The organism is Variovorax boronicumulans (assembly GCF_030812215.1).
Taxonomy (GTDB): Bacteria; Pseudomonadota; Gammaproteobacteria; order Burkholderiales; family Burkholderiaceae_C; genus Variovorax; species Variovorax boronicumulans_C.
Map to the genome: position 1 here is coordinate 1 of NZ_JAUSSG010000016.1, position 57,525 is coordinate 57,525.

Consider the following 57,525-nt stretch of genomic DNA (forward strand, 5'->3'; position numbering starts at 1 on the left):
TGGAAGAGGCAGCTGTCCTGGCGATGGCGCAGGAAGGCGAGCCACGGCTCGATGACGAGCCGGTAGCGCGCCATGCCGCCGTTGCTCGAGACGCACTCGGCCTGGGTCACGTGGCCGTGGAAGGGGCGCAGGTCGGTGCGGCTCTGGGCGGTCTGCAGGTCCAGGCGCACGCCCTGGCCGATCAGGGTCTTGAGTTCGATGTGCGCGTCGTCGCTCAGCGCGGTGAGTTCGAAGCGGAAGCCGCCGTCATCCAGGGACTCCACGCCATCGAGATGTTCAGCAAGCAGCTTGTTCTCGCCCAAGGGCGTGTGCAGCACCAGCAGCCTGTCGCGCTGCGAAGTACCCGCACGCATCTGCGCGCCGAGTGAAGCCGAATTGAAGTTCGTCATGTCTCTGGTTCTCCCGTTGACCCGAACCGCCGCAGCGCCTAGGTGATCCTGTAGCGGAACTCGCCGCTCTTCGCGCAGCTCGCCTTGATCTTCGCGAGCGGCGTCTCGTCCGCCATGCGCGTGAGCACCGCTTCCGCGATCTCGGGCAGCAGCGTTCCGTTCAGGATGTGATCGACGTTGCGCGCGCCCGAATCCACTTCGGTGCAGCGCGCGAGCACGGCCTCCACCAGCGCGTCGTCCCACTCGAACACCGCCTTGTGGTTGGTCGCGATGCGGTCGCGGATGCGGCCCAGCTTGAGCGCGATGATCTGCTCGAGCACCGCATCGGTGATCGGATAGAACGGCGCCACCTTCATGCGGCCGAGAAAAGCCGGCTTGAAGGCCTTCATGAGCACGGGGCGCAGCGCCTCGGCCAGCGCGTCGGGCGCGGGGCGCTCGTCGTCGGCCTTGTTGAGGCACGCCTGCATGATCTGCGACGAACCGATGTTCGAGGTGAGGATGATCAGCGTGTTGCGAAAGTCGATCTCGCGGCCCTCGGCGTCGTCCATCATCCCTTTGTCGAACACCTGGAAGAACATCTCCAGCACGTCGGGGTGCGCCTTCTCGACTTCGTCGAGCAGCACCACGCTGTAGGGCTGGCGGCGCACGGCTTCGGTCAGCACGCCGCCTTCGCCGTAACCCACATAGCCTGGCGGCGAGCCCTTCAGGCCCGAGACGCTGTGCGCCTCCTGGTACTCGCTCATGTTGATGGTGATGAGCTTCTTCTCGCCGCCGTAGAGGATGTCGGCCAGCGCGAGCGCGGTCTCGGTCTTGCCCACGCCCGAAGGGCCGACGAACATGAACACGCCGCGGGGCTTGTTGGGGTCTTCCAGTCGCGCGCTCGCGGTGCGCACGCGCTGGGCGACGGCGGCGAGTGCGTGATCCTGTCCGATCACGCGTTCGGCCAGCAGCGTGTCGAGGGCGCGCACGGTCTTGATCTCGTCCTTGACCATGCGGCCGAGCGGCACGCCGGTCCAGGCCGAAACGATCTCGGCGACGACATGGCCGTCGACCTGCAGCGGCACCATCGGCGTGGTGCCTTGCAGCGCGCGCAGTTCGGCGAGCAGGGCATCGAGCTGATCGCGTTCGGGGTCGGCGGCGGCAACGGTTTTCTTGCGACCCGCGGCGCGGGCGGGCGTGGCCTTCTCCGCGACCACGGGCGCCTCTGCGGACTCGGCCTCTGCAGCCGACGTGTCGCGTTGCGCGCGCAGTGCGCGGATGCGTTCGACCAGCGCGTTCTCTTCGGCCAGGCGTTGCTGGCTCGCGGCCAGCTCGGCCTGCAGCGCGGCCTTCTGCTCGGCCAGTTCGGCCAGTCGCGCTTCATGGCGTCCGCCGGCCGCGGTGTCGCGCACCAGCGCGGCGCTCTCGGCCTCGATGCGTTCGAGGCCGCGATGGGCTTCCTCGATGAGTGCCGGCGTCGCGCTCTGGCCGAGCGCCACTTTCGCGCACGCGGTGTCGAGCACGCTCACCGCCTTGTCGGGCAGTTGGCGGCCGCTGATGTAGCGGTGCGACAGGCGCACGGCCTCAGTAATCGCTTCGTCGAGCACGCGGATGTTGAAGTGCTTCTCCATCAGCGGCACCATGCCGCGCAGCATGGCGGCGGCCAGCGTCTCGCTGGGCTCCTCGACCTTCACGACCTGGAAGCGCCGCGCGAGCGCCGCGTCCTTCTCGAAGTATTTCTTGTACTCGCCCCACGTGGTGGCGGCGATGGTGCGCAGCTCGCCGCGCGCGAGCGCGGGCTTGAGCAGGTTGGCCGCATCGCTCTGCCCGGCCTGGCCGCCCGCGCCGATCATGGTGTGGGCCTCGTCGATGAAGAGCACGATCGGATGCGGGCTCTTCTTCACTTCGGCGATCACGTTCTTCAGGCGGTTCTCGAACTCGCCCTTCACGCTCGCGCCGGCCTGCAGGAGGCCCATGTCGAGCGTGTGCAGCGCCACGGCGCGCAGCGACTCGGGCACGTCCTGCGCGGCGATGCGCAGCGCGAGCCCCTCGACCACCGCCGTCTTGCCCACGCCGGCCTCGCCGGTGAGGATGGGGTTGTTCTGGCGGCGGCGCATCAGGATGTCGATGACCTGGCGGATCTCCGTGTCGCGGCCGATCACCGGGTCGAGCGCGCCGTCTTTCGCGCGCTGCGTGAGGTTGGTGGTGAACTGGTCGAGGGCGGGCGTCTTGCCCGGCGTTGCGGGGGCCAGCGGGTCGGCCGCCGGTTGCGGCGCATCGCCTTCAGCAGCAGCACCCGATGCGCCGGCTTCGGCCGCTTCGCTCGAACCATCGGTGAGCTTGTCGAAATCGTGCTTCAGGTCTTCGAGGCGGATCTTCGCGAAGAGCGGCGAGCCGCGCTGCGCGAGCTGCGCGAGGTCCGGCTCGGTCAGGAGCGCGAGCAGCAGATGGCCCGAGCGGATCTGCGCCACATGCGCATCGAGCGAGGCCAGCAGCCACGCCTGCTGGAACAGCTGCTGCAGGTGCTGCGAGAACACGGGCGTGCGCGTATTGCCGTTCTTGAAGGTCTGGATCTCGCGCTCCAGGTCCGACTGGATCGCGGTGGCACTGATGCGGTTGGCGCGCAGCACGCGCGCGAGGTCGTTGTCGGTCTGCTCCAGCAGGGCCAGGAACAGGTGCTCCAGGTCCACTTCGTAGTGGCCGTTGGCCAGGCACAGGTTGGCCGCGCGCTGCGTGGCCATGCGTGCGCTGGCGTTGAGCTTGGTGATCAGTGTTTTCAGCGATGTGCTCATGAACGGTGGTTGTCTTCTGTCGGTCTCTTCGTTGAAAGGTCGCTGCTGCTACTGCAGGGGCTGGAGTTCGTATTGGGTGTCGCTGCGATCGCTCTCGGCTTCGCCGGTGGCGATGAAGCTGTCCCAGCCGAGATGGCTGCCGCCGCCATCGCTCAGTTGCACGGCGGCAACTTCCTCGCGCGCGAGGATCAGGCGCACCTCGTACTCGCAGGTCACGCCGGCGAGCAGTGCCAGCATTTTTTCGAGCGCCTTCGCATGCGCGCGGCCCGGAAAGAATTCGCGCAGCGCGCTGCGCTTGAGCGGACCGATCCACAGGCGGATGCGCAGGTCGCGCTGCCAGATGCGTTCGCCCGCCATCGCGTTCTGCCCGAGGCTCACATTGCCTTCGCCCAGGCGCGAGCGCTGCTGCACGGGCATGTCGTACCACTTGCCCAGGAACTGCTCGATGCGGATGTTGCTGCGGAAGTAGTCCGACAACACGCGCTGCAGGTAGGCGGCTGACATCGGCCGGTGGCGCACCGCGGCGGCATAGCCGGCCACGGTTTCGTCGAACACCGTGCCCGTGCCGTCGGTGAGCGGATCGCGCTGCGCCGTGTGCTCGAGCCCCGCCATCGACAGCAGCACCGGCAGGTAGGCGCGGCTGCGCTCGTGCTCGTAGTGCAGCGGCAGGCGGTACTTGCGCCAGGCCGCGTAGAAGAGCGCGGTGGCGCGGTTGGTGAACACGTCGAGGAACGCGCGCGCCGAGCTGTCGCGCAGATGCTGCTCGCGACGCATCAGCATCTCGGTGTAGACGATGGGCAAGGCGCCCGACACGCCGAGCATGCCGAAGGAGGCGGGCGTGAGCTCGATGCGGCCCAGGCCGTGACCGTCTTCGGCCTGCGCCGGCGGCTCGCACAGCTCGGCGCTCGACACCAACTGGCCCACCGCATCGCGCACCGCCAGCGCCTCGATCTCGCTGGGCGGGAAGGTGAGGCTCACCGAGCTGCGAAAGCGCAGCCAGCGCGGCACCATGCGCTCGCCGGGCACCAGGCGATGGTGCACGTCGCGCTCCTGCCGCTTGAGCAGCACGAGCTCGAGCAACCGCACCGCCTGGAAGAACTCGAAGCGGTACGGTTCGCGCAGCAGCCGGTCGGCTACAGCAGGATCGATTCGCCGCTGCGGGGTTTGCATCGCACCAGCTCCTCCTTGTCGCGCGCCGAAACGATCACCAGCTGGGTGAAGCTGTTCAGGTGCACATAGAGACCGAAGAAATGATCCATCACGCGCGCGAAGGCCTGCAGGCTGCTGCCGACGAAGCCGGCCTCGTCGACCGTGAGCTTGAGTTCGATGCCGCGCACGAAGGTGGCGAAGGGCTTGCCCGGCAGCCACTGCGTGGTGGCCTGCTGGTCGATGCCGGTGATGGCTTCGATCTGCCGTGCCGACACGGCCGAGCGGCCGAGGTCGTACAGGCGCAGCATCTCTTTGAGCGCCGGCAGTCCGCTGGTGGCCAGCGACAGGTGGTTGAGCGACAGGTGCGACACCAGCCGCCACTGCACACCCTTGCCGCGCGGCATGCGCAGCGTCTGCGTCGGCCGGCGCAGCATGCGGATCGAGCGCGCCACCGAGTTGCCCTCGATGAAGAGGTCGCCGCCCGGCAGGCCGAAAGCCAGCGAATGCGGCAGGTCGCGGTTGGTGCAGGTGAGGTCGATGCTCAGCGTTTCGGTTTGCGGCAGCGAGGGCTGGAAGTCGATGTCGACGATCGAGAGCTCGGTCTCGTAGCCCGGGCTGCGTTGCGCCACCAGCTCGTTGCGACGCGCGAACCAGTAGTGCTCGGCCTCCTTCGGATGCTCGCCGTGGTGCAGCGAGTAGAACGGCCGGAACTCGACGTAGGCATCGCCCTCGGCGGTCTGCTTCACGAGCTTGACCGAGTCGATGCTGTAGACCTCGAAGCCGAAGGCCCGGCGCGCATCGGCCACCACCGGGTACGCGGCCGCTGCGTGCGTGACGCGGATCGGATCGCTGCGCTGCTTGAAGAGGTTGATGACGGGCGTGCAGCCCAGGCGCAGGTTGCGGCTGGAAACGCCTTCGAGCAGCCGCGCCGTGGGCGAATCGGCACGCACGCCGGTCATCACCAGGTGCAGCGTGATCGAGCGGCACGAGCCGATGTGGCGCAGCGCGTTCGCCAGGTCGATGTCGACGAAGTTGAACTTCTCGGGGAATGCGAAGTACTCGCTCAGCAGGCGGTAGGCCGGGTGCGAGCGCGGCGGCAGCTCGATGAGCGCATCGGCCTCGTCGAAACCGACCGGGTGCAGCGCCTCGCCCTGCACCTGCGTCCATTTGCCGCTGCGCTCGGGCTCCACGAAGACGGCGGCCGTCTTCAGGAAGATGGCATCGGCCAGCGCGGTGGCGAGCGATGGCTCGGCATCGATGAAGGTGCGCAGGCGCGCCATGGTGAGCGCGAGCGTGCCGAGCGACTTCTGTTCACCCGTGGCTTCGAGCGTGATCGAGAGGCATCCCGTGGCGTTGCGCGGCAACGAGGCATGCGCGGGCGCATTGACCACCGAATGGAACACCACGTTGGACACCTGCACGGCTGCCAGCGTCACGTCGTAGACGCTGCGAAAGCGGCACGCACCGCCGCGCACCGGCTGCGAAGTGAGCTCGGTGCCGCGCGAAATGGTGACCGGCTTGCTCAGCTTTGCGAGCGCCGCGCCGCCGGCATCGAACTGCGCGATCGAGCAGGAAGGAAAGGGCCGCAGGTAGTGCGGGTACAGCACCTCGAGCAGCGCTTCGGTGAGCTCGGGGTAGTCGTCGTCCAGCTTCTTGCTGATGCGGGCGGTGAGCAGCGCGAACGACTGGATCATCCGCTCGACGTGCGGGTCCTCGCTGCTGTCGGCGGAGATGGCCAGGCGCGCCGCGATCTTTGGGTAGCCCTTGGCGAACTCCTGCGAGTAGCCGCGCAGAAAGGCGAGCTCTCGTTCGTAGAAGGGCAGCAACTCGTCCATGGTTTCCTAAGCGGCGGTGCGGCTCTTGCCGGTGCCGCGTGTGATCGAGTACTGCAGCGTGGTCGGCTGCAGCATCGCGTCGAAGTTCACCGGCTCGGCGAGCTCGGGCAGCACGAGCAGGGCGGTGATTCCGAAATAAAGCATGTTGGTACTGGTCTGGCCATCGACCTCGAGCGACACGGCAACGTCGCGCAGCCGCGACTCGTGGCGGGCGATGGCCTGCTCCAGCGAGCGGCAGATGAACGAGCGGTCGTAATGGCTCGCAAGGCTCAGGCCCGAGAAATCGCTCAGGCCGTAGGTCATGACGGAACGCCGGCACTCGGGAAACGACTCGAGCTTCGCGTCATTGAAGACCATGCGCGTATTGAGCAGGGATTCGAGATCGCGCGCGACCATGTTCTTGACCTCTTCGAGCGACAGGTGCCTGAGCACCGGCGATGCCGGCCCGCGCCAGTCGTCATCGAAGAGTTTGTCGAGCAAGCCCGGTTCGAATCCATTCATGGGTCTCTCGCCTCGTGCTTTGGATATCGGGCAAGGGCGCCGCGCATCGTGGGCGCGGCGCCAAAAAGAAACCGCGGCCTCGCGCCGCGGTCGACATTGCCCGAAGGGCGTCAGACCGAGTAGGTCTTGTCGTTCTTGGTGAGGCTCCAGGCGCCTTGCGAGTTGCCGCCCTGGTTGCCGCCGATCTTCTGCTGCGTGTACTTCCACTGCACGGCGGCGTACTTCAGCGAGAAGGTCTCGCTCGGCACGCTGGCCACGTCGGTACTCACGACCTTCGGGTTCACGCTGGCGATCAGCACGTACTTGAGCTTGATCTCCATGTACTGCACGCGCTTGCCTTCGCCGTCGGCGCGGTAGAACTGCACCGTCACCTCGTCGAAGGTGGTGCCGCCCGAAGCGTGCTGATACAGCAGCGGGCTCACCACGTCCATGTCCTTGGTGAAGATCATTTCGCCGTGCTCGCAACGCTCGGCGGTGTGGCCGCCGGCGGTCGATGCGGTGGCCGAACGCGGCTGCACGATGCTGTGCTGCCACGAGCTCACTTCGACCCAGTCCTTGTGGTCCTTGTCCTGCGACTCGCCGTTGATGGCAGGGCTGCCGAACTTGACGTAGATATCTTTCATGTTTCTTCCCCTTCTTGATTGATTGAATTGACAGTTAACGTGTTGATGCGCGGCCCCTCGGCCGCGCTTCCGATCCGCCTTCTTCTTACTTATTCACTGACTTCGGCAGATCGGCGACCAAGCGCAGTGAAATCGACAGCTCATCCAGTTGAAAGTGCGGGCGCAGGAAGGCGACCGCACGGTAGACACCAGGCCGGCCGGGCACTTCGCCCACCTGGATCGACGCTTCCCGCAGGGGGAATTGCGCCTTCTGTTCCTGCGTCGCGTTGTCGTCGAGCAGCACGTACTGCGCGATCCAGCGGTTGAGGAACTGTTCGACGTTGTGTGCCGAGGCAAAGCTGCCGATCTTGTCGCGCATCATGGCCTTGAGGTAGTGCGCGATACGGGACACGGAGAAGATGTACTGCAGCTGCGCCGAGAGCACCGCGTTGGCGTTGGCGCTGTCGGTGTTGTACTTCTTGGGCTTCTGCAGCGACTGCGCACCGAAGAAGGCCGCGTAGTCGGAGTTCTTGCAGTGCACGAGCGGAATGAAGCCCAGGTCGCTCAGCTCCTTCTCGCGCCGGTCGGTGATGGCGATCTCGGTCGGGCACTTGAGGGCGATCTCGCCTTCGTCGGTCTTGAAGGTGTGCGTGGGCAGGTCTTCGACCAGGCCGCCGCCTTCCACGCCGCGGATCGCGGCGCACCAGCCGAAGTCGTCGAAAGCAGCCGTCAGGCGCGTGGCGAACGCCCAGGCGGCGTTGCACCAGAGGTACTTGGAGTGGTCGGTGCCGTCGACGTCTTCCACGAAATTGAAGCTGTCGACCACCGTGCCTTCGCGCGGGTGGTAGGGCAGGCGGCCGAGGAAGCGGGGCAGCGTGAGGCCTACGTAGCGCGAGTCTTCCGAATCGCGGAACGACTTCCACTTGGCGTATTCGACGGTGTCGAAAACCTTGGCCATGTCGCGCGGCTTGCCCAGGTCGTCGAAGCTCTCCAGGCCCAGCAGCTCGGGCGACGCCGCGCCGATGAAGGGCGCGTGGGCGGCAGCGGCCACGTGCGCCATCTGGTCGAGGAAGTACATGTCTTCCGGCTGACGGGTGACGGCGAAGTCGCCGACCAGCGCACCGAAGGGCGCGCCGCCGAAGGTGCCGAATTCTTCTTCGTAGACCTTCTTGAACATCGCGCTCTGGTCGAACTCGACGGCGGCCTTGAAGTCGCGGATCAGGTCGCGCTTGGTGGCGTTGATGACCTTGATCTTGAGCATCGTGCCGGTGGGCGTTTCCTTCACGAGGTATTCGAGGCCGCGCCAGGTGCTCTCGAGCTTCTGGAACTCGGGCGCGTGCATCACGGCGCTGAGCTGCGCGGAAATGAGCGCGTCCAGGTCTGCCACGCGGGCGTCGATCATGGCCGAGACGTTGTCCGAGACGATCACCGAGCCTTCGAGCACCTGGCTGACCAGTTCGCCGATGAGGTCCTTGGCGCGGGTGTGCTCGGCGTCGGACTTGGCGACCTTGCTTTTCTCGACGATCTGGTCGAGCAGGTCGACCGAAGCCTCTGGCGAGGCGGCACCGCTCGATGCCGAAAGTGCTTGCGCAGTCATGTTCAGCTTCCGTCCTTCTTGCCGGCGTCCTGCCCCAGGCGCTGGAGTTGCTCGGTGTTGTTCAGCACGTCGGCCAGCAGGTCTTCGAGCTTGCTGTTGCCGGCCATCTTGTTGCGCAGGTCCGCCAGCTTGGTGCGCGCTTCGAGCAGGCGCTTGAGCGGCTCGATTTGGTCGACCACGGCCTCGGGCGAGAAGGCATCCATCGAATTGAAGGTGAGATCGACGCCGAAGGTGCCGCCGCGCTGGTCGAGCTTGTTCTCCACCTGGTAGGCCGCGCGCGGGGCCAGGCCCTTCATGACGTCGTCCAGGTTGTCGCGGTCGACATTGACGAACTTGCGGTCCTTCAGCTTGGGCTGCTCGACCTCGGACTGGCCTGCCAGGTCGGCGACCACGCCAACGACGAACGGCAATTCCTTTTTCTCGATGGCGTCGCCGAGTTCCACGTCGTACGTGAGTTGCACACGCGGCGGGCGCACTTTCTGAAGGCGCTTTTGCACACTCTGTCTTTTGGTCGCCATGACTTCAATACCTTCCGAATAGGACTGCGAGACGAATTACTACTTTTGTGCGTCTTATTGCGGGTGCGCACACATTTCAATTAATACTTTGGTTCAGAAAACCAAATCAATACATCAAAAAGATTTACTTGAGCGCATCAAACGGATTGGCGCTTCCCCCCGCGCGCGGCGCAGCGGCAGGTGCGGGCGCCGGACGCGCCGCCGGTGCAGGTGCCGGGCGTGCTGCAGCAACCGGGGTGGGCTGCGAAGCAGTCGACGTCGAGGCCGAGGGTGCTGGCGCAGGGGCCGGATTGGCTGCCACGGGACGGCGCACAGGCGGCTTGGCGTCGGAGCCGGTCGGCACCAGCACCGAAAGGCCGAGGGTTTCGCGCAGCAGCGCGGCGAGCCGGTAGGCGTCGGCATTGACGTCGCCGCTCAGGGTGCTGTCCTTGCCCAGGTCCTCGATGGAGCGGGCTGCCAGACGGAGGCCGCCCACGGCGGTGATGCTCTTGGCCTGGCGGCTGGTGGGGTCGCGACGCAGCGTTTCCTCGGCGGACGAGATGGCAAGGCTGTAGCGGCCCTCGTTGAAGTAGATCTGCGCGATGCGCGACCACGGCTCACCACGGGTCGGGTTGTCGGTGGCGATCTTCTGGTACTGGCGGATGGCGGCGGACTTGTCGCCGGTGGCTGCGGCTGCAGCGGCGTCGGCTTCCGCCAGGCTCTTGTTGAAGGCCTCGGCGGATTGCGCCACCGCGGCGTCTGGTGTGGTGGTGCAGCCCGACAAGAAGCTGGTGGCTGCGATGGCACCAGCAATCATCGTGCAAGTCATGTACTTTCGAATCAACACAATCCCTCCGCTTGGATCTGACTTTTTTTGGCGGGTCGCAACCATTCAATACGTTGCGGCCAATGGACAATACACGATACTACATATTGGTTTCCGTTTGAATAACTAAAGTCACGTAACCCAAACTGCTTAATTGCGAAACCAAAGGGCTAATTATTTAAGCCTAATGACAACCAATTGATTGCAGTTACATCAGCAGTCCTAATGAAATTACCAGTCACGATTAGCGCGCTGCTGATGACGCTGATGCTCGTCGGATGCAGCTCTCCAGCCCTCACGATCGCCAACATCGCCCTGGAGGCGAGCGGCCTGAAGAAACCGGAGTTGCCCGAGTCGCAGAAGCCGCCGCGCAAGGTGTCGATGTCGATCGCGGCGGGCAAGAACCTCAACGCCGACAGCCGCAACCGCCCGCTTGCCGTGGTGGTACGCATCTACAAGCTGAAGGAAACCACGGGCTTCTACCAGTCGTCGTTCGATGCCTTCGTCACGCCCGGACGCGACAAGACGCAGTTGGGCGACGACCTTGTCGAGAGCCGCGAGATCACGCTCATTCCCGACCAGCAATACACCTGGACCGAGACGGTGCCGCGCACCGCCAACGCGGTGGGTGTGGTGGTGCTGTTCCATTCGCCCGATGCCCAGCGCTGGCGCTTCGCCTTCAACGCCGCGGACGCGGAAAAAACCGGCATCGTGATGGGCGCCCATGCCTGCGCGCTCACCGTCACACAGGGTGCGGTGGTCGGCCAGCAGAATGCGCAAGGCGGCGCAGCGACCGGCAACGCGCTCAACCTGCTGGGCCCGGTGACCTGCCGGCCCTCGCCGGCCTGATCCGCCTGACGTGCTTGTCCACGAGCAAACTACGATGCGATACTGCCGAAAAATCAAGGGGAGCTGATCCGACGTGAGCTATGCCGCCAAGGTCCTCTGGGGGGAGGGCCTGTTCCTACGCCCCCAGCATTTCCAGCGCCAGGACGCGTACCACGAGGCACGCCTGCGTGCCACGGCGCAGACGCTGCATCCGTACTTCTGGGGTGTGCGCTCCATCAGCTTCGACCTGGACGCGCTCGCGAGCGGCATGCTCCGCGCCTCGCAGCTGTCGCTGGTGTTCCCCGACGGCGAGCCCTACTCGGCGCCGCAGGCCGACGCGCTGCCACCGCCCATCTCGCTCGATACGCTCAACCCGGGCCAGAACGAGATCACCTTCTACCTGGTGCTGCATCCGGTGAAGGAGCTGGGCAAGAACTACACCGACCCCAACGAAGAAGGCTTCGCCGCGCGCTACACCAGCGACGCGACGCAGTCGCTCGACCTCTACACGAACGCGGTGAGCGCCGAGGTGGTGTTCCTGCGCAAGAGCGTGAAGCTCCTGGCCGACACCGAGCCGCGCGAGCAGTTCGTGTCGATCCCGGTGATCCGCATCCGCCGCACCGCCGCGGGCGGCTTCGAGATCGATCGCAGCTTCGTGCCGCCGTGCACCTCCATCGATGCCTCGGCCACCATCTTCCAGCAACTGCGGCGGCTGCTCGACGTGCTGCAGGCCAAGGTCAACTCGCTCTACGGCATTCACCGCGAGCCGAGCAAGAACATCATCGAATTCCGTTCGGGCGACATCGCCTCGTTCTGGCTGCTGCACACGGCCAACTCGGCATTCGCGTCGCTTTCGCACCTGTTCCATCACCCGTCGCTGCATCCGGAGCGGCTGTTCCAGGAACTGCTGAGCCTGGCCGGCGCGCTGATGACCTTCGCGAAGACCTATTCGCTCAACGACCTGCCGGTGTACGACCACGAGAAGCCCGGCCCCGCCTTCGCCGAACTCGACCGCATCGTGCGCGACCTGCTCGACACGGTGATCTCGACACGCTACTTCGCGATCGCGCTCACCGAGACGCGCAACGCCTTCTACCTCGGGCGCCTCGATTCCGGAAAGATCGACGAGAAGACCGTGTTCTACATGTCGGTCACCGCGAGCATGCCGGCCGCCGAGCTGGCCGAGGCGGTGCCGCAGCGCTTCAAGATCGGCGCGCCCGAAGACGTCGACAAGCTGGTGCTTTCTGCCATGCCGGGTGTGCGCATCGTCTACGCGCCGCAGGTGCCGCCGGCGATTCCGATCCGCGCGGGTGCCTGCTATTTCTCCATCGACAGCAAGAGCCAGCTGTACGACCGCATGCTGCAGGCGCAGAGCGTCACCATCTACGCGCCGGCCGGCATCCCCGACATGCAGCTCGAACTGATCGCCGTGACCGGCTGATCTTCTGATCGCAATGAACACCACCATCAACAAGGCCCCTTCCCTGCTCGGCGCCGACGCGCCCGCCGCGTCGTTCACGCCCGCGGGCGCCGCCCCCGACGCCGACGCGAGCCTGCTGGACCTGCTGTACGACGGCTTCGTGATGCTGTTCCTCTTGAAGAAGAAGCAGCAGCCCGCCACCACCGAGCAGTTCCTCGCCGGCATCCGCAACTACCTGGGCGAGTTCGAGCGCAACGCGCGCAAGCTCGATGCCACGGCCGAGCAGATCCATGCGGCAAAGTACGCCTTCTGCGCGACCATCGACGAGTTCGTGCTCTCGGCGCCCGAGTTCGCGATCCGTTCCGAGTGGGAGCGCCGGCCGCTGCAGCTCACGCTGTTCGGCGACCAATTGGCCGGCGAGAACTTCTTCCAGATGCTCGAGGTCGAGCGGGCGCATGGCGCCGCGCGCATCCAGACGCTCGAGGTGTTCTATATGTGCCTGCTGCTGGGCTTCCAGGGCAAGTACGCCATCGACGGCACCGAGAAGCTGGCCTACCTCACCGCGCGCGTGGGCGACGAGATCGCCAACGCCCGCGGCAAGCGCACGCCGTTCGCGCCGCACTGGCCGCTGCCCGACCTGATCTCGCATTCACTCAAGCGCGAGGCGCCGCAGTGGGTGGTGGCCGCGCTGTTCGCACTCATCGGGCTGCTCGGCTTCATCGGCCTGTCGGCCCACATCGGCAGCACGACGCAAGGCACGCTCGCGAGCTACCAGGACATCGTGAAGCTCGGCCCGCGCCAGGCCAACCTGACCATCTCGCTGCCATGACGACGCGGCTCGACCTGCCGGCCTTGCTGGCCCCGATCTCGGAAGCCTCGCCCTGCGGCGAGGACATGCTGTTCTCGCGGCAGTTCGACGCCATTCAAGAGGCGCGCAAGCACGACGATCCGTCGCTCGAACAGGGCGAGTGGGTCATCGAGCTGAAGGAAGCCAACTGGCCCTTCGTGATTTCCGAGTGCGAGAAGCTGCTGCGCGAATCCACCAAGGACCTGCGACTGGCCGTGTGGCTCACCGATGCGCTGGCCAGCCAGCGCGGCTTCGAGGGTTTGGCAGACGGCTACCGCCTGCTCACCGGCCTGTGCCAGCAGTACTGGGACCAGCTGCATCCGCTGCCCGAGGGCGGCGACATCGAGATGCGCGTGGGCAACGTCACCTGGCTGATCGGGCGCTCGGTCGAGTTGCTGCAGCGCGCCCCCATCGTGAGCGATGCCAACACCGGCTACAGCGCGCTGGTCTGGGAGACCGCGCTTGCGCTCGACCAGAGCATCCGCCGCACGCCGGCGCAGGCCGACGAGCTGCAGCGCAACAAGGTGACAGTCGAGCAGTTCGATCGCATCCGCCGCGCCACGCCGGCGAAGTTCCTGCAGAAGACGCACCGCGACGTGCAGGCCTGCGAACAAGCATTGGCCGAGTTCGAAGCCGTGTTCGACGAACGCACTGCCTCCAATGGTCCGAGCTTTCGCGCCGCCAGGGATGCGGCCGCGGCCATCCGCCAGACGGTCGAGCGCTTCGCGCGCGAAGCCGGCGTGCCGATGGACAGCGGGGCACCGGCAGCGCCCGCAGCGGCGCCGGCCACAGGTACGCCCGCACCCTCGCGCATCGAGCCTGTGTTCGATGCGGTGGTGCCGCATCACGCGCCGGCAGCAGCGCCCGCCGCGCTGCCGCCCGGTATCCACAGCCGCGCGCAGGCCATCGCCCAACTCAAGGAAGTGGCGGCGTATTTCGAGAAGACCGAGCCTTCGAGCCCCGCCGCCTACATGGCGAACAAGGCCGCGCGCTGGGCCGACATGCCGCTGCACGCGTGGCTGCGCAACGTGATCAAGAACGAGCAAGAACTGGCCCAACTGGTGGACCTGCTCGACCTGCCCAAGAACGACGACGAGTCGCGCTGAGAGAAGAGAGGCTGCGGCCTGCGCGCGCAGGCCTGCTCTTCTCGGATCTTCAAGCGCTCAGGTGCGCCCGACCCGGAACTCGATGCGCCGGTTGCGCGAGCGGCCTTCGTCGGTCGCGTTGTTCGCCACCGGCTGGTCCGGCCCGACGCCCGAGGTCGTGAGCGTCATCGGATCGATTCCCTTGCCCACCAGGTAGCCCTTCACCGCCTCGGCGCGCGACTGGCTCAGCGCCAGGTTCGACGCCCGGCTGCCGGCGTTGTCGGTGTGGCCGATGACCGCCACCGACTTGTTCGTGAGCTTCTGCAGGATCGGCGCCATCTCGTCCAGGATGTCGCGGCCCTTGCGCGTGAGCGTGGCGCTGCCCAGTTCGAACTCGATGGTGCGGTTGGCCAGCGCCTGGTCGACCGTGATCTGCTCCGACACCGGCACGCGCAGGCTGTTCTTGATGGTGTAGGTCGGGTTGAGCGAATTCGCCATGTCGCTCACGATCTTCTGGCGCAGCGCCTCGTTGCCGACCTCGCCGCTCAACGCCATCTGCGTGCCCTCGATCTGGAACTGGCCGCGGTGGATGTCCTTGAGCGCGGGCGTGATCAGCCGCTGCACGTTGGCAGCCCAGTTGGCCGGCATGCTCACGGTGTTCACCACCTCGATCTTGTCGATGACACCGCTCGGGCCATAGATGCGGCGCAGCGCCTCGATGACCGCGACGCGCGTGGCCTCGTCGGGCACCTGCCCGCCGGCCACGACCTGCTCGCCCTTGGCGCCGGCAGCGGGCGTGGTTTCGACCAGGGCGCCAGGGGCGCCCGCTGTCTGGGCCTGCACGGCGCCGGCGAATGCGAGGCCCAGGGTCAACGACAGAACGCGCAAATAACTTTTCATGACCGTGTCATTCCCCGATGAAGACTTCGCGAAAAGCCGTGAGCACGATGTCCAGCGGCAGCTGCGGCTGGTCGAGGTAGCTCACCAGCTTGAACATCGCGTAGTTGCTGTGGATGGTGTCCTCGACCCACTCCGGGTTGTCGATGTCGATGTTGTGCTCGGTGTAGACCTGCGGATGCAGCACGCTCTGCAGGCTGCGCGGCGACAGGCCGTTGAAGCCGATCACCAGCCGCGAGCGGCCGTCGATCTCGGTGGCCATCAGCACCAGCTCGAAATCGGCCTTGGCGAGGAACTGCGACACCAGCTCGAGCCAGAACGTGGCGATCAGCGAGCGGTCGATCGGGTCGCGCGGAAGTGGCAGCGTGAGCCCTTTTTCAAGGTGCGACACCGCGCTGGCCATCACCGGCTGCAGCAGGAGACCCAGAGCCAGGATCGCGCGGCGCAGCGACACCTTGTGGCCGTCGAAGTTGAGCATCTGTTCGATGCGCAGCAAGCTCGTATCGCGCGTGAAGGCCGCGTAGGTGGCACGCGAGGCCGACTTCTTGAAGCCCGTCTCGATGGCCGGATCGAGCGCCTCGAAGCGCTTCAGTTCGCTGTCGAGGTCGGTGCCCTCGGCCAGTGCATTGACCTGCACCGCCATGCGGTCCCAGTACGGGCCGATGAGCATCGGCGCGCCGCGCATGAAGTCGAGCGCCTCGTCGACCTCCACCGAGGTGGCCGCCAGGAACGGATAGCGGCGCGACGACTCGTCGCGGCTCGTCTTCAGGTGGCCCGCAATGGCCACGCGGCTGCGCGAGCCGAGGCAGACGAAATGGATCGGCGCCGCGTTGTCGTAGATGATCTTCCAGCGCGGGTCTTCCGACAGCATCTCCATGGTCTGCGACAGCCAGTTGTCGAACACCTTGATGAGCTGCGGGTTGTAGAGCCCCTTCACGAAGTCGCCACGGCCGGGCAACTTGCCGAAGTAGCACAGCTGTTGTGCCTGCAATGCGCTCATTTGCCGACTCCCTGTGCCGGTGCTGTTGTCGTTGTCGTCGCCGTTGGTGGCGCCTGTGTCCGCGATGCCGCGGGGATGCCGATTTCCGCCACCGACGAAGGCAGCACGGTGCCGCGCAATCCCTTGCCCTGCGGCGAGTCGCCGCCCGAACCGCCCGACTGCGTGTTCTGGATCACGCGCAACTTGACGGTCACGCTCGCGTTGTCGCGCGCCCAGGTGAGCTCGAAGCTGCCGTCGGGCAACTTCGTGCGCTGGGCCGTGCTGAGCAGCCGCTCCAGCCCGAAGTTGCCCGGCTCGTTGATGAGCTCGACGGTGCGCCCGTCGAAGGTGACGGCGGTGATTCGCGCACCCGGCGTGCCCTGCGCGTTGGGCCAGACGAAGTTGGACCACTGCGGCGGCGTGTTGCGGTAGCGCAGCTGCTGGCCGTCGATTTCCACCATGTATTCGGTGAGGCCCGAGACCGGTTGCGGCAGGATCTGGAACAGCGTTTGCGGTTGCGCGGCCCCCCCGCCTCCGCTGGCCGCGGCACCGGAAAGCGGCGCCACCCATTGCGAGAAGCCGTTCACGAAATCGGGGCTCAGCGTGAGTCCCTGGTCGCCCCAGGCGCGTGGCGAGAGCAGGTCGCCGCGGCGGATGACCAGCGAGCCCAGCGTCGTCGTCACGAACTTGCCGATGGCGCCTTCGGGTCCGAAGAACTGCGCGATCTCCGCCGGCGAGGCTTCGATCTTGGCGCCCGTGGCGAACGGGTACTTGGTCGCGAGCGACTGCTGGAACGGCTGGTGCACCTGCGCGCTCCAGATCTTGTTGACCTCCACCGCCGTCGGCTGGATCGTCACCGCATAGGCCTGCAACAGCGGCCGCACCAGCAGGGGCCGGAGGGCCTGGCGCTGCGAGGCGTCCATGCCCGTGAGCATCTGCTCGTCGACGTACTTGAGCGCATCGGCCAGCTCGGAGCCGTTGCCCTCCAGCGTCTGCTGCATGAGCTGGCGCGCACCCGGTCCGGGGTCGCCCTGGTTCTTGATCTGGTTGAAGCGACCGCGCAGCTTGGACAGCGTGGCGAGGTAGCCGCGCAAGAGCGAGGTGTTGTCGCGCTCGACCACCAGGCGCGCGACGCCCGCGAACTCGCGGCCGATCGGGCCCATCGGGATCTCGGTGCGGGTGCCGCTCGCGTCGATGTTCACGTTGACCTGCGAGGGCGTGGCGCGGCTGAAGAGGTTCTTGAACCAGCTGAGCGCACCGGTGCGCGCCTGCTGCAGGCCGGCGTTGACCAGCGAGGGGTTGTCCCACGAGGTCTGGTCGTAGACGGTGTCGAAGACCTTGCGGATCGGCGAGTTCTGCGGATCGCCCAAGAGGTTCATCGCCACCACGGCCTGCTCGAAGCTGCCCATGTCCTTGACCGCGATGCCCTGCAGGAAACGCTGCCACTCCTTGGCGTACTCCAGCTTGTACATGGTGGCGAGCGTCTTGCGGATCTGCTCGGGGCTGCCTTCGAGCGTCAGGTCGTCGTTGCCCGCAACGTTGAGCACCCAGTCCTTGCTCGATGTTTCCTTGTTGGCCGCATCTCGGATCGCGTCGTCCACGTACTGCTGCCAGGCCTCGCGCGTGAACGCGCCGGAGATGGCGACGCTGCCGGCGATGGTGCCTTCACTCTCCGCACCCGCCGTCGCACCCAGGATGCGCGCCACCGTCATCGGCGCAAAGCGCGTGGAGGCGCGCGCCTTGATCTCGGCGTAGACCCGTTCGCGCGCCGGCATGCCGCGCACCACGCGGCGCAGGTTGTCGCGCGTCTGCTCGACCAGTGCGAGGTTGGTGTCGGCCAGCGCAGGCCAGTTGTCGTCGCCCACGCGGCGCAGGTAGAAGGTGATCATGCGCTCGGCATCGCGGATGACCGCCGCGCGCGGCATGTCGCCGCGGTTGCTTTCGAGCCAGCCGCGCCAGAAGCGCGAAATCTGGTCGGTCAGGTGTGCGGTCTCCACCTGCCGCTTGTCGGAAAGCATGAGGTAGGTCTTGAGCGCGTTGTAGGCGTCCTGCACATCGGCCGGCGACGAACCCGCATACAGACCACCGCTCTCAGCGGCCGGCGGCGCTGCCGGCGTGGCGGCCGAGACCGCGACCGGCGCTGCGGGATTGCCCGCCGCATCGGCGCGCTTCAAACGTTCCGGATGCGCGTTGACCTCGCGCAGGAACGCCTGCAGGTTGTCGGACACCGGTGCCAGCATCAGTTGCTTGACGCCGCCGTAATACTCCGCGACGAGCTTGTCTTCGAGCTGGTTGCCCTGGTAGAGACCGAGGGAGAGCGACAGCGGCCGGTCGTTGCGGAATTTCTCGAGCTGCTCGATGCGGTCCTGCAGGATGCCCAGCGCCTCGAAGCGCGTGCGCAGCCCGTTGTCGCTGGCCTGCAGTTTGACCACCTTGTCGAGGTCGGCCTGCACGTTCTCCACCAGTTGCCGGTTGCCGAGGTACGACCAGGTCCATCCGCCGAGCAGCAGCCCCAGCACGGCGACGAAAGCAAAGAAGCTCACATAGCGCACACGCGCCTTCACCGGGCTGGAGAACTGCCGCACCGTCTTCTTGTCGGCAAAGATCACCTTGGAGAACAGGTCGCGCAGGAAGAACCCGTTCTGCGAATAGATTTCCTTGGACTTGGTGGCCGCGTTGTTCAGCGTGAGCCCGAAGCGCTTGGCGATGCGCTCGGTCGAGAGGCTGCGCATCGTGCCCTCTTGCAATGCGCTGGTGAAGTAGAAGCCCCGGAACACCGGCTTGTGCTGGAACGGATTGCTCTCGAACAGCGTGGCCAGAAAGGCGCGCAGCGCGGGCTTGATGGCTGCGAACTCGAGCGGAAAGATCAGGAGCTCGGGCGACGGATCGCTGCCGCGGTGGCTCGCGAAGTGCGAGACGCTGATTTCCTTCAGGCCCAGGTAGAGCTCGTCGAAGCGCTTGTCGAACAGCGCCACCGCATCCTGCTTCTCGTCGCCGTCATAGGGCAGCGAGGCACCCCACACCCGGTCGCGCTCCATCTTGTCGCTGTCGCCGAAGAACTCCGCAAAGCCGGTGATCAGGTCGGCCTTGGTGAACATCACGTAGACCGGCGCGAACACTTCGAGCCGCTCGGTCAGCTCCTGCATGCGCTGGCGCAGGTTCTTGGCGAGCTGGATCGCGAAGTCGGGCCGGCTGCCGATCAGCTCGGGAATGCTCGCCGTGATGATGATCCCGTTGATCGGCGCCTTCGGCCGGTACTTCTTGAGCAGGTCGAGAAAGCCGAACCACTCCTTGCGGTCTTCCTGGTGAATGGAATAGCGGCCCGCGGTATCGAGCACGATGCCTTCGGTGGTGAAGAACCAGTCGCAGTTGCGCGTGCCGCCGATGCCCTGGATCACCGCGTTGCCCTTGTCGGCAAACGGGAACTGCAGGCCCGAGTTCAGGATGGCGCTGCTCTTGCCCGCCGCCGGATTGCCGATGACCATGTACCAGGGCAATTCGTACAGCGCCTCGCTACCCGACATCTGGCCGATCTTGGAGGTCTTGATCGTCTTGACCGCCTCGACCATGCGCCCGCGCAGTTCGTCGATCTCGGCCTTGCGCTCGGGGTCGCTGTCGCGCACGGCGGCATCGGCCTGGTCTTCGAGCATGTCGCCCAGCTTGCGGTTGGCCGCGCGGGTGCGCATGCGCCGGATGAACCACACGAGCAGCCACAGGAGCAGCAGCACGACGAAGATGCCGACGGCCCAGATCGCGCCGATCTCGAGCGTCTGCGCGCCGATCAGGAGGAACGCGCCGAGCGCGATGGCACCGATCACCGAGAGGGTGCGCGGATCGGCCAGGAAACTGAAGAATCGCCGCATAGATGTTTCTGGAATCGGTCCGGTTTAAGTAGCTTGTGGCACGGGGCTCGGGGGGCTCGCCGGGCCGGCCAGCATGGCCGTCCGGGCGCGCGCGTCCTGCACGGAAAGCGCGAGCACGTGCCGTGAATCTCGCACGGCAAGGTGACACGCGAGTGCCACGGCGGTCATGTCCGCCGCAGCCCCGAGATGACCCAGGCTCGCGCAGACGGAAAGGTTGTTTTCAAAAGGCACGTGCGGCAGCCGCTCCTGCACGAGCTTGGCCACTTCGGTGACACGGCTGGCACGGTGGTCCGCATCGGTCACGACCCAGTCGATGGTGTCGGGCTGCAGGGACGAAGCCGACAGCAGGCGCTGGGCGAAGAGATCGAGCAGGCTCGCGTCGGGCATGCGCGCGGTGTCGGCGGACTCGTCGCGCTGGCCGCTTGCGCTGCGCGAGAGCACCACGCCGTGCGGCTGCGCGAACGGCGCATCGCCGGCCCGAGCGAGCAGCAGGCCCGCGGCTGCTTCGCCGGGCACGCGGCCGTTGCGGCGTGCAGCGGAATGAAGCAGGCCTTCGGCCTCCCAGCGGGCGATGCACTCGTTGGAAATCGCGGAGTCGGCGGCCAATGCGATCCACAGCGCGGGCCGCTGTTCACGGTGGAGTGCGAGGTTGATGCGGTCGAGCAGCGCCATCGCGGAAACGCCGGCTTCGCTCTTGAAGCAGTCGACGGTCCAGTGCTGCGAGGGATCGGCCTCGCGTGCGAGTTGCTGCACCCATTGCGTGGCGATCGCGCGCTCGCCTTCACTCCATGCGCCCGGCAACAGCAGCGAGATGCACAGGTGCGGCGCGGCCACCGGGCCGGGGATGACTTCGCCGCTCGACACGAAACGCCCAGGCGCTCGCACCGACAGTGCATCGCCGGCATTCAGGATCGCATCGGTCGCCGAGGCCAGCAGCTCTTGCAGCACGTCGGACATCAAATGGATGGCACGCAGCCGGTCGTCGGTCAGCGCGTCGGCATCGAAGGCCTCCGGTGCGGGCCGCAGGGTCTCGCGCAGCTGCTCCCGAAGTTCGTACGCATCGAGACCGGCGACGCAGCCCGCGAGCAGAGGGAAGCCCTCGCCGTCCCGCAACTCGGGGACAAGCTCGGGGGCCTGCGCCTGGCCGACCGCGGTGGCTACCGCGTCGGCATCGTTGCCGCGCGGCGTGTGAAGACTGAATGCAAGCACCGCCATCTGAAGACGCTCCTGCGGCGCATCGGCAACTGCACCGGCGGTCGATGCGGCAGCACCCGTCGCAGCGGATGCACCGCGCGCCGCCGAAGGCAACGCAACGGCGGGCGGCGGGCTCGCGAAGATGCGGCGCAGCACGAGATAGAACACCACCAGCGCCAGCGGCAGCACGACGAGATAGAGCGCGATGTCGCTCGTGCTCGGCATGCGCGCCGTGTAGTTCCAGTAGACGACCACGATCACCCACACCGCGATGAACACGGCGGAGAACATGAGGGTGGGCTTGATCAGTCGCGCCAGCATCAAGGACTCGTCGATGCCTTTGTCACGCGGCGATGCACGCGGACGCGATGCCGCATGCCGTGCCTGCAGCCAACGAGGTGGCCTTGGTCATTCGGACGCAGAAGCGATCTGGCTGGACAGCAGCGTGCAGCCGCAGCGAGCCTTGTCGCCGTGCCGCGCAACGTACCGCCCGTCGAGCATGACGTAGCGGCTGCCGGTCACGATGGGATTGATGCCGTGGCCGGGCCGCGGACACGACACGAGGTCGCCGATGCGAGCCACGCGGCGCTCGTCGATGCTCGTGTTCTCGGATGCGGTGATCACGATGCCGCCGTGGTCGGTCTTGTCGTGCAGGACGATCCACGGACGATCGTTGTCCGCTGCGGGTTGATCCTCTTCCATTCGAACTCCCCCTTGCTTGCCTCGTTGGTTTGTCGATGCGACCGATGCCGTGCCGGCATTCAGTCGCGTGGCAATTTGAAACCGGGCTTGCGGTACTCCACGTGACCGTAGTCCTTGATTGAAGACCAACGACCACCCCACACAAGCCCCACGGACTCGGCCACCTCGCCATAAAGGCGGTAGCCCTCCATGGCCCACGGGTCTCTTTCCGAGATCACCAGCTTGCCATTGCGATAGAACGCATTGTCTGCCGCAAGTCCATATTGATGATAGCTTTGATTCGCCTTGGCGAGCGTCACCGTGCTGCCCAACGCAGCGAGTTTGGCTTGTCGTTCGGGGCTGCGATAACCCTCGAGCAAGGCGAGGTCGTAGCCATGTTTCTCTTTCATGATCTTGTAGACGAGCAGCAGGCGATTGCGAAAGTCCGCATCGAGCACGGCCCAGTCGCGACTGCCTTCCTTGGTGAGCGGACGGACCTGCTCCACCTCTGCCGTCGCGAAGATTTCAGGAGGCAACGCAGGCGGCGGCACGAGCTGCTCGCCCTTCAAGAGCGCCTCGATCTTGGGATCGCTCGTCGTGGCCCAGTCGTCGAAAAAGAGAACACGACCGGTTCCGAAGGCCACGCTCAGCACCACTGGAAGAATGAGTAGTCCCATGCCCGAGAGCAGCAGATAACGATGACGTACCGCGAAAGTACGCACACCCAAACCGCCATCGCGCACCAACTGAAAACTTGCTTCGGACACCAGACCCAATCGATGGCCGATCTTGATGAAAAAGACTGCAGTTGCAGTCGACAAATTGATCGTGGCCCGCAACACACGCTCACGAAAAGAAGGGAACAAGAAGATGGCAAGCGCAGCCACCATCAAGGCAAAATAACAAAAGAGAGCGAAGAAGATCAACGGTGTTCGGAAAGTGCAATTCATTGTATGAGTCGCACAACATTTCGAACCACTCGCACGCAACAACTGCATCCAAGTTGCAACGTTGCGTCGGTCACACCATAAGCCGCGGGGAGAAAAAACATGCCTGCTTTCGGGACCACCCATCCATGATGGGCGCGCCAGACGACAACAAGGGACGGCCGAGCCTGCTCGGCTCCAGCACTCCCGCCGCAGACGCATCGTCTGCGACAACACCCAGCGCGGAATCCACGCGCGTGCTCGCGCAACTCGGCGGCCGCGAGAGCGGCGCACGGTCCTTCTTCAAGCGACCAAGCGTATGGGCTTCACTCGCGCTGCTGATCGGCGTTGCGGGTGCCACGACCTATCAGCTGCAATCGAAACGCGCCGATGCATCGGTGAATATCGCGACCGCTGCGCCGGCGAAACCCGCACCGGCCGCAGAGGCCTCACCCGTTGTGCCGCCAGCGCCCGAGATACCCGCTCCCGCCAGTGCAGCGACACCCGCTGCCGCACCCGAACCGGCAACCGCACGCATCGTCGAGGGCGACACGTCCCCGCCTTCTCAACAACAGCAGCAACAGCAATCCACGCCGTTCGCTGCGATCGGCGCGCAGCCCATGGTCGTTCCGCCATCGGGCAAATCGGCGCGCGCCGCGGCCACAACAAATCCACCGCGCGCAGAGAAAACGACGACTGCTGCAGCCGCAAAGAAGCCAACGCACGTCGCTTCGTCGAAGCAGCCTGCGCGCACAGCCAACGGCAAGCCCGTGAAGACGGCCGCCAACACATCGAAGGCGACGCGGCGCGCCAACGACGCCGCGCAGGCGGCATCGCGTCCCAGCAAGCCGGATCCCGACACCGACCTGCTGACCGCCCTCCTCAAGCGCAGCAAGGCCCCGGACCCCGCACCGCAGCCATCGGCACTGGCCGAGGTCGCAGCGGATTGCAAGTCTGGCCAGCGATGCAAACCATGAGCCCCCGTGCCGACGCGAACCACGACGATGCCATCCGCTGACCGCAGCGCGCTCTGGGCCGAGCTCAGCCAGACCAACCGGCTCTACCGCCTCGAGGTTCCGGGCGCTTCAAAAACAAACGCCAGCATCGACGCCTTGCGCGTCGAAGGCTGGGTGCAGCGCGAAGCCGTGTCGTATCCGTTCGAGATGCGCATCGTCTGCCTGAGCCTGCGCGCCGATCTAGCGCTCTCGTCGATGATCGACCAGCCCCTGACGCTCGTCACCGTGCTGGCCAACGGCTCGACCGGCAAGCGCACCGGCCTCATCCGCGCGGTGGAGTCGCTCGGCTCCGATGGCGGCCTCGCACGCTATCGCCTCACGCTCGTACCGTGGATCTGGCTGGCCACGCAACAGGGGCGCAGCCAGGTGTTCCAGCAACGCTCGGTGGCCGACATCATCGAGCGCGTGCTCGCACCGTATGCCGATGCAGGCAGCTGGGCCTTCTCTTCCGAGGTGAGCGGCTTTCTGGCCGATGCGCCCATTCGCACCTACTGCACGCAGTACCGCGAGAGCGACTTCGATTTCTTCTCGCGCCTGCTCGCCGAAGAAGGCCTGGCCTGGCGCATCGAAGAAGACGAGAAGGCGCCCCTGGGACACAAGCTCGTGATCTTCTCGGCGAACGACGCGCAGCCCGCCGACCCGGGCTCGCCCATCCGTTTTCATCGCAAGAGTTCGCAGGAACGCAGCGACGCCGTGCAGGCGCTGGTGCGCCGCATGCGGCAGTCGGTGGCGCAGGTGCACCTGAGCGCGTGGAACGTCGACGGCAAGCGCCAGTTGACGGGCAGTGCCGCCGCGCGGTTTGCGGTGGGTGGCAAGAACGCGCCGCGCATCGAGTACGACGACGTGCTCGGCTTGAACGACCGCAGCCGCGGCTGGGACAGCAACCGCACGCTCGAGCGCTATGCCGGCCTGATGATGGAAGCGGCCGAATGCCGCGCCGATGTGATGCTCGGCCACAGCACCGTGCGCACGCTGCGCGCGGGCACGCGCATCGAAGTCGACGACGCGCCCGCGCTCGGGTTGCAGGCAAAGCCTGCGCTGCTGCTGGACACCGTCGAGCATGTAGGTATCAACAATCTGCCGAAGGACACGGCGGCATCGATTGCGGCGCAGTTGGGCGATCTGTCGGAGCACCTCGTGTTCGACAGGCCTTGTGCATCCGTCACTGCCGAAGACGATGTGTTCGGGCTGGTGCCGACTGCCACCGGCAGTGCATACGACGAAGCGATTGATGTCCGCCCGCAAGCGCAGAGCCTTACCGCAGCGAAGACGCTTGGCTATGCCAACAGTTTCTCGGCCGTGCATCTGGATCGTCCGTGGCGGCTCGTGCTCGCGGCGGCCGACGGCGCGCGGCTGCATGCCAAGCCCACGGCCAGCGGCGTGCACAGTGCCATCGTGGTCGGGCCTTCGGGCGAGACTTCGCCTAACGGTGCGGACGAGCTGTACTGCAACGATCGCGGCGACGTGCGCGTGCGATTCCATTGGCAGACCGAGTCGGCCGGGGGCGAGGCGCAGAACAACGGCGGTGACGCCAAGGACAACCGCAGCACGCGATGGATTCGCGTGGCGCAACGGCAGGCTGGTCCTGGCATGGGCTGGCAATGGCTGCCGCGCATCGGGCAGGAAGTGCTGGTGAAGTTCGTCGACCTCGATGTCGACCAGCCAGTGATCGTCGGTGCGCTGTACAACGGGCGCGGCGATGGGGGCATCGAGCCTACGCCCGGTGGCGCATCGCGGAGTCAGGAAGGCTCAGGCCAGGGCCAGGAGAGCGATGTCTTCGCGCAGGCGCGCAACGGGTCGCCCAGCGCGCAGGCCAATCTCGCTGCTGGCCATGCGCCGGCCTGGCACGGCGCCAGTGCGGACGACAAGGGCCATCGCAACGCGGCTGCGCTGAGTGGCTTCAAGACGAAGGAGTTTGGCGGCGAGGGGTTCAGCCAGTTGGTGTTCGACGACTCGAACCAGCAACTGCGCGTGCAACTGCATGCGAGTACGGCACACAGCCAACTCAACCTCGGACATCTGATTCATCAGGCGGACAACTTCCGCGGCAGCTTCCGCGGGCAAGGGCTCGAGCTCCGCACCGATGGCTATGCGGCGTTGCGTGGCGGCAAGGGCGTGCTGTTGAGCACGTACCACGGTGCGGGCGGGAAGCAGCTTGAGCCTGTGGGCGACTTCGCACCTGGCATGGCGCTGCTCAAGCAGGTGCAGCAGTTGGGGCAGGCGCTGAGCGAAGCGGCGATGAAGCACGAGACCGTGCAACTCGCTGGACATATCGGCGCCGACAAGGCCAACGTTTCGCAGCTCGATAAGGAACGCGCGCCGTATGCGGCGATGCTGCATGCAGCGAGCGGGATGGTGACGGGCGATGCGCTGGATTCGGCTTATTCGGATGCGTCGGACAAGTCCATTGCGACCGGCGACGGCAAGGTGCCGCATACGACCGATGCGGTTGTCGCGCTGGCTGCGCGCGGTGGCCTGGCGATGGTGGCGGGGCAGCAGCTGCAGATGGTGGCTGGAGAGACTGCTACGTTGGCCAGCGGGGGGGATATCAACCTTGCGTTGGCTGATGTGTTGAGAGTCCATAGCGGACAAGCCATCGGTCTGCTGGCCGGCGCGCAGAAGGCGGATGCCGAGGCGGGCCTGTCGATCATCGCGGGCAGTGACGACCTGGACTTTCAGGCGCAGCACGATGAGCTTCGGGTGCAGGCCAAGGATGCGCTGAAGATCGCGAGTACGGACAAGACGGTGGAGTTTGCGGCGAAGAAGAAGATCCGCATTGCAACTGCGCAAGGGGCGTCGATCACGTTGCAGAACGGGGATATCACGTTCGAGTGTCCGGGGAAGATTACTTATCACGCGGTGCAGCGGAAGTTGGCGGGGCCTACAAACATGGCCTATCCCTTGCCGCCGTTTCCCAGGAGCGAATTGGCGCCCGACAAGCTCAACTTCGCGTTGCTGCTTAAGGATATTCCGGGCAAGCACGGGGTGCCCTATCCCGACCGGGAATGGGCAGTGGTCGTGCTCAAGAGTGTGCCGAATGACATGGCAGGAGCAGCGGCATTGGACAAACGAGCATGGCGCGACACGCTGGCTCAGGGCATCTCGAGTGCAGAGGGCGAATGCATCTTGACTGGAGACCAGAAGAAGGTCATCTGGGAAGCTGTGCAACGCCAAGCCGGCGCAGTCTGGCTGGTGTCCGGGCCCAACGCAACGCCGTTGAATTTCTCCTCCTTCACCAGTGGCGAAGGCGACACGGAACATCGCAAGATCATGGATGCCTTGAACTACATTCCATCTTCACTGGAGTTGCCGTCCGAGGCGCAAACAATGCTGCTGCGGGCCTTGGTGGAGCAGGACTACGACACGCCTCTCACAAGCACGCCCAACGCGGAAACCAAAGCCTGAGCCTCGCATGAACGCGCCACTTCCAGTGCAAGCGACGGTATCGCTGCACGACGACACCAAGTCCAGCGAAACTGGCCAGTACTTCTGCAACGAGAATCCGTTCGCGTTGCAGGTATCGGGCAACAAGGTCGAACGCCTCGAATCTGGTGAGGAGGCCTTCAGGCAGATGCTTGCCGCCATGAAATCCGCCCAGAAATTCATCTGGATCGCCGATTGGCAAATGGCGTTCGATGTGGAGCTGGGAGACCGTGGTCAGAAAGACCATCCCGGCCGCCTGATCGAAGTAATTCGATCCATCATTCGCTCGCGCCCCGTGCAAGTGCGCGTCTTGCTCTATGGCAGTCCCACCGGTGATCCTGTCGGCGTTGCAGACAAGATGGTGGCTGCACGTATCAACGCGATCAACCAAAAAGACTTCGCAGGCAAAGTCATCGTGCTGAGTCAATCGGCGACCAGCGCGCAGTACGACTCGTTCGACTACTCTCATCACCAAAAATTCATGGTGGTTGATGGCGGTGTCGCGTTTATCGGTGGCATCGACCTTTCCTACGGACGCTACTCAACGCCAGAGTTCGACCTGGTCATCGATCCTTCGCGCTTTGTGCTCAACGAGATGTACAACCCCGGTGCAACGAGGCTCCGGAAGATGGCTCCGCACGAAAGGCAACTCGTGGCGCTTGGTTTTGCCGACCCCTATGGCGGCAACGTGCTCGGTGAAGGCAAATTGCTGGACGAGGGCTGCCAACCTCGGATGCCCTGGCAGGATGTTCACATGAAGTTCTCCGGCCCCGCCGCTGTGGATGTACATCGCAATTTCGTCCGACGATGGAACTCGATCATTCGGGAAGCGACGGCCAAGGCACAGAGCGGCTATGTCTTCATAAAAGTGCTGCCCAATACCGCCGCCAATGAGACTGTAGAGAAGCCCTCAGAAATCAATCAGGCTTGGCTTGACGCGTGCGGAGCCACATCGTTGCTGCGCGCAGCGCAAACGTCCCAACAGGGGGCGGCAATGGTGCAGGTTGTTCGCTCCGTTTCTTCCAGCCATCTATCCAAGGAATCGTGGACCAGAGGCGCAGTCAGCATCCCCGACGATGTTCAATTGCTGCCCGGCAAGTTGCAGGAGGCCATGGAAAAAAGCATTCGGGATGGACTTGGTAAACATCAAGCCAATATCCTCAATGCGATGGTCAACTGCATCCGCAGTGCAGATAACTACATCTACATCGAGACCCAGTTCTTCATCTCAGGCTTTGGCACTGCCGGGAGCGTGAACAGTGGGAAGGTGGGCAACGAAGACAACGGCATCAGGAACGTCATCGTTCGGGAGCTTGGCATTCGGATTGCCCAGCATATCGGCGGAGGCACCAACTTCCACGTCTATTTGGTTCTTCCGGTACATCCGGAAGGCGATATCTCCAGCGGTTCGGTGTGGAAGCAGCATTGGCTGGCGCTGGCGAGTATTCATCACGGCAGCGACAGCCTGATCGGATGCATCAAAGCAGCGCTTCAGCGAATGGGGCGCGCCCCCGCGGAATGGACTCGTTATCTAACCGTCCTGAACATGCGCAGCTATGGCGTCGTGGTGCAGTACGCAAGAGATCCAAAGACTTTTGAGGAGAACTACAACCGGGAGATCGGTCGTTATGTCGTAACGGAGCAGATCTACATCCATTCAAAACTCTTGATCGTGGACGATGCAGCAGCCATCGTAGGCAGCGCCAATACCAACGACCGAAGCCTTACAGGCAACGGAGACACGGAGATTGCCGCTGTGGTGGTCGATACCGAGGGAGTGGAACTCAAGGACCTGGGCGAGCCGCGTTTCAAGGTGCAAACACGCAAGTTCGCGCGTGAATTACGGCGCAGCTTGTGGGAGAAGCACTTTGGATTCGCACTGAATCCGGAGAACTATTTCAACTCGACCCAGCGCGCGGTCAACGCAAATTCCTCCTCGCCCCCAGTTCAAGAACACCCACCGAGAGTGAAGACGACAGCCTCCGCCGTGTTCAGTAGATCCAATCAACAGGCGCAATGGCAGACCATCCTCGACAAGCCTTGCCATCCTGATACGGTCAGGGCAATCCAGACCATCGCCGGCAACAACGCGCGGGCTTACGAAACAGTCTTTCCGCAGGTGCCGCGCAATGGCATGAAGCACTTTGATGACATCCTCAAGCACTACACGCGACCATATCCCGCTGTAGTAGCGGGTGCGGCAAGTAAAAGTGTTCAGTCGCTCACGAGAAACCGCGATATGGTCAGAGGCATGGTCACCCAGAATGTTGGCAATGGCATATCGCCCGAGGCTGCAGCCAGGATGCAGAAGAGCGACGACGAAGCCTATCGCAAGAACATCGATGCTCTGCCCGACACTTTGGGTGACAGCACCCATGGGGTGATACCACCGGCTTTGGGCAAGGACTACATGACATCCAACCTGATGCCACACCAACAGGAGGGACTACGTACCCCAATGGAGGATTTTGCCAACCGTTACGTTGCCTATGAAGGCAATCAAGTGCACGACATCGCCAAGGCAATCAACTACCTCAAGAGCAACGTGCTGGGCTTTTTTGTTTTGATGCCGCTCAATTGGGGCGAAGGTGCCGACGTAGGCGGCGGGGTGGTCAAGGAGTACTCCGTTGATCTCGCGCAGAACGAGAACAAGGCATCGCCATCGACAGGATCATCTGTATGACGGGTCCCTTGCAATGAGGCGCCTGCGCAAGCCAGCGATGCTGGCCCTCGGCTGGATCTGTCTGAGCGTGGCCCAAGCCGCCTGCAATAACCCATCAAACTGGCTCGAGTCACCGAAAGACGGTGTAAAGGTCTTGATCGGCTACGAGCAAGACCTGGGAGGGCGCTTTGCGTCACAACCTGCGAACGGACTTGATACGCCCGCGTTCGCACCATCCCCGCCGCAAGACATGCAGGCCAAGGGCGGACCAGGCACTTTGCCCAAAGATGAAGACAAAGGCGTCGTGTCGTACTACGAGCCAGATGGCAAGGACGGCTGGCGCATTTGTCGCAAAGAGGACTGGTTCCGGCGCAGCGAAAGCACTCGTCCCGCCAGTATCGCCAGGACCGAGAAGAACCAGTCGCGCAACGCCAGCGTCGCGCCTCTTTTGAGATCGCATGTCATGGGAGCCGCACGGGTCTATCTCTATGACCCGAGGGGAAGGATTCAGGAGACGTTCGCGGCGGCTGTTTATGAGCCGGAGAAAAGCGAGCGCGTGACTACGGATGAGCGTCAGTGCTTCCGCTTCGACGATCAGAACTTGCTGCAACTGTACGTTTCCGCCACCGCGACCAATGCTTGCCCGCCTGGCGATCCCGATCCGAGGGACACGTGGCGCAAGTTCCGCTACGGCGCATTCAAGAATGATCGTGGCCAGACCGAGAACGGCAGCCTCTGGATTCAATGGCACAGCGGCAAGGAAGATGGCCGTTGGAGCGAATCCATCGTGTTTCGCAACTCCCCCAAGCCCAGCCCTGAGCGTCATGGCGGCAATGCGAGCGTCGACTCCAGCAAGGGCGTCACGCAAATTCTCGGCGGCTTCAACATCGGCCTGAAGGACCGCAGCGATGGCCCTGCGCTGAAGTACACCGACGGAAGCAGCAAGCCGATCGAGTACTACTTCACCAAGCCGCCAGTACCAGTCTCGATCCTTGACGACATCGAACAGGTGTACCGCCATGACCGCCGGCGTGAGACACAGGTGCTCTCGGGCATCAAGCTGATCGAGTTCTATCCCGCCGGGATGCACCAGCCGCGCGACCGCTTCTACATGGCCGCCGGACGAACCCTCCGGCAGGAACAGTACGACGACACGGGCAGGCTCAAGCGAGCCATCAACCTGGGCTTCGTCGGGTTGAACAGGAAAGATGGCGGCTTCTACGATGAGGATCTGCGCGGCAAGGTCGACCTCAAACTCAAGGGCAACAAGCTGTTGTACCGGGTGTGGGAATACAACGCGGCCGGCAAAGCCAGCCTGGTGGCGATCGGCTGGGACACCAAGTTCGGTTCGGCCATGCGCGAAGAGCCTCTGGATCTCGCGCAGTTGGCTTTCGGGTCACCAGACGGCACGGTGCGCTGGAAGCGTGAAGAGGACTTTTTCAAGGCCTTCGACTTCGACCCGCTGGCCAGCCGGGCGTATCCCGATTCGGCTACCAAATAGGCTGGAGTAGTCTGGTGTAGCAGGAGTTGATGAAAGAACACTTCGCGCGACACCTTCTGGCACTGATGTTGTTCAGCATGCTGCTTTCGAGCCAAGCCATTGCTCAGCCGTTCCAACCCGCCCGCACAGAATGCATCGGCTATCAAACCATCGGTGCGCCCGGCAGCATCGAGTACGCAACCCTGCCGCCCAACATATCGCCAACGGATGGAGCAGGCTACGGGTTTGGCAATGGAGTGGGGGCTTGGAAAACATATCAGTTGGTGGATACCGAAGAGGCGTATTCGATGCAGAGGAAGGCTCCAGAAGGCTCGAGGGTACGCCGGAACAGACCATCGCCAACTTCCTGAAGCTCTATCGCGCACGCGCGCCATTCGAGATTCCCGCCAAGCCCGGTGTGTGCCTGCCGTATGGCTTCATGACCGGAGAGAAGAAGCCCGCCCTTGTTGCCGTCTCCTTTCGCCTCACAGGTCATCCCGACATCGTCGTGTACCTGAGCGACAGAGATGCATCGAGCGAAGACAGCATCGATTCGGAGAAGTTTGTCAACGAAGCCGTACAGCGAGGCTACTTCTATGGAGCCAGATTCACGGAGCCTCTGGACGGCCCCGTGGAGCCGTTTATACCCGGCGACAAGAACGCGCCACCCGGTACTTCATCCAACCTCATCTTCAAGGTCGAGCGTTTCGGCCGCTTCGCCAAGGCGCCCATGACGGAAGGCGAGTTTCGCGATCTGGTGAAACGCATCGCGCAAAGCATCAAGCGCAGACCGAGAGCATGGCGCGCGCCTTGATGGCACGCGCCATCCCTCATCACCCCCGCGTCGCGTTCTCCTTCATCTTCGCCAACGCAATCGCCACCGCCGCCCCGCCCAGCGTCTTGATCAACCCCGAGTGCTGCGCATAGAACCGGCTCACCTCGTCGATCACTCCCGCATGCTGCTCTTCCGCATGCGCCGCGATCTCCGTCACCTGCCCAGGTGACAGCTGCGAGGCCTGCTCCGGCGTGAGCTGCGTCTGCCCGGGCTGCAGCAACCGTCCGAGCACCCCACCCGCCAGCATCGACGCAGCAGCCGGCCCCAGCGTCGCCAATATCTGATTCAGCACACCCGCCTGCTGCATCGGCGAAGACTGGCCGAACAACCGCCCCACCGTGTCGCCGAACGGCGGCGTCTGGTTCGAGCGCATCGCCGCCGCGAGCCCCGCGCCGATGGCGTCGGGTGAGGCGTGCTGCGCGATCTGGTCCACATGCGCGCTGGCATCGCTGCCGATAGCCTCCTGGAGGATGTCGAGTAGTCCCATGTCGGAGCTCCTTCCTGAACAAGCTCCCATCCTCGACCTGCACCCCTGAGCGGTGGCTGACTGACTCACTCACTGGCTGCACGCAGCCGTCGCGCACGGCTCACCGGCTGCCGGCCTTCTTGGCTATCCTGCCGGCTGGCCAAGACGAAGGATTCGATTTTGCAAACGCACCCCGCCATTCAAGCCGCGATGGAACGCGATTTCGGCGCCATTGCCGACCTGGTTCGCCTTCACGCCCAGCTCACGCCTGAGCATGCCGCGCTCGCCGACGCGAACTACACACTCAACTACGGTGCGCTCGACGCGCTGATGGACCGCATCGCCGTCAGCCTGCAGCGCGACGGCCTCAAGGCCGGCGACGCCATCGCGGTCTGCGCCACCTCATCGGTGAATTACGCGGCGGTGTTCCTCGGCGCATTGCGCGCAGGCGTCGCCGTCGCACCGCTGGCGCCCGGCTCCACGCCCGCAAGCCTGGCCCGCATGATCGAAGACGCCGACGCGCGCATCCTCTTCACCGACGCCTCGGCCGCCGACGTGGTCGGCCCCGCGAAGGAAGGCGGCATTGCGCGCGTCGCGCTCGACGGCTCTTCGGCAGGGCGCGATTTCGCCGCCTGGCTCGCGCCGGTCGGCGCCAAGCCCGAGGCCGTCGAAGTGCAACCCTCGTGGGCCTTCAACATCATCTATTCCTCGGGCACCACCGGCGAGCCCAAGGGCATCGTGCAGGGCCACGGCATGCGCTGGTCGCATGTGCAGCGCGGCGCCAAGTACGAGTACAGCGCCGACACCGTCACATTGCTGTCGACGCCGCTCTACTCCAACACCACGCTGGTGGTGTTCTTCCCCACCATCGCCTTCGGCGGTTGCGTGGTGCTGATGCCCAAGTTCGATGCCGGCGGCTACCTGCAGCTGGCCGAGCAACGCCGCGTGACGCACACGATGCTGGTGCCGGTGCAATACCAGCGGCTGATGGCGCACCCGCGCTTCGGCGCGCACGACCTCTCGTCGTTCCAGTTCAAGTTCAGCACCAGCGCGCCCTTCAACGCGGCGCTCAAGGCCGATGTATTGAAGCGCTGGCCCGGCGGGCTGATCGAGTTCTACGGCATGACCGAAGGCGGCGGCACCTGCATCCTCGAGGCGCACCTGCACCCGACCAAGCTGCACACCGTGGGCCAGCCGGCGCCGGGCAGCGACATCCGGCTGATCGACGAGGAAGGCAACGAGCTGCCGCAGGGCAACACCGAAGTGGCCGGCGAGGTGGTGGGCCACTCGGCCGGCATGATGACCGGCTACCACCGCCAGCCCGCGAAGACGCGCGAGGCCGAATGGTTCGACGCCACCGGCAAGCGCTTCATCCGCACGGGCGACGTGGGCCGCTTCGATGCGGACGGCTTTCTCACGCTGTTCGATCGCAAGAAGGACATGATCATCAGCGGCGGCTTCAACATCTACCCGAGCGACCTGGAAGCCGTGCTGCGCGGCCACGCGGCGGTGGCCGACGTGGCGGTGGTGGGCATGCCCTCCGAGCAATGGGGCGAGACGCCGGTGGCCTTCGTGGTGCGCCGCGAGAACGACGCCACCACCGAAGACGCACTGCTGCAATGGACCAACGACCAGCTCGGCAAGACGCAGCGCCTGGCGCGCCTGCACTTCATCGAGGAACTGCCGCGCAGCGCGATCGGCAAGGTGCTCAAGCGCGAACTTCGGGAATTGCGGTAACGCCTGGACGCGCCCCCGGCTGACGCGCCGCGGCCTGCAGTCGGGCAAGATCGCGGCACCAATGAAATCCCTTCGCGGCCAGCTCGTCTTCTTCTGGGTGCTGCTGTTCAGCGTGTGCGCCGCGCTGGCCGTGGTGATGCTCACGCTGTATCGCAGCAGCGCGGGCGCCCAGGTCGCGGCGGGGCAGGCGGCCACCGAGCAATCGTGCCGCGCGATCGCGGCGCGCTACGCCAAGTCGGTGAGCGAGCCCTCGCCCCCGCAACCGCAGGTCGACCTGCTGCAGGTGCTGCTGCAACTGGTGCTGATCGAGGCGCCGCATGTCGAAGGCGGCGTGTGGCAGGGCGCCGGTGGGCTGCTGGCCTATGCCTATCCCACGTACGAAGGCAGCGGCGTCAAGCGGGACGTGCCCGCCGCCGAGCAGCCGCTGATCGTCGAACTCTCGCAACTCGCGGCGCGCACCCAGCGGCCGCAGACCGACGTGGTGCGCGGCAGCCGCGAGGCGCTGATTGTCTCGGCCTGCCCGCTCGCCGCGCCGGCCAACGATCTCGCGGCCTGGACCATGACACGCACCAACGCCGGTGCGCTGGCGGCGCAGGGAAGCCTGCGCACCGGGCTGGCGGTGCTGCTGCTGGTCGTGCTGGCCTCGGGACTGTGGCTCGGCTTCATCCTGTTGCGCGGGCTGCGCCATGTGCAGCGCCTCGAAACCCGTCTGGCAGAGGCCGATGCAAGTGGCGACGCGATGCCCGAGCTGCCGCGCACCGGCGTGCAGGAGCTCGACCGCATCGTGGACGGCTTCAACCGCTACCGCCTGCGCTTCGAGGAGGCGCGCGCGAACCTGCGCGCGGCCGCCCAGCAGCGCAGCCGCGACCAACGGCTGGCGGCGCTCGGCCGCATGACGGGCGGCATCGCGCACGAGATCCGCAACCCGATCGCGACGATGCGCCTGAAGGCCGAGAACGCGCTGGCCGCCACGCCCGAGCGGCAGGGCGAGGCGCTGCGCACCATCGTCGGCCAGATCGACCGGCTCGACGGCCTGGTGCAGAGCCTGCTCGCGCTGGTGCAGCCGGTCACGTTGGCACCGCAAGAGGTCGACCTGCACCGCTGGCTCACCGACCGCACCGCCGCCGTCGCGGCGAAGGCAGCCACCGGCGACGTGCAGGTTGTGCTGCGACACGATGGCCCCGCGAAGGCGGTGTTCGACCCGGTGCACCTGGCGCGCGCCGTCGACAACCTGCTGGACAACGCCGTGCGCCATGCGCCGCGCGGTGGCCGCGTGACCCTGTCCGCATTGCAGCCCGATGCGCGCACGCTGGCGGTGCGCGTGGACGACGACGGCCCCGGGGTGCCCGAGTCGCTGCAACCGCATCTCTTCGAGCCCTTCGCCACCGGCCGGGCCGACGGCACCGGGCTCGGGCTGGCGCTCGCGCGCGAGGTGGCGCTGGCACACGGCGGCGAGCTGCACCACGTGCCGCTCGCACCGGGCACCCGCTTCGAACTGGAGTTTCCATGGCGCACCTCCTGATCGTCGACGACGACGACGCCTTTCGCGGCACGCTGGCCGAAACGCTGCAGGACCTCGGCCATCGCGTGGCGGCCGCGGCCGGCGGCGCCGAGGCGGTGGAGATGCTCGCGCGCGAGCGCTTCGACACCGTGTTCCTCGACCATCGCATGGCCGGCATGGACGGCCTGCAGACGCTGGCGGCCATGCGGGCGCGGCTGGTGCACCTGCCGCCGGTGATCGTGCTCACCGCCTTTGCGAGCGCGGGCAACACCATCGAGGCGATGCGCCTGGGCGCCTTCGACCACCTGGCCAAGCCGATCGGCCGCGAGGCGGTGCGCGAAGTGCTCGAGCGGGCGCTGCAGCAGCGGGCCACCGCAACGCCGTCGGGCGCCCCGGTGGACGAGGACGACAGCGGCGAGTTGATCGGCCCGGGCCACGCGATGCGCGAAGTGCACAAGCGCATCGGCCTGGCCGCGGCGAATTCGATGCCGGTGCTGGTGCTCGGCGAAACGGGCACCGGCAAGGAAATGGTGGCGCGCGCGCTGCATCGCCACTCGGTCCGCGCCGACCGGCCCTTCGTGGCCGTCAACTGCTCGGCCATTCCGAAGGAACTGCTCGAAAGCGAACTCTTCGGCCACGTGCGCGGCGCGTTCACGGGCGCTGCGGGCGAGCGCCCGGGATGCTTTCGCGCGGCCGACGGCGGCGTGCTGCTGCTCGACGAGATCGGCGACATGGCGCTCGACGTGCAGGCCAAGATCCTGCGCGCGCTGCAGGAGGGCGAGGTCACGCCGCTGGGGAGCCACAGGACGGTCAAGGTCGATGTGCGCGTGGTCGCAGCGACCCACCGCGACCTGGCCGTCGCGGTGCGCGAAGGGCGCTTTCGGGAAGACCTGCTCTACCGGCTCGACGTGCTTTCGATCCGCCTGCCGCCGCTGCGCGAGCGGCTGGCCGACATCATTCCGCTGGCCGAGCACTTCCTGCGGCGCGCGGCAACACCCGAGCCACCCAAGGCGCTGTCCGCCGACGCCGCGCAGCGGCTGCTGAGCCACCCCTGGCCCGGCAACGTGCGCGAGCTGCGCAATGTGATGGAGCGCTGCCAGGCGCTGGTGCGCCACCGCGTGATCGGCGGTGCGGACCTGGCTGCCGCACTGGGCACAGCGCGCCCCGTCGAGACCGCTGAATCGCTCCCGGCCGGCTGGCTCGACGCCGAGCTGCCCGCCGCCGTGGAGCGGCTCGAGCGGCTGCTGATCGCGAACGCGCTCGCAGAGGCCGGGGGCAACCGCGCCGAGGCCGCGCGACGGCTGGGCATTCACCGGCAGTTGCTCTACCGCAAGCTCACCCAGTACGGGCTCGAGTAGACCGGAGTGTCCGGAAACCGGACGCCCGGTGTCCCGGGATCATCCGGCCATCGACCGCCCGGCGCGCGCAAGTCGTTGATTTCAAAGGGTTTGCCGGCTGGCACGTTGTGTGAGATGTCCTTGGGCATCCATTCACACAAGGAGCCCTCCATGACACCCCGCATCACCTTCATTGCCGCCGCCTGCCTGCTGGCCGGGAGCGCGGCCTTCGCGCAAATGCCGCCTCCACCGCCCGGCGGACCGGTGCCTCCTGGGCCGACGCCCATCGCCGCCGCGCCCGAGGCCGGCCTCGCCACCGTCAGCGGTCGTGCGCAGCAGTGGCTGCTCAATCCGAACGGCGAGGCCGACGGCTTGCTGCTCTCGGACGGCACGCAGGTCGCGTTCGCGCCGCATCTCTCCGCCGCCGCGATGCAGATGCTCAAGGCGGGCGATGCGGTGCAGGTCAGCGGATGGCGCGCGCCCGGCGTGCCGGTGATCCGCGCACAGACGATCGCCGCCAACGGCCGAAGCCTGACCGACCAGCCGCCCGTGCCCGGCATGGCCCCGCCGCCGCCAGGCGCATCGGGCGCGCTCAGTGCGATGACCGCCGGCGGCCGCATCGAGCGCCTGCTCTACACCGACCGCGGCGACATCCGCGGCGTGATGCTCGAAGACAGGACCATCGTGCGCTTCCCGCCGCACATCGGCGCGGCGTATGGCGCGCAGTTGCAGCCCGGTGCGCCGCTGCATGCGCGCGGCTGGGGAACCCGCAGCGCGCAGGGCGCGGCGCTGGAAGCGACGAGCCTGGGCCGGAGCGCCGGCACCGAGCGCGAAGTGTTCGGCGAACCGGGGCTCGAGCCCGCACCGCCAGCCGGCGGCCCGCGCGGACCGCGCGGCCGGGGTCCGGTGCCGCCGGCCCCGGTGATGCCGCCGCCAGCGCCGAACCCCGCCTCCTGACGCTCGCGCGAAGCCCGTCATGACGCGCCCCGCCGCCCCTGCCACCCCACGCATCACGCCCTCGCGCCGCAGCCTGCGCGCGCTCGACGCGCTGGCCTTCCTCGCGCCCGACATCCAGGGCGGCGTCGGGCCGTTCCTGGTCGTCTTCATGGCCGGCACGCTGGCCTGGGACCCGCAGCGCATCGGCACCGTGATGTTCGTCTCGGCCCTGGTGGGGCTCGTGGTGCAGGCGCCGGCCGGTGCGCTGATCGACAGCGTGCGCCACAAGCCGCGCTGGATCGCGGGGGCGATCTCGCTGATCGCCGTCAGCCTGCTCGTCATGGCGAACTGGCCTGGCTATGGCGTGATCCTCGCCGGGCAATCGCTCATCGGCGCGGCCGGCACGCTGGTCGCGCCCGCAATCGCGGCGACCAGCCTCGGCATGGTGGGGCGCGCGGGCCTGGATGCGCGCATCGGCCGCAACGCCGCGATCACCGCGGCGGGCACGGTCCTGTGGGCACTGGGCACGGGCTGGGTCGGCCACGCCTTCGGCCCGCACGCGATGTTCTTCTATGCCGTGGCCATGGCGCTGCCGACTATTGCGGCGGCGCTTCGCATCCGCCACCGCGACATCGACCAGCAACTGGCGCGGGGCGCCGATGCCGAGCCCTCTGCAGCGCCCTCCCCCGTGCCGGGTGCGCGCGCTGCCCGCGCCCCCCGCTGGTACGACCACCGGCTCCTCGTGCTGCTGGCCTGCGCCTTCCTGTTCCACCTGGCCAATGCCGCCATGCTCACGCTCGTGGCGCAGAAGGTCGGCACGCGGGCCGGCACGTCGGCTGCGCTGTGGCTCTCGGGGGGCGTGATCGTCACGCAGTTGGTCACCATTCCCATCGGCCTGGCGGTCGGACGCTGGGCGCCGCGGCTGCCGCGCAAGCCGATCTTCCTCGTCGGCTTCGCGGTGCTGCCGGTGCGCGGGCTGCTCTACCTCCTGGCCGACAGCCCCGCCGCGCTGCTGGCGCTGCAGGTGCTCGACGGCATCGGCGCGGGCGTCTTCGGCGTGATGCTCACGCTGACGATCAGCGACCTCACGCGCGGCAGCGGCCACTTCAACTTCGCACTCGGCCTGGGTGCTGCCTGCGTCGGGCTGGGCGCGGCGCTGAGCAACCTGGTGGGAGGCGCGGTGGCGCATGCGGCCGGCTACGGCACGGCCTTTTGCGTGCTGGCCGCCATCGCCGCAGGCGCGCTGGCCCTGTTTGCGCTGGCAATGCCCGAAACTCGCGGTCATGGCCGCTCGCCCTTCGGCAAGCCGGCCGTCCCCGCATTGACCTCCGCCGCTTCATGACCAAAGACACCGTGCCCGCCCTGCCCGCCTCGTCATCCGACACCCCCTCGCCGCATGAGGGCGGCGGCAACGGTCTCTTGTGGGTGCTGGTCGCCGTCGCGGTGCTGTTCGCGTTCCTGCGCCCGCGCGCGCCGATGGACTGGCTCCGGCTGGTCGACTGGCAGACGGTGGGCGCGCTCGCCGGGCTGCTGGCCATCACGCAGGGCGTGGAGAAGAGCGGCATGCTGCAGGCGGCCGCGCAGCGCCTGCTCGCGCGCACGCACAACCAGCGCAGCCTGGCGATGCTGCTGACCGCGAGCGCGGCGCTGCTGTCGGCGCTGGTGACCAACGATGTGAGCCTGTTCCTCCTGGTGCCGCTCACGCGCGTGCTCGCCAACCAGGCGCACCTGCCGCTCGCGCGGCTCGTGGTGCTGGAGGCGCTGGCGGTGAATGCGGGCTCGGCGCTCACGCCGATCGGCAATCCGCAGAACCTCTACCTCTGGCACCGCTCGGGCGAGAGCTTCTTCGCCTTCATGGGAATGATGGGACCGACGGTGGCGGTGATGCTGTTTTGGCTCTTCGTCGCCGTGTGGCTGCTGGTGCCGCGCACGCCCATCGCGCTCAAGCCCTCGGCCGAGGCGGCACCGGTGCAGCCGCGCCTCCTGGCGCTGGCGGGCGTTCTGTTCATCGGCTTCGTGGTCGCGCTGGACCGGCACTGGCTGCTGGCGGGGCTGGGCGTGGTGTTCGGGGTGTTTCTGGTGACGTACCCGCGCGTGCTGCGCGGCATCGACTGGGCGCTGCTCGCGATCATCGCGCTGATGTTCGTCGACCTGCGGCAGCTCGCCGAGCTGCCCGCCATCACCGCGCTCCTCGGCCACTGGCCGATCACCGAAGGGTGGCGTGCCTACCTCGCGGCCATCGTCACTTCGCAGTTCATCAGCAACGTGCCGGCGGCGATCCTGCTCGACAGCCACGTGCGCGACCTGCCCGCGCTGGCCGCCGGCGTGAGCGTGGGCGGCTTCGGCTGCGTGCTGGGATCGCTCGCCAACCTGATCGCGCTGCGGCTCGCGAAACTGCCGAACGGGCTGCGCGAGTTTCACCGCATCAGCATTCCGTTCCTGCTGGTGTGCGCGGCCTCGGCGCTGCTGCTGCGGCTGGCGTGACAGGCGCGGAGCCGGCGAAGACAATCGGGGCCTGCCCACCATGCATCCACCCGCCACCCTCAGCACCCTTTCGCTGCGCGACTACGGCACGTCGCGCGGCAGCCATGCGCACGATCACTTCCAGGTGCTGATCGGCCTCGATGGCGTGCTCGACATCGAGGTCGAAGGCCGGGGCGCAGGGATCGCGGCCGGCGAGGCGCAGGTGGTCGCGCCGGGCGATCGCCACGACTTCGAGGCGCGCAGCGAGGGCAGCGTGTGCCTGGTGCTCGACACCACGCATGCACCGTGGGCCCGCTGCGCGGAGCGCGCGCCGGCCGATGTACCGCAACTGCACGCGCTCGCGCGCTACCTGGCCCACTGCATGAAGCAGCCGCAGCACGCCGTGCTCGCCTTGCAGCACGGTCCGGCGCTGTTGCTGGAAGCCTGGAGCCCCCGGTCTTCGTCCTCGCCGGACACGCGCCGGCGCCGCATCGATTGGCAGGCGCTCGCAGCCTGGGCGCGGACGCGGTGGCACGAGCCGCTGGGTGTTTCCGACCTCGCCGGAGTCGCGTGCCTGAGCCCCAGCCAGTTCGCGCAGCGCTGCCGCGAGGAGCAGGGCGTGAGCGCGATGCACTGGCTGCGCGGGCTGCGTCTGGCGCATGCGCGCGAACTGAGGCTGGAGGGCATGGGCGTCGCCGAAACGGCGCGGCGCACGGGCTACCGCTCGCCTTCGGCGCTCACGGCCGCGCTGCGGCGGCGCGGCGCCTGACGGCAACAACAACAACATCGTCGTCACGCGACGATCGACCGGCATTGCGCGACGACCGTATCGCTTAGCCTCGCCGGTCATGTCTTCTTCCACCGTCTACGCCCTGCTCGCCATCGCGCTCTGGACCTCCCTTGCCTCGCTCGGCACGGCCTTGTCGCACCTGCCGCCGTTTTTGCTCACCGGGCTCGCGCTCATGATCGGCAGCGTGCCGAGCTGGCCGCTCGTGCTGCGCGACCGCCGCGCCTGGAAGGTGCCGCCGCGCACGCTGGCGCTGGGCATCTACGGCCTGTTCGGCTACCACTTCCTGCTGTTCATCGCGCTGCGGCATGCGCCGCCGGTCGAAGCCAATCTCGTCAACTACCTGTGGCCGCTCCTCATGGTGGTGCTGGCACCGGTGTTGCTGCCGCGCATGTCGCTGCGGCCGCTGCACGTGATCGCAGCGCTGCTGGGTTTCGCGGGCGCGGCGGTGGCGATCCTCAGCGCGCGCGGGGGCTCGGTGCCGGCCGCGGGGGCGACCGCGGGCTATTGGGGCTTCCTGCCGGCGCTGGGCTCGGCCTTCATCTGGGCGAGCTACTCGCTGTGGACGAAGCGGGTGGCGGCGTTTCCCACCTCGGCGATCGGCCTCTTCGGGCTGGTCTCGGGCGCGCTGTCGCTGATCTGTCACGCACTGCTGGAGCCCTCGGTCGCGCTGTCGGCCCGCGACTGGCTGCTGGTCGCGCTCTGCGGCCTTGGTCCGCTGGGCGCGGCTTTCTTCGTCTGGGACATGGCGCTCAAGCGCGGCGACGCGCGGCAGATCGGCATCCTGAGCTACATCACGCCGCTGGCCTCCACGTCGCTGTTGCTGGCCGTGACCGGCCGCCCGCTCACATGGAGCATCGCGCTTGCGGCGGCGCTGATCATCGCCGCGGCTGTCATGGGGACACGCGCCCGTTGAACGAACGAACGATGAGCGAATGAACGAATCACGCTCGCGTCCGACGAATCAAGGCGCGTTTTCTGGCTAGAGTGGAGGCTCAGAAACAAGGAGCCCACCCCATGGACGGCAAGAACAAGAACGACGACTTCGAAATCACGCCCAAGCTGGTGTTCGACCTGAACCTGGCGCTGTACCTGGACCTGGTGGCCGCGCTCGAAGGCGCCGGCGCCATCACCTACCGCCAGATGGCAGCCCGGGTGCTCAACATCAGCATGGACGCCCGCGCCGACGGAGAAGCCGGGTTGTCGACGGTGCTGGAAGGCGTCGCCAAGGGCTTCGCGGGCCAGGGCGATGGACTGTCGATCGAGTTGCTGAAGGCCGCGCGCGGACTGCGGGAGGATGACGCGATGGGCGACATCCCGATGCGGCCGGCCGACTGAGCCCCAGCTACTTGTAGTCGAGCGTGAAGGTGGCCGTGCCGTCGGCGCGCCCCGGCGTCACCTTGTCGCCGGTCTGGAAATAGCGCGCGGTATAGGGCAACACATAGGAGCCGTCCATCGACGGCCCCACCAACGCCTCTTCGCCAAATTTCACCGGCACGGTCTTGTCGTTCACCACCTGGATGCCCACGCCGGTCGCGGTGCTGGTACCGGCCTGCGTGATCTTCAGCACACCCTGTTCGTTCGACGGGTCCGGTGTCGCATCCATGCGCAGGTAAACGGTGTTCTGCGCGTTCTGCCCCGCCTTGCAGTTGAGCTTGATGTTGAACTTGCGATCGCCCGTGGTGGTGCCCCTGCCCTTGAAGTTGTTCTGCGGCACCTTGCCGAATTCCACCAGAATGTTGCGCGAGCCCAGGTCCACCGAGCACGAGGGCGTGATGATGGTGATGCCTTCGCCCAGCAGGTTCGTCGTGAGCACCGACTTGCTGTCTGCCACGCTGTAGTACTGGGTGTAGGTTCCCTGCGCGAGCGGACCGTTTCCCGTGACGGGCGCGATCTTGAACAGCTCGACCTGAAAGCGCGACGCTGCGTTGAAATCGCCGAAGTCTGTCGTGGTCGAGCGGTCGTGCGGATAGTAGTTGACCTCGGTGTCGCTGAAATACCGCGACAGGCGGATGCCCACGCCAGGCACCGCGGTGGTGAACACCTGGTTGTAGCCCGGCACCGCGGTGCCCTGCAGCATCACGCCCTTCACATTGCCCCCTCCCGTGCAGGTCCATGGCTTGTTGGTTGTGCCGGTGAGAGGCAGCGGGAAGAGCTGGCTCTTGAACATGGTGCCTACCGCGGCGTCGTTCGGAATGATGACGCGGCCCATCGCCATGTTGACCGTCTTCTCGATGTAGCCCGGCGTGACGGTGCACGCCGCCCACGCGCCCTGCGCACCGAGCAACAGCACGAGGGCCGGCACGGCGAAGCGCACGGAACGGCGGAATGGATGGCTGCGGTTCATTCCGCTCCCTTCGGTTGCACATCGACCAGCGCAGCAGCCGCGGCGCATTGGCCGTTCAACTCGCGGATCGGCGGCGGGTTCTTTTCATCGGGCAGGCTGTAGGGCACGATGCATTGGTCGGCCTTGTCCTGGCCCCAGCGCACGGTCAACTGGCCGCTGCTGCCCGCGCCGGTCACGAAGGCCTGGCCATCGGGGCCGACGATGCCGACCTCCTGGCCCGCCTCGTTCTCGATCTTCGAGCCGAGCGGCAGCATGCGGCCCTTGCGGTCGGTGAGCACCATCAGCAGGCGGAAGCCCACCGAGGTCTCGAACTTCGCGACCACCACGGCACCGCGGGTGGGCACCACCTCGGTGGCGGCGTTCTTCACTTCCACCGTATCGCCCAGGTCGCCGGTGCGGATGGCCAGGCGGTTCAGGCGGTAGGGCGTGAGATTGGGAATGATCGCGTTGCCGGCCCAATCGGTCGCCACGCCGGGCTGCGACTCGAAGCCCACCCCGGAGGCCTTGGGCGCCTGCACCAGCGCCACGGTCTCGCCCAGCGGCTGCGACATCGTGACGCCGCCACCGTGGATCAGCACACCGCCCGACACGCCGAAGGTGCTCTGGCCGTAGCCGCTGCCCTGCGAGTGGCCGACGTCGAAGCGGCCCACGGACGACAGGTAGCTCGCGCTCGCACTGCCGCTGCTGCCGCCGCCCTGGTTCGCGGCGCCGGCTGTCACGTTGTAGGTGAGGCGGCTGTCGTCGAAGGCCGAACCGTAGACGCTGGCCTGCTGGTTCACGCGGCCGGTGCTGTCGCGGGTGACCGCGTACTGTGCGCTGGCGCGGGTATCGCCGAGCGGAATGCTCAGCGTGAACATCACCTGCCGCACAGCAGGCCGGTTCAGGCTGGTGGTGTAGTTGTAGAAGACGCTGTAGCCGAACTGCTTGTAGTTGCCCGAGTAGCCCAGCTGCACCAGCCGGTCCTTCGCACTGGTGCCCCAGTAGCTCTGCTGGCGTGCGGACGCGAACACCGTGCCCAGGTCGCCGACCTGCTGCGAGACTTCGAAGCGCACTTCGTTGCGACGGCTGTTGAACGACTCGAAGGGCCGCAGGTCCTGCATCTGCACCGCTTCCTGGAAGGTGCGATAGCCACTGGTCGAGTAGCGGTAGCCCGCCACGCGGAAATTGGTGCCCGAGGTGAGGAAGGCCTTCGAGTAGAGGAATCGCACCGACTGGCCGTCGTAGGTCTTCTGGCCGTTGATCGGCGTGCGATCGGTAGTGCGTGCGCTCGACAGGTCGACCGACACCGCGCCGAAATCGCGCAGGTTCTTGCCCACGCCAGCGAGCAACGACTGGTACATGTTGGCCATCAGGAGGCCGCCGTAGATCGAAAACTCGTTGCCCAGCCCGCGTGCCAGCGTCGCCTGCATGAAGACCGGCTGCGAAAGCGACGACCGGACGCCCAGCACGCTGCCGCCGTCGAAGCCGTTGCGGTACTTGCCGACAGTGGCCGAATAGCGCCAGGTGCCTTCCCGCAGCAGCGTGGGCACGGCCGAGAAGGCCTGGGTGTACTTGGTCTGCCGGCCGTCGGCTTCGGCGATGGTCACCTCGAGGTCGCCGCTCGATGAGGTGGGATACAGGTCGTCGATCACGAACGGCCCCGGCGCCACGAAGGTGCTGTAGATCACATAGCCGTTCTGCCGCACAGTGACGCGCGCATTGGTCTGCGCCACGCCGCGGATGGTGGGTGCGTAGCCCTGCTGGCTGTCGGGCAGCATTGCGTCGTCGGACGAGAGCTGCACGCCGCGAAACGGCAGGCTGTCGAAGAAGTTGCCCGGCGTGTTGCCGTCGCCGATCAAGAGGCGCCCATTGATCGATGCGATGTCGCGCTGCATGTAGGTGTTGATGCCCTGCCAGCGGCTCTTGCCGTCGATGCCGCGGTTGTAGGTCGAGAAATGGCGGAAGCGCCAGTCGCCGTAGTTGAAGCCGGCGCGCAAACCCGCGAACAGGGTGTTGCGCTGCAAGGTCCTGTCGCGCTCGGCGAAGGGGTTGCCGTCGAACACGTTCTGCGGCGGCGCGAAGGGGTTCGTGTCGTTCCGGTACTTGTTGCCGCTGTAGCGCGCGAAGTTGAGCTGGTAGTCCAGCATGCCGGCGGTGATGCCCTTGTCCCATTTCTCGGGACCGACTGCGCCGCGCGCCGAACGCTTGAGGGCCGCCTGCGGAATGCTCACGAACAGGCGCTGCTTGCCGGCGTCGTAGGTCACGGCTGCATCGGGAATGACCTTGTTCAGCTCGATACAGGCCTCGTCCGCAGCGCCCGCGAGATCCGGGAACACCGCCACGTTGACGCCCCACGCGTCGAGCATGCCGCGCGTGAGGCAGGGCTCGGCATCGCTTTTTCCGTCCTTGGCGGCGAAGCGGATCTCGGTCTGTCCCGCGCCACGCTCGTTGAGCGACACGTCGACCATGTACTTGCCCGCCACCACGCGGTTGCCGAAGGAAAAGAGCGAGAGGTCGGCATGCGGCTGGTCGCCGCCGATGCCGAGGAATTCCTCGTTGAAGCTGGAGCCGGCCAACTGCTGTGGTTTCTCCTGCGCATGGCCGGGTGCGCCGAGCGCGCCCAGCAGGGCGGCGCACAGGGTCAGCCGGAACGGCGCGCGAAGGGCAGGTGAGCGGCACATGGCGATTCGTCTCTCGCGTCTCAGCGCTTGGCGCCGTCGGCGGAAGGCGCAGGCGGCGGAACCAGCTCGGCCTTCACGGCCACGGGTTCGGCCCCCGAGGGAACCTGCACGCGCTCTTCGGGCGTCTCACCGCCGTAGTCGTTGAGCGTGGTGTAGTTGACCTGGATCGCCTGCGGCGCCTTCACCGCGGTCAGCGGATAGCTCGTCTCGCCGAACGGCGGCACCATGTCGGCGTTGATCAGTTGCTGGCCGCTGTTGATGTTCAGTGCGGTGAAGGTCACGTGATAGGGCGTCGGGTTGCCGACCTTCAGCACGGCGCCCTGCCCTTCGGCGCCCGCGCTCACCGCCCACTTGAGCTGGCCGCGCGATTCATCGGACTTGCCCACGAGCTTCGAGGGCCGATAGAACAGCTTGATGCGGCTGCGCACCGCGATCTGGAGCACGTTCTCTTCCTTCGACTTCTCGGGAATTTCCTTGACGTTGAGCCAGAACACCGACTCGCGGTCGGTCGGCAGATCGCCCTGCACACGCATGATGCGCAGGATGTTTTCCATGCCCGGGTCCAACCGCGACAGCGGCGGCGTGACCAGCAGCGGGGTCTTGTTCTTGCCTTCGCCGGCGTCGATCCACGACTGGACCACGTAGGGCGAGGTGCCGGTGTTCTTTACCGGAATGGAGGCTTCGCGGTCCTTCTCGCCGAGGATCACGCGGGTGCCGCCGAGCATCACGCCCGCGCCGGCCAGCCCCTGGAGGCCCAGCATCAGCAGGATGGCGAAAACCCAGCGGAAGCGATGGTTGCTGCACATAAAAAAGAATCCTTGGGCGCGGGTAAGACGCATGGAACACGCGCGCCCCAGCACGGCGATGCGCATCGAGGCACCGTCGGAAAAAAGGCGAAAAAAAGAGAAATGCCGGCGCCGGGGGGACGCGGAAGTCCGGCCGCGGCGCAGGCATGGGCGGCATCGCCGGCCAGCCAAAGCGGCTATGCGCTCCGACTGGCCGCGGCAATGCCGCAGGCGCTACTTACTTGTAGGCAACCGTGAATTGCGCGACCGAGTTGGCCGGGCCGACCGTGACGGCCGTCTTGGTCGCCACGTAGGCGGCCTGGAACTTCAGCGAGTTGTCGCCCAGACCCAGGGTGTAGACGCCGGACGGCGAGCCGAGCGGGATCTTGGTCGCAGCGGAGTCGCCCAGTTCGATCGCCACGCCCGAAGCCGCGCCCACGCCGACCTGGCCGGCATTGGCCACGCGCAGGTTGGTGGCGTCGTCGAGGTCGGCGGTGCCCGAGAAGGTCACGGTCGCGCCCTTGGCGGTGGCGCCGCAGCCCAGCAGGTCGATGTTGAACTTGGCGGGGGTGGCCTTCTTGCCGACCAGCGCGGTGCCGGCGGTCGGGCCGTCGAACGCGGTGCGCGAGACCTTGCCGAGCGGCACGGTCAGGTTCTGGCTGTTGGGCGAGATCGAGCAAGGCGCGTCGACGATTTCACCGGTGAAATTGATCGTGCCGTCAGCGGCGAAAGCGCCTTGCGACAACACGCCGGCCACAGCCAGCGATGCGAACTTAACGAGTACAGACTTTTGCATTTTGCGTTCCCTGAGGAGATAAATAACTGAATTGCAACCTGCCATATGCAGGGCAGGCCGCAGTCTAGTTATCCGATGACGCAAGATAAACAGCTGTTATCGTCAGTTCACCGTAGTTAACAGTTGCATTGAGCTATTCGTGACATACACACGAATGTTAACGGTCCGACTCTAATCTTTAGCAACTTGCAGAACCAGCTTGCCGAAGTTCTCGCCGCTGAACAGCCGGTTGAGTGCTTCCGGAAAGGTGTCGATTCCCGAAACGACGTCTTCTTTGCTCTTCATGCGTCCATCTTTCAGGTATCCGGCGAGTTCTGCGATCGCGATGTGGTACCGGTCGGCATAGTCGAACACCACGATGCCCTCCATCCGCGCCCGGTTCACCAGGAGGCTCAGGTAGTTCTTCGGGCCGGCGCCCGGCATGCTGTTGGCGTTGTTGTACTGGCTGATCGCGCCGCAGATGATCACCCGGGCCTTGCGCGCGAGCCGCGCCAGCACCGCATCGAGGATCTCGCCGCCGACGTTGTCGAAGTAGATGTCCACGCCCTTCGGGCAATGCGTCTTGAGGCCTTCGCGCACCGCGCCGGCGCCGGCCTTGTAGTCGATGCAGGCGTCGAAGCCCAGCTCCTTGACCACCCAGTCGCACTTGGCGGCACCGCCGGCGATGCCGACCACGCGGCAGCCCTTGATCTTGGCGAGCTGCCCCACCGTCTGCCCCACTGCACCGGCCGCGCCGGAGATGACGACCGTTTCACCCGCTTTGGGCTGTCCGACGTCCATCAGGCCGAAGTAGCCGGTCATGCCCGGCATGCCCAGCACGTTGAGCCACTGGGTGATCGTGCCCACGCGCAGGTCGATCTTGACCAGCCCGTTGCGCTTGATCTGGTCTTCGGGGATCAGGATGTATTCCTGCACGCCCAGCGTGCCGTAGACGGTATCGCCGACCGCGAACTGCGGGTTCTTCGAAGCGATGACGCGGCCGACCCCGCCGGCGCGCATCACCTCGTCGATGGCCACGGGCGCGATGTAGCTCTTGGCGTCGTTGAGCCAGCCGCGCATCGCGGGATCGAGCGACAGCGACAGCGTCTTGACCAGCACCCCGCCCTCGGCCGGCTCGCCGACCGGCTCGGTGGTGAACTTCCAGTTCTCGCGGGTGGCCGTGCCTTCGGGGCGTTTGGCGAGGCGGACCTGGTGGTTGGTGAGTGAGCTGCTCATGGTGTCTCCTTGATTGACGGGCGCGCCGGACGCGGCTGACATGGGTTGGAGGCGCATCGTAGCCGTGCCCATCACGCCCGCTGGTAGCGCAGGCGACAGGGTCGACACCGGGGAAAAACTCAGAACCGCACGACGATCTGCAGGCCCGGATTCGCGTTCCGCACGGTCAACGAGCCCCCATGCGCTTCGGCGACCAGCCGGCACAGGTACATGCCCAGGCCGACGCCGCCGGTGGCCCGCGCCCGCGCGCCGTCGGTGCGATAGAACGGCTCGGTCAGCCGCCCGAGCTGCGCTTCGTCGACGCCCGGGCCGAAGTCGCGCACCTCGAGTTCCGCGCCCTGCACCTGGCCGTCCACCACCGCGCGCAGCGACACGCAGGGCGGCCGGGGTGCCTCGGTGCTGTAACGCATGGCGTTGTCCAGCAGGTTGCGCACCAGGAGGCGGACGCGCATCCGGTCGATCGAATGCGGCGGCAGGCCTTCGGCCAGGTCGAGGTGTACGTTCTCGGCACCGGGCATCTCGGCCACGGTCTGGCGCACGAGCACGGCGAGGTCGACCGGCTCGCGCTGCAGTGCCGCATGCGGACTCGCCAGGCGCTCGCTTTCGAGCAGGTCGCTGATCAGGTCGCGCATCTCGTTGAGATCGCGCAGCAGCGCCTCGCGCTCGGCCTGGCCTTCGGGCGTGGCAGGCAGCAGCTCGGCGTTGAGCCGCGCGCGCGTGAGCGGTGAGCGCAGCTCGTGGCTCAGCGCCAGCAGCAGACCGCGCTTGGCATCGAGCATGGCCTGGATGTCGTCGGCCATGGTGTTGATGCGCTGCGCGAGGTCGCCCAGGTCGTCGTTGCGGCGCACCGGGATCGGCTCGGTGAATTCGCCACGGCCAAAGCGCTGCGCACCTTCGCGGATGTCGATCAGCGGTCGCAGCAGCCGACTCACATAGGCATAACCCAGCAACACGCACGACAGCAGCAGGCCCAGCGTGGCCCAGCCGGTCGCGCGCGGCGCGAGCTGCCAGAGCTTGGGTGCCCAGCCGAAGATCACGCGGTGGCCGTCAGCCGTCGGACGGATGAACCACTTGTCGCCGCCGAACATGTCTTCGCGGTCGTGCATCCAGCCGCCGGGACTGCTTGATCCGCCCGGGTTGGAATCCCAGTTGACCGTCGGGCCGACGATGCGGATGGTGATCGGCAGCCGGGCGACCAGCGCCTCTGCGCGCGTCACGTCGGGCGGCGTGCCGATTTCGGCGACGAGGCGGTCGGCATAGTCCACCAGCATCGGCTTGGCCGCCTCGGCCCAGCCGGTGGAAAAGGCCTTCTTCATGCCGCCCATGAAGACGCCCGCCATCACCAGCGCGAGCAGCACGAACATCATCACGAGACGGATGCGCAGCGAGCGGCGCCAGCGGCGCTTGCCCTGCACTTTTTCGTGCCACTGGGCATGCCACTGCTTGCGCATTTCCGCGCGGCGGCAGGCCATTTCCCGCCACGCCTCGCGGTGGTCTCTTCCGCGAATCCTCATGCAGGCTCGCTGCGTGCGACGGCCAGCGCGTAGCCGGCATTGCGCAGCGTCTTGATGCAGTCCAGCGGCTCCAGCTTCTTGCGCAGGCGGCTCACCACGATGTCGACCGCGCGGGTGTAGAGCTCGGCCTCGTGGCCGCGCAGGCGATTGAGGATGTCGTCCCGGCTGAAGACCTTGCCGGGCTCGGCCGCCAGCAGTGCGAGCAGTTCGAACTCGGTGCCGGTGAGCTCGACGCGGTCGCCATGGCGCAGCACCTGGCGCCGGTCGAGATCGATGACAAGGCCATCGAACACGCGCAGCTGCGTGCCGCTGTTGCCATGCCCGTTCGCCACCGCCGGCGTGCTGCGCTGGCGCCGCAGGATGGTCTGCACCCGCGCCACCAGCTCGCGCGGCTCGAAGGGCTTGGGCACGTAGTCGTCGGCGCCCAGCTCGAGGCCCACCACGCGGTCCATCACCTCGCCGCGCGCGGTGAGCATCACGATGGGGATGTCGCTCTCCTTGCGGATCTCGCGGCACAACGCAAAGCCGTCCATCTCGGGCAGCATCACATCGAGGATGGCGGCGTCGTACTGGCCGGCACGCAGCTTGGCGAGGCCTTCGCTCGGGCGCACGGCGCTCTCGAGCGTGCAACCGAAGCGGGCGAAATAGGTGGTCAGCGGCGCGGCGAGGTGTTCGTCGTCGTCGATCAGCAGGATGCGCGGCATGGCGGGATTGTGCCTCCTGGCAAACATGTGGCGAATGACTTCGCTGGCCATCAGACCGGTCGGCATCGCACCGCCACAGTCAGGCCCGTCACGAGCACTGCGAGCAGCAGCGCGTGATAGGCAACATCGGGCACCGTGTGCGGACCGATGCCGAGCACGATGGTGAGAAGGCCGACCAGCGTACCGACGAGCGCGAAGCCCTGGCCGAAGATCGCGGCGCGGCGCGCATGTTCGGGACGCAGCCAGGTCTCCACCGAAGCCAGCACCAGCACGGTGGCGATCACAGCCTCGGCGATGCGGGCCTGCGGATGGGCGTAGCCCGGCACGAGCAGGCCGGCGTGCACCGTCGATGCGACGCCGAGCGCGAGCGCCTCGGCCAGCATCCAGGCGCGCGCGGCCTGCGGGCGCAGCACGGGGGCCGTGGGGTTCGCCATCACCATGGATCGGCGCGGCCGATGCGGCCCAGGTGCGTGAGGCCGAAGCCCGAGGCGTACTTCAGGCCGTAGCCGAGTGCGCGGTCGAAGCCGATGTGGGTCAGCCAGATCAGCGCGCCGGCCACGGCCCACGGCATCGCCGCGAGCACGCCGAGCACGAGCAGCGCGACAGGGCCGATGTACGAGTGCGCCGCGTTGTAGAGCGCCGCGCCCGTGCGCGGGCCCGCGAGGTAGCCGAGCAGCGACAGGTCGGGCACGAGCAGCCAGAGCGCGAACACGCCCCAGCCGAGTCCGAACTGCGTGTAGGCGGCCAGTGCAGCGGCCAGCACGAAGGCACCTTCGAGCCGCAGCAGGGTGCGCACGCCGCCCACGACGACTTGTTCGCGAGACACCGTGGAACCGGCTTCGCCGGGCCACAGGTGTCGCCCCCTGGAAGAGGGTTGGCGTAGCGGCACGAAGTGCGCGAAGCCTGGGGGTGAGTCAAGCTCAGCCATGACGGCTCCAGCGACGGCCGCCCCGGTCCATGAAGTCGCGGACCTTCTGTTGTTGGGCGGCGTTCAGGCTGTCGAAGAAGTCCGCGGCGGCGGCAATGACTTCGGGGCTGCCGTTGCGTACCGCGGTGGTCTTCTCGTCGATGAGCCGCGTGGCACCGGCCTGGTCGAGCTTGTTGCCCGCGAACAGCGCCTTGAACTGCGAACGCGGATCGCCCGAGCCACCCGCGCCGCGCAACGCTTCGCGCTGCGCCTGCAGTTTCTCGGCCAGCACGGTGAGCTTTTGCTTTTGCGCGGTGTCGAGTTCGAGCTTGCTGCCCACACGCTCGACCATCTTGGTGCGGAACTCGGCGCTGTCGCCGCCCCAGCCGTGGCGTTGTCCTGCACAGCCGGCGATGCTGCCAGCCACCATCGCCGCGCCGGCGAAACCGAAGAGAGTGCGCTTGATCCAGTGTTTCATGAGACGTCCTTGTGTTGTCGGAAGAAGAGGAAGCTCGATGGTGCGATTCGTGCGCTCCGAAGTCCTCTCACCGCGGTTTCGGCGTGTTTCGTTTTATTGCGACGGGTGAGGCAACAACGCGGCCGAGGTTGCTCAGAGCTTGCTGCTGTTGTTGCGCACGGCTTCGGCGCGTGCATCGACGGGGTTCTGCATCGTCGAGATGACCTTGCTGTTCACGCGCGAGCCCGAGGTCACGTTCTGGTCGGGAGCGGCGGCGGTGCGCACGGCTTCGGCCACGACGCGGGCGCGTTCGGTCGAGACCGCCACGGTTTCAGGGCCGCGCGAGCCGCGCACGATGTTCTGATTGGGTGCCGATGCGGTGCGCACGGCTTCCGCGCTGACCTCGGCACGGCTCATGGCCGACACGGCGGGCTGCACGCCCTGGTAGCTCTCGGCCTTGGCGCCTGCTGCGGCCAGCATGGCGAACGAGCCGACGGTGATGATCTGGGTCAGGGAGAGGGACTTCATGATGCAGGCCTTTCAGGGTGTGTTGAGGAGCCCTGATCGTGCTTGCAGAGGTGCAGCAAGTCCTTTCGCCGCGGTTTCGGCGTGTTTCGTTTTATTGCGACGCTATTGCTTTCGCAGTAACCGAAGCAATGCGGCCAGCGCGGCGCAGGGCGCAAGCAGTGCCCAGAAGCCTGCATGCGCATAACCCAGCCCACCAGCCAGTGAGCCCGCCGCGAACGCTGCGATCGGCGGCCAGGCCTTGCGCACACGCCCCGCGGCCGCGTCTGCAGCGGGTGCACGCGCGGCCATGTCGACGAGGTCCATCACGAGCTGCGTGACGTTGCCGGTCATCACCGTGCTTGGCGTCAGCCGCGCGAAGACGCTGCGCGCGGCGGTGTTCTGGATCGACATGGTCAGCACGCCCACCAGGCCGACCGCGATGGCCGATGCGCCGTTGCCGCTCACGAAAGGGCCGGCCCACACGCCAGCCACCATGAAGGCCACGAGAAAGAGCAACTGCGTGGCCATCAGCGGCACCGCGGTGTCGAGACCGCGGCGCTCGCGCCGCAACTGGAACATTCGCGTGGCGGCCACGCCGATCACGAACATCGGCAGGGCCAGCAGCTTGCCGACCACGCCCGAATGCGCGCCGCCGGCAATCGCCGCACCGATCAGCACGAAGTTGCCGGTGACGTGCGCAGTGAAGAGCCCGAACAGCGCCACGAAACCGAGGGTGTCGACGAAGCCGCCCGTGAAGGCGAGCAGCATGCCGAGCCACGCACCGCCAGGCGGGTTTTCGGCGGCGAGCGCCGGTGCAGGGGTTGCGGGCGTGGCGTTCGTCATTCCCGCAGCCGCCCGCCTCGCATCAGCCCGCGAGGGCTGTGGCCGGGTCGTCGGACTCCAGGATGCCCTTGGCCCACGCTTCGAGCTTGCTGGTGTCGGCGCGCAGCACTTCCTGCTTGACGGCGAGGATGCGCGACGGGTGCATCGAGAAGCTGCGCAGGCCCAGGCCGAGCAGCAGGCGGGTGAAGGCCACGTCGCCCGCCATTTCGCCGCACACGGCCACGCCCTTGCCCTGGCGGCGGCACTCGGCGATGGTGTCGGCCACCAGCTTCAGCACCGCGGGATGCGCGGGATCGTAGAGGTGCGCGACCGACTCGTCGGCGCGGTCGATGGCCAGCGTGTACTGGATCAGGTCGTTGGTGCCGATCGACAGGAAATCGAAGTGCTTGAGAAAGGTCTTGAGCGTGAGCGCGGCAGCCGGGATCTCGATCATCGCGCCGAGCTTCACGGCGCCATGCACGGCGCCGCGGTTGTCCAGCTCGGTGCGCGCAAAGTCGATCAGCGAGAGCGTCTGGCGGATCTCGCTCGCATGCGCGAGCATGGGGATCAGCAGATGGATCTCGCCGTGCGCCGCGGCACGCAGGATGGCGCGCAACTGCGTGAGGAACATCGCCGGATCGGCCAGGCTCCAGCGAATGGCGCGCAGGCCGAGCGCGGGGTTCAGATGCTCCTGCTTGCTGCCCGATTTATTCTCCAGCTGCTTGTCGGCGCCCACGTCGATGGTGCGGATCGTGACCGGCATGCCCTGCATGCCCTCGACCGCGCGCTTGTAGGCCTGGTACTGCTCTTCCTCGTCGGGCAAGCGCGTCTGGCGCGCCGACGACTCGCGGCCCATGAAGAGGAATTCGCTGCGGAACAGGCCCACGCCCACCGCGCCCGCCTTGACGGCGCCCACGGTGTCCTCGGGCATCTCGATGTTCGCGAGCAGTTCGACGCGCTGGCCGTCGAGCGTGACCGCTGGCTTGTGACGCAGCCGCGCGAGCCGGCCGCGTTCGAGGTCGCCCTGGCGCTGCTTGAAGCCGTACTCGGCCAGGATGATCGGCGAGGGGTCGATGATCATCACGCCGGCGTCGCCGTCGATGATGACCCAGTCGTCCTGGCGCACCAGCTGGCTCGCCGTGCGCGCGCCCACGATGGCCGGGATGTCCATGCTGCGCGCGACGATCGCGGTGTGCGAGGTGCGCCCGCCCACGTCGGTCACGAAGCCGGCGAACACGCTCTTCTTGAACTGGAGCATGTCGGCCGGCGAGAGGTCGTGCGCGATCAGCACCAGCGGCACGTCGATGCCGTCGCCCGCCGTGGGGTCGTCGTCATCGTCGTGGGTGGCGGCGCGCTTGCGGCGCGGCGGACTGGGCGCAAGCACCGCGGCCGTGCCCTTCATTCGGTGCAGGAGGCGCTCGACCACCTGCTCGAGGTCGGCCTTGCGCTCGCGCAGGTACTCGTCCTCCATCTCGTCGAACTGGCGCGCGATGATCTCCAGCTGCGTGGTCAGCGCCCATTCGGCGTTGTAGAGCCGGTCGGTGATCCAGTGCTTGACGCCGCCGGTGAGGGCCTCGTCCTGCAGCAGCATCTGGTGCACCTCGAGCAGCGCAGCGAGCTCGTGCGGTGCGTCGTTCGGGCCCATCTGCGCGACGCTGGTCTGCAGCTTGGCGAGCTCGTCGGCGACGGCATTGCGCGCAGTGCGCACGCGGTCGATCTCGGTCTCGATTTCCTCGGGCTTGATGAAGTAGTGGGCGACGTCGATGCGGCTCGACACCACCAGCACCGCACGGCCGATGGCAATGCCACGGGCGACAGGGAGGCCGTGGACTGCGAAGGTCATGGCGCTGCCCTTATTCGCCTTCGCCGAACTTGTCGTCCATCAATTGGACGATGGCGTTCATCGCTTCTTCTTCCTGCTGGCCGTTGGTCTCGAGCTCGACAGTGGAGCCCAGGCCGGCGGCCAGCATCATGACGCCCATGATGCTCTTGGCATTGATGCGGCGGTCGCCGCGCGAGAGCCACACCTCGCAGGGATAGCTGCCTGCGAGCTTGGTCAGCTTGGCCGATGCGCGTGCGTGCAGGCCCAGCTTATTGCTGATGGTCACGGATTTCTTGATCACTGTGCTTTCTTTTTGCCTGGTTCTGGGGAGCCGCTACCGCCACCTGCATGACGCCCGCGGTGCCGCCCGCGATGGCGCGCTGCACGAGCGTGTCGAGCGGTTCGTGGCGGTAGGTCACGGCGCGCAGCAGCATCGGCAGATTGACGCCGGCCACCAGCCGGGAGCGGACGCCGTCCACCAGCTTCTGCGCCACGTTGCAAGGCGTGGCGCCGAACACATCGGCCAGCACCAGCACCTGCGAACGCGGGGCGTGCAGTTGCTGCGCGAGCGTGATGCGGGCGGCGGCCAGCGTTTCCTCGGGCGACACATTGGGCAGCACGTCGAGTGCGACGACGGCCTGCTCGCAGTCGGGAAACACATGCAGCGCGCACTGCCGCAGCGCCTGCGCGAACGGTGAGTGGGCAATGATGAGGATGCTGTTCATGCGGCTCGGAGGACGACGCGTCGATTATGCGGGGACGCCCAGTGGAAGTAGAGATACGACACAACGCGGCAGCCCCGGAAATGGGACAACGCAGCACGAAACTGCCGCCACCTTCGCAGCTATAGGAACCATAGCAAGCAACGACGATGTGGCCGAGGGTACGCCGCTCATGGAAGGCGCAGGCCCTCGAAGAAGGTCTTCGACGCCTCGGGCGCGGACGGCTTGCCGAGCACGGTCGCCTGGTAAAGCGCCACGGTGCCGTTTTTCTGCGATTGGGCGAACCAGAGCACCTGAACGGGCGAGGCGCCCGGCTGGACCCCTTGCGCATCGAGCCGCGCTGGCGCGGGCACTGCGGTCGCGCGCTGCAGGGCCGCCGGGGCTTCCGCCACCTTCGCATTGCCCAGCTGGCCGCGCGTGGCCGCGCGCCAGGCGTTGAGCCAGGCCTCGGCCTGTTCCGGGCTGGCGGCGGAAGCATGGGCAATGGCGAAAGTCGCGCCACCGGTCTCGCAGCCGGCCATGTCGACCTGCACGGATTCGGCGCCCAGCGGCAACGCGCGGTTCGCGCGATCGGGCTTGCAGGGCAGGAGCGCGACAAGGCCCGCATCGGCGATATGCACCTCGCGCCAGTTGAAGGTGGGGCTGCAGGCGACAAGAAAGGCGGCTGTGGCTGTCAGCGCAAACCAGGGGCGAGGGGCGAACGACGGCATGGGGGAGCGATTATCGAGCCGGCCCGG

Annotated in this window: 50 protein-coding genes; 18 read left to right on the forward strand and 32 right to left on the reverse strand. The window is 66.5% G+C overall.

From position 1 onward, the window contains the following. The 9 genes from J2W23_RS29945 to J2W23_RS29985 form a co-directional block, all read right to left on the reverse strand. Positions 1–389: contractile injection system protein, VgrG/Pvc8 family (locus J2W23_RS29945; RefSeq protein WP_307651324.1), on the reverse strand; the 389-nt coding region annotated here is incomplete at its 3' end. Between the two features lie 38 nt (positions 390–427). Beyond that, positions 428–3,160, reverse strand: coding sequence for a type VI secretion system ATPase TssH (gene tssH, locus J2W23_RS29950; RefSeq protein ID WP_307651325.1), 2,733 nt, complete (start codon positions 3,158–3,160; stop codon positions 428–430). Positions 3,161–3,208: 48 nt separating this feature from the next. Beyond that, positions 3,209–4,330: a type VI secretion system baseplate subunit TssG gene (gene tssG, locus J2W23_RS29955; protein WP_307651326.1), complete on the reverse strand. Its 1,122-nt coding sequence runs from the start codon at positions 4,328–4,330 to the stop codon at positions 3,209–3,211. Continuing rightward, positions 4,294–6,144: a type VI secretion system baseplate subunit TssF gene (gene tssF / locus J2W23_RS29960; RefSeq protein WP_176661950.1), complete on the reverse strand. Its 1,851-nt coding sequence runs from the start codon at positions 6,142–6,144 to the stop codon at positions 4,294–4,296. Before tssF ends, tssG begins: the two co-directional genes overlap by 37 nt. A gap of 6 nt (positions 6,145–6,150) precedes the next feature. Next, positions 6,151–6,645 carry a type VI secretion system baseplate subunit TssE gene (tssE, locus tag J2W23_RS29965; RefSeq protein ID WP_176661951.1) on the reverse strand — a complete coding sequence of 165 codons (495 nt, stop codon included), beginning with the start codon at positions 6,643–6,645 and terminating at the stop codon, positions 6,151–6,153. Positions 6,646–6,755: 110 nt separating this feature from the next. Further along, positions 6,756–7,268 (reverse strand): Hcp family type VI secretion system effector, encoded by a 513-nt coding sequence (locus J2W23_RS29970; RefSeq protein WP_176661952.1) that lies wholly within the window; start codon positions 7,266–7,268, stop codon positions 6,756–6,758. A gap of 85 nt (positions 7,269–7,353) precedes the next feature. Further along, the gene (gene tssC / locus J2W23_RS29975; protein ID WP_013543889.1) at positions 7,354–8,844 is read right to left on the reverse strand and encodes a type VI secretion system contractile sheath large subunit; all 1,491 of its coding nucleotides are present in this window, start codon (positions 8,842–8,844) and stop codon (positions 7,354–7,356) included. Between the two features lie 2 nt (positions 8,845–8,846). Continuing rightward, the gene (gene tssB / locus J2W23_RS29980; RefSeq protein ID WP_176661953.1) at positions 8,847–9,362 is read right to left on the reverse strand and encodes a type VI secretion system contractile sheath small subunit; all 516 of its coding nucleotides are present in this window, start codon (positions 9,360–9,362) and stop codon (positions 8,847–8,849) included. Between the two features lie 124 nt (positions 9,363–9,486). Beyond that, positions 9,487–10,158, reverse strand: a complete 672-nt coding sequence (locus J2W23_RS29985) for a hypothetical protein (protein WP_307651327.1) — start codon at positions 10,156–10,158, stop codon at positions 9,487–9,489. Between the two features lie 234 nt (positions 10,159–10,392). Here J2W23_RS29985 and tssJ point away from each other — a divergent pair, with 234 nt between their 5' ends. The 4 genes from tssJ to tssA all read left to right on the forward strand — a co-directional run bounded on the left by tssJ (position 10,393) and on the right by tssA (position 14,368). Further along, entirely contained in the window at positions 10,393–11,016 is a 624-nt protein-coding gene (gene tssJ / locus J2W23_RS29990; protein ID WP_176661954.1) for a type VI secretion system lipoprotein TssJ, read from the forward strand. 73 nt (positions 11,017–11,089) lie between these two features. Continuing rightward, positions 11,090–12,436: a type VI secretion system baseplate subunit TssK gene (tssK, locus tag J2W23_RS29995; protein ID WP_176661955.1), complete on the forward strand. Its 1,347-nt coding sequence runs from the start codon at positions 11,090–11,092 to the stop codon at positions 12,434–12,436. A 25-nt stretch (positions 12,437–12,461) separates the two neighbouring features. Beyond that, positions 12,462–13,244, forward strand: a complete 783-nt coding sequence (gene icmH, locus J2W23_RS30000; protein WP_176662000.1) for a type IVB secretion system protein IcmH/DotU — start codon at positions 12,462–12,464, stop codon at positions 13,242–13,244. Then, positions 13,241–14,368 (forward strand): type VI secretion system protein TssA, encoded by a 1,128-nt coding sequence (gene tssA / locus J2W23_RS30005; protein ID WP_176661956.1) that lies wholly within the window; start codon positions 13,241–13,243, stop codon positions 14,366–14,368. Before icmH ends, tssA begins: the two co-directional genes overlap by 4 nt. 57 nt (positions 14,369–14,425) lie before the next feature. On the opposite strand, the gene J2W23_RS30010 is transcribed toward tssA, so the two are convergent. The 6 genes from J2W23_RS30010 to J2W23_RS30035 all read right to left on the reverse strand — a co-directional run bounded on the left by J2W23_RS30010 (position 14,426) and on the right by J2W23_RS30035 (position 22,887). Then, positions 14,426–15,247, reverse strand: a complete 822-nt coding sequence (locus J2W23_RS30010; protein ID WP_307651328.1) for an OmpA family protein — start codon at positions 15,245–15,247, stop codon at positions 14,426–14,428. A gap of 7 nt (positions 15,248–15,254) precedes the next feature. Further along, positions 15,255–16,244: a type VI secretion system-associated protein TagF gene (gene tagF / locus J2W23_RS30015; protein ID WP_307651329.1), complete on the reverse strand. Its 990-nt coding sequence runs from the start codon at positions 16,242–16,244 to the stop codon at positions 15,255–15,257. Further along, on the reverse strand, positions 16,241–20,086 hold the full coding sequence (gene tssM / locus J2W23_RS30020) for a type VI secretion system membrane subunit TssM (protein WP_176661959.1): 3,846 nt from the start codon (positions 20,084–20,086) through the stop codon (positions 16,241–16,243). The genes tagF and tssM overlap by 4 nt, the downstream gene beginning before the upstream one ends. A gap of 24 nt (positions 20,087–20,110) precedes the next feature. Next, positions 20,111–21,601 carry a hypothetical protein gene (locus J2W23_RS30025; RefSeq protein WP_307651330.1) on the reverse strand — a complete coding sequence of 497 codons (1,491 nt, stop codon included), beginning with the start codon at positions 21,599–21,601 and terminating at the stop codon, positions 20,111–20,113. An 87-nt stretch (positions 21,602–21,688) separates the two neighbouring features. Next, a complete protein-coding gene (locus J2W23_RS30030) occupies positions 21,689–21,982 on the reverse strand; it encodes a PAAR domain-containing protein (RefSeq protein WP_176661961.1) in 294 nt (97 codons plus the stop codon). Between the two features lie 59 nt (positions 21,983–22,041). Then, positions 22,042–22,887 (reverse strand): M15 family metallopeptidase, encoded by an 846-nt coding sequence (locus tag J2W23_RS30035; RefSeq protein ID WP_307651331.1) that lies wholly within the window; start codon positions 22,885–22,887, stop codon positions 22,042–22,044. A 257-nt stretch (positions 22,888–23,144) separates the two neighbouring features. Here J2W23_RS30035 and J2W23_RS30040 point away from each other — a divergent pair, with 257 nt between their 5' ends. The 5 genes from J2W23_RS30040 to J2W23_RS30060 all read left to right on the forward strand — a co-directional run bounded on the left by J2W23_RS30040 (position 23,145) and on the right by J2W23_RS30060 (position 32,282). After that, positions 23,145–23,864, forward strand: coding sequence for a hypothetical protein (locus J2W23_RS30040; protein WP_307651332.1), 720 nt, complete (start codon positions 23,145–23,147; stop codon positions 23,862–23,864). Positions 23,865–23,891: 27 nt separating this feature from the next. Further along, positions 23,892–27,308, forward strand: a complete 3,417-nt coding sequence (locus tag J2W23_RS30045; protein WP_307651333.1) for a type VI secretion system Vgr family protein — start codon at positions 23,892–23,894, stop codon at positions 27,306–27,308. A 7-nt stretch (positions 27,309–27,315) separates the two neighbouring features. Continuing rightward, complete coding sequence (locus J2W23_RS30050; protein ID WP_307651334.1) at positions 27,316–30,009, forward strand: phospholipase D-like domain-containing protein; 2,694 nt, start codon at positions 27,316–27,318, stop codon at positions 30,007–30,009. A gap of 13 nt (positions 30,010–30,022) precedes the next feature. Next, positions 30,023–31,489 (forward strand): hypothetical protein, encoded by a 1,467-nt coding sequence (locus J2W23_RS30055; RefSeq protein ID WP_307651335.1) that lies wholly within the window; start codon positions 30,023–30,025, stop codon positions 31,487–31,489. 244 nt (positions 31,490–31,733) lie between these two features. Next, positions 31,734–32,282: a T6SS immunity protein Tli4 family protein gene (locus J2W23_RS30060; RefSeq protein WP_307651336.1), complete on the forward strand. Its 549-nt coding sequence runs from the start codon at positions 31,734–31,736 to the stop codon at positions 32,280–32,282. A 19-nt stretch (positions 32,283–32,301) separates the two neighbouring features. Here J2W23_RS30060 and J2W23_RS30065 read toward each other — a convergent pair whose 3' ends face one another. Next, complete coding sequence (locus J2W23_RS30065; protein ID WP_307651337.1) at positions 32,302–32,790, reverse strand: hypothetical protein; 489 nt, start codon at positions 32,788–32,790, stop codon at positions 32,302–32,304. 189 nt (positions 32,791–32,979) lie between these two features. Here J2W23_RS30065 and J2W23_RS30070 point away from each other — a divergent pair, with 189 nt between their 5' ends. From J2W23_RS30070 to J2W23_RS30110, 9 genes are all read left to right on the forward strand, one after another. Beyond that, positions 32,980–34,506 (forward strand): class I adenylate-forming enzyme family protein, encoded by a 1,527-nt coding sequence (locus J2W23_RS30070; RefSeq protein WP_307651338.1) that lies wholly within the window; start codon positions 32,980–32,982, stop codon positions 34,504–34,506. Positions 34,507–34,567: 61 nt separating this feature from the next. Beyond that, positions 34,568–36,028 carry a sensor histidine kinase gene (locus J2W23_RS30075; RefSeq protein ID WP_307651339.1) on the forward strand — a complete coding sequence of 487 codons (1,461 nt, stop codon included), beginning with the start codon at positions 34,568–34,570 and terminating at the stop codon, positions 36,026–36,028. Beyond that, positions 36,013–37,365: a sigma-54-dependent transcriptional regulator gene (locus tag J2W23_RS30080; protein WP_307651340.1), complete on the forward strand. Its 1,353-nt coding sequence runs from the start codon at positions 36,013–36,015 to the stop codon at positions 37,363–37,365. The genes J2W23_RS30075 and J2W23_RS30080 overlap by 16 nt, the downstream gene beginning before the upstream one ends. A gap of 150 nt (positions 37,366–37,515) precedes the next feature. Then, positions 37,516–38,301: a hypothetical protein gene (locus tag J2W23_RS30085; protein ID WP_307651341.1), complete on the forward strand. Its 786-nt coding sequence runs from the start codon at positions 37,516–37,518 to the stop codon at positions 38,299–38,301. A 19-nt stretch (positions 38,302–38,320) separates the two neighbouring features. Then, positions 38,321–39,622, forward strand: coding sequence for an MFS transporter (locus J2W23_RS30090; RefSeq protein WP_307651342.1), 1,302 nt, complete (start codon positions 38,321–38,323; stop codon positions 39,620–39,622). After that, positions 39,619–40,764 carry an SLC13 family permease gene (locus J2W23_RS30095; protein ID WP_307651343.1) on the forward strand — a complete coding sequence of 382 codons (1,146 nt, stop codon included), beginning with the start codon at positions 39,619–39,621 and terminating at the stop codon, positions 40,762–40,764. Before J2W23_RS30090 ends, J2W23_RS30095 begins: the two co-directional genes overlap by 4 nt. Positions 40,765–40,804: 40 nt before the next feature. Further along, entirely contained in the window at positions 40,805–41,512 is a 708-nt protein-coding gene (locus tag J2W23_RS30100; protein ID WP_307651344.1) for an AraC family transcriptional regulator, read from the forward strand. A 79-nt stretch (positions 41,513–41,591) separates the two neighbouring features. Then, a complete protein-coding gene (locus J2W23_RS30105) occupies positions 41,592–42,446 on the forward strand; it encodes a DMT family transporter (protein WP_307651345.1) in 855 nt (284 codons plus the stop codon). 101 nt (positions 42,447–42,547) lie between these two features. After that, positions 42,548–42,868: a hypothetical protein gene (locus J2W23_RS30110; RefSeq protein ID WP_176661975.1), complete on the forward strand. Its 321-nt coding sequence runs from the start codon at positions 42,548–42,550 to the stop codon at positions 42,866–42,868. A 7-nt stretch (positions 42,869–42,875) separates the two neighbouring features. On the opposite strand, the gene J2W23_RS30115 is transcribed toward J2W23_RS30110, so the two are convergent. The 16 genes from J2W23_RS30115 to J2W23_RS30190 form a co-directional block, all read right to left on the reverse strand. Continuing rightward, entirely contained in the window at positions 42,876–43,877 is a 1,002-nt protein-coding gene (locus tag J2W23_RS30115) for a fimbrial protein (RefSeq protein ID WP_176661976.1), read from the reverse strand. After that, positions 43,874–46,537, reverse strand: coding sequence for a fimbria/pilus outer membrane usher protein (locus J2W23_RS30120; protein WP_307651346.1), 2,664 nt, complete (start codon positions 46,535–46,537; stop codon positions 43,874–43,876). Before J2W23_RS30120 ends, J2W23_RS30115 begins: the two co-directional genes overlap by 4 nt. 20 nt (positions 46,538–46,557) lie before the next feature. Continuing rightward, entirely contained in the window at positions 46,558–47,343 is a 786-nt protein-coding gene (locus J2W23_RS30125; RefSeq protein WP_307651347.1) for a fimbrial biogenesis chaperone, read from the reverse strand. Positions 47,344–47,560: 217 nt separating this feature from the next. Continuing rightward, the gene (locus tag J2W23_RS30130; protein ID WP_176661979.1) at positions 47,561–48,118 is read right to left on the reverse strand and encodes a fimbrial protein; all 558 of its coding nucleotides are present in this window, start codon (positions 48,116–48,118) and stop codon (positions 47,561–47,563) included. A gap of 171 nt (positions 48,119–48,289) precedes the next feature. Next, positions 48,290–49,333 carry an NADP-dependent oxidoreductase gene (locus J2W23_RS30135; protein ID WP_176661980.1) on the reverse strand — a complete coding sequence of 348 codons (1,044 nt, stop codon included), beginning with the start codon at positions 49,331–49,333 and terminating at the stop codon, positions 48,290–48,292. 119 nt (positions 49,334–49,452) lie between these two features. Next, a complete protein-coding gene (locus J2W23_RS30140; protein ID WP_307651348.1) occupies positions 49,453–50,805 on the reverse strand; it encodes a HAMP domain-containing sensor histidine kinase in 1,353 nt (450 codons plus the stop codon). A gap of 38 nt (positions 50,806–50,843) precedes the next feature. Then, positions 50,844–51,551 (reverse strand): response regulator transcription factor, encoded by a 708-nt coding sequence (locus tag J2W23_RS30145; protein ID WP_176661982.1) that lies wholly within the window; start codon positions 51,549–51,551, stop codon positions 50,844–50,846. A 50-nt stretch (positions 51,552–51,601) separates the two neighbouring features. Then, a complete protein-coding gene (locus J2W23_RS30150) occupies positions 51,602–51,985 on the reverse strand; it encodes a hypothetical protein (protein WP_307651349.1) in 384 nt (127 codons plus the stop codon). Beyond that, entirely contained in the window at positions 51,985–52,377 is a 393-nt protein-coding gene (locus tag J2W23_RS30155) for a DUF4260 domain-containing protein (protein ID WP_307651350.1), read from the reverse strand. The genes J2W23_RS30150 and J2W23_RS30155 overlap by 1 nt, the downstream gene beginning before the upstream one ends. Positions 52,378–52,471: 94 nt before the next feature. Further along, a complete protein-coding gene (locus J2W23_RS30160) occupies positions 52,472–52,936 on the reverse strand; it encodes a Spy/CpxP family protein refolding chaperone (protein WP_176661985.1) in 465 nt (154 codons plus the stop codon). A 132-nt stretch (positions 52,937–53,068) separates the two neighbouring features. Then, a complete protein-coding gene (locus J2W23_RS30165; RefSeq protein WP_307651351.1) occupies positions 53,069–53,443 on the reverse strand; it encodes a DUF4148 domain-containing protein in 375 nt (124 codons plus the stop codon). Positions 53,444–53,545: 102 nt separating this feature from the next. Beyond that, complete coding sequence (locus tag J2W23_RS30170) at positions 53,546–54,265, reverse strand: YoaK family protein (protein ID WP_307651352.1); 720 nt, start codon at positions 54,263–54,265, stop codon at positions 53,546–53,548. Positions 54,266–54,287: 22 nt separating this feature from the next. Further along, the gene (gene ptsP / locus J2W23_RS30175; RefSeq protein WP_307651353.1) at positions 54,288–56,087 is read right to left on the reverse strand and encodes a phosphoenolpyruvate--protein phosphotransferase; all 1,800 of its coding nucleotides are present in this window, start codon (positions 56,085–56,087) and stop codon (positions 54,288–54,290) included. Between the two features lie 10 nt (positions 56,088–56,097). Beyond that, on the reverse strand, positions 56,098–56,367 hold the full coding sequence (locus J2W23_RS30180; protein WP_013543930.1) for an HPr family phosphocarrier protein: 270 nt from the start codon (positions 56,365–56,367) through the stop codon (positions 56,098–56,100). Next, positions 56,336–56,791: a PTS sugar transporter subunit IIA gene (locus J2W23_RS30185; protein ID WP_176661988.1), complete on the reverse strand. Its 456-nt coding sequence runs from the start codon at positions 56,789–56,791 to the stop codon at positions 56,336–56,338. The genes J2W23_RS30180 and J2W23_RS30185 overlap by 32 nt, the downstream gene beginning before the upstream one ends. 167 nt (positions 56,792–56,958) lie before the next feature. Beyond that, positions 56,959–57,498: a hypothetical protein gene (locus J2W23_RS30190; protein WP_307651354.1), complete on the reverse strand. Its 540-nt coding sequence runs from the start codon at positions 57,496–57,498 to the stop codon at positions 56,959–56,961. Positions 57,499–57,525: the final 27 nt, after the last annotated feature.

Bases quoted from the DNA above. Each gene is read 5' to 3' on its own strand.
- tssH (WP_307651325.1), bottom strand. From the start codon at position 3,160: ATGAGCACATCGCTGAAAACACTGATCACCAAGCTCAACGCCAGCGCA.
- tssG (WP_307651326.1), bottom strand. From the start codon at position 4,330: ATGCAAACCCCGCAGCGGCGAATCGATCCTGCTGTAGCCGACCGGCTG.
- tssF (WP_176661950.1), bottom strand. From the start codon at position 6,144: ATGGACGAGTTGCTGCCCTTCTACGAACGAGAGCTCGCCTTTCTGCGC.
- tssE (WP_176661951.1), bottom strand. From the start codon at position 6,645: ATGAATGGATTCGAACCGGGCTTGCTCGACAAACTCTTCGATGACGAC.
- J2W23_RS29970 (WP_176661952.1), bottom strand. From the start codon at position 7,268: ATGAAAGATATCTACGTCAAGTTCGGCAGCCCTGCCATCAACGGCGAG.
- tssC (WP_013543889.1), bottom strand. From the start codon at position 8,844: ATGACTGCGCAAGCACTTTCGGCATCGAGCGGTGCCGCCTCGCCAGAG.
- tssB (WP_176661953.1), bottom strand. From the start codon at position 9,362: ATGGCGACCAAAAGACAGAGTGTGCAAAAGCGCCTTCAGAAAGTGCGC.
- J2W23_RS29985 (WP_307651327.1), bottom strand. From the start codon at position 10,158: ATGATTGCTGGTGCCATCGCAGCCACCAGCTTCTTGTCGGGCTGCACC.
- tssJ (WP_176661954.1), top strand. From the start codon at position 10,393: ATGAAATTACCAGTCACGATTAGCGCGCTGCTGATGACGCTGATGCTC.
- tssA (WP_176661956.1), top strand. From the start codon at position 13,241: ATGACGACGCGGCTCGACCTGCCGGCCTTGCTGGCCCCGATCTCGGAA.
- J2W23_RS30010 (WP_307651328.1), bottom strand. From the start codon at position 15,247: ATGAAAAGTTATTTGCGCGTTCTGTCGTTGACCCTGGGCCTCGCATTC.
- tagF (WP_307651329.1), bottom strand. From the start codon at position 16,244: ATGAGCGCATTGCAGGCACAACAGCTGTGCTACTTCGGCAAGTTGCCC.
- tssM (WP_176661959.1), bottom strand. From the start codon at position 20,086: ATGCGGCGATTCTTCAGTTTCCTGGCCGATCCGCGCACCCTCTCGGTG.
- J2W23_RS30025 (WP_307651330.1), bottom strand. From the start codon at position 21,601: ATGCTGGCGCGACTGATCAAGCCCACCCTCATGTTCTCCGCCGTGTTC.
- J2W23_RS30030 (WP_176661961.1), bottom strand. From the start codon at position 21,982: ATGGAAGAGGATCAACCCGCAGCGGACAACGATCGTCCGTGGATCGTC.
- J2W23_RS30045 (WP_307651333.1), top strand. From the start codon at position 23,892: ATGCCATCCGCTGACCGCAGCGCGCTCTGGGCCGAGCTCAGCCAGACC.
- J2W23_RS30050 (WP_307651334.1), top strand. From the start codon at position 27,316: ATGAACGCGCCACTTCCAGTGCAAGCGACGGTATCGCTGCACGACGAC.
- J2W23_RS30055 (WP_307651335.1), top strand. From the start codon at position 30,023: ATGAGGCGCCTGCGCAAGCCAGCGATGCTGGCCCTCGGCTGGATCTGT.
- J2W23_RS30065 (WP_307651337.1), bottom strand. From the start codon at position 32,790: ATGGGACTACTCGACATCCTCCAGGAGGCTATCGGCAGCGATGCCAGC.
- J2W23_RS30070 (WP_307651338.1), top strand. From the start codon at position 32,980: ATGGAACGCGATTTCGGCGCCATTGCCGACCTGGTTCGCCTTCACGCC.
- J2W23_RS30075 (WP_307651339.1), top strand. From the start codon at position 34,568: ATGAAATCCCTTCGCGGCCAGCTCGTCTTCTTCTGGGTGCTGCTGTTC.
- J2W23_RS30080 (WP_307651340.1), top strand. From the start codon at position 36,013: ATGGCGCACCTCCTGATCGTCGACGACGACGACGCCTTTCGCGGCACG.
- J2W23_RS30085 (WP_307651341.1), top strand. From the start codon at position 37,516: ATGACACCCCGCATCACCTTCATTGCCGCCGCCTGCCTGCTGGCCGGG.
- J2W23_RS30090 (WP_307651342.1), top strand. From the start codon at position 38,321: ATGACGCGCCCCGCCGCCCCTGCCACCCCACGCATCACGCCCTCGCGC.
- J2W23_RS30095 (WP_307651343.1), top strand. From the start codon at position 39,619: ATGACCAAAGACACCGTGCCCGCCCTGCCCGCCTCGTCATCCGACACC.
- J2W23_RS30100 (WP_307651344.1), top strand. From the start codon at position 40,805: ATGCATCCACCCGCCACCCTCAGCACCCTTTCGCTGCGCGACTACGGC.
- J2W23_RS30105 (WP_307651345.1), top strand. From the start codon at position 41,592: ATGTCTTCTTCCACCGTCTACGCCCTGCTCGCCATCGCGCTCTGGACC.
- J2W23_RS30110 (WP_176661975.1), top strand. From the start codon at position 42,548: ATGGACGGCAAGAACAAGAACGACGACTTCGAAATCACGCCCAAGCTG.
- J2W23_RS30115 (WP_176661976.1), bottom strand. From the start codon at position 43,877: ATGAACCGCAGCCATCCATTCCGCCGTTCCGTGCGCTTCGCCGTGCCG.
- J2W23_RS30120 (WP_307651346.1), bottom strand. From the start codon at position 46,537: ATGTGCCGCTCACCTGCCCTTCGCGCGCCGTTCCGGCTGACCCTGTGC.
- J2W23_RS30125 (WP_307651347.1), bottom strand. From the start codon at position 47,343: ATGTGCAGCAACCATCGCTTCCGCTGGGTTTTCGCCATCCTGCTGATG.
- J2W23_RS30130 (WP_176661979.1), bottom strand. From the start codon at position 48,118: ATGCAAAAGTCTGTACTCGTTAAGTTCGCATCGCTGGCTGTGGCCGGC.
- J2W23_RS30135 (WP_176661980.1), bottom strand. From the start codon at position 49,333: ATGAGCAGCTCACTCACCAACCACCAGGTCCGCCTCGCCAAACGCCCC.
- J2W23_RS30140 (WP_307651348.1), bottom strand. From the start codon at position 50,805: ATGGCCTGCCGCCGCGCGGAAATGCGCAAGCAGTGGCATGCCCAGTGG.
- J2W23_RS30145 (WP_176661982.1), bottom strand. From the start codon at position 51,551: ATGCCGCGCATCCTGCTGATCGACGACGACGAACACCTCGCCGCGCCG.
- J2W23_RS30150 (WP_307651349.1), bottom strand. From the start codon at position 51,985: ATGGCGAACCCCACGGCCCCCGTGCTGCGCCCGCAGGCCGCGCGCGCC.
- J2W23_RS30160 (WP_176661985.1), bottom strand. From the start codon at position 52,936: ATGAAACACTGGATCAAGCGCACTCTCTTCGGTTTCGCCGGCGCGGCG.
- J2W23_RS30165 (WP_307651351.1), bottom strand. From the start codon at position 53,443: ATGAAGTCCCTCTCCCTGACCCAGATCATCACCGTCGGCTCGTTCGCC.
- J2W23_RS30170 (WP_307651352.1), bottom strand. From the start codon at position 54,265: ATGACGAACGCCACGCCCGCAACCCCTGCACCGGCGCTCGCCGCCGAA.
- ptsP (WP_307651353.1), bottom strand. From the start codon at position 56,087: ATGACCTTCGCAGTCCACGGCCTCCCTGTCGCCCGTGGCATTGCCATC.
- J2W23_RS30185 (WP_176661988.1), bottom strand. From the start codon at position 56,791: ATGAACAGCATCCTCATCATTGCCCACTCACCGTTCGCGCAGGCGCTG.
- J2W23_RS30190 (WP_307651354.1), bottom strand. From the start codon at position 57,498: ATGCCGTCGTTCGCCCCTCGCCCCTGGTTTGCGCTGACAGCCACAGCC.